The 57428-nt window shown below is 59.6% G+C and carries 53 protein-coding genes and 1 tRNA gene (2 of these 54 cut by a window edge); 21 read left to right on the top strand and 33 right to left on the bottom strand.

Going from position 1 to position 57428, the window contains the following annotated elements; translation table 11 throughout:
- A protein-coding gene (locus AB5Z02_RS01605) for a DUF2867 domain-containing protein (RefSeq protein WP_231720930.1) crosses the window boundary here: on the bottom strand, positions 1 to 74 show its 5' portion. The gene continues 1360 nt to the left of window position 1, outside the view; only the first 74 of its 1434 coding nucleotides appear in the window; it begins with the start codon at positions 72 to 74; the stop codon falls past the left edge of the window.
- Between the two features lie 198 nt (positions 75 to 272).
- On the opposite strand from AB5Z02_RS01605, the gene AB5Z02_RS01600 reads away from it, so the two are divergent.
- Positions 273 to 1364, top strand: coding sequence for a hypothetical protein (locus tag AB5Z02_RS01600; RefSeq protein ID WP_231720931.1), 1092 nt, complete (start codon positions 273 to 275; stop codon positions 1362 to 1364).
- Between the two features lie 66 nt (positions 1365 to 1430).
- Here AB5Z02_RS01600 and priA read toward each other — a convergent pair whose 3' ends face one another.
- Complete coding sequence (gene priA, locus AB5Z02_RS01595; RefSeq protein WP_368215076.1) at positions 1431 to 3638, bottom strand: primosomal protein N'; 2208 nt, start codon at positions 3636 to 3638, stop codon at positions 1431 to 1433.
- A gap of 147 nt (positions 3639 to 3785) precedes the next feature.
- Between priA and rpmE the strand changes: the two genes are divergently transcribed.
- On the top strand, positions 3786 to 4001 hold the full coding sequence (gene rpmE, locus AB5Z02_RS01590; RefSeq protein ID WP_005340673.1) for a 50S ribosomal protein L31: 216 nt from the start codon (positions 3786 to 3788) through the stop codon (positions 3999 to 4001).
- A 100-nt stretch (positions 4002 to 4101) separates the two neighbouring features.
- Here the strand turns inward: rpmE and AB5Z02_RS01585 are convergent, their stop codons facing one another.
- Together AB5Z02_RS01585 and AB5Z02_RS01580 are read right to left on the bottom strand one after the other, a co-directional pair.
- The gene (locus AB5Z02_RS01585) at positions 4102 to 4752 is read right to left on the bottom strand and encodes a chromophore lyase CpcT/CpeT (RefSeq protein ID WP_021230765.1); all 651 of its coding nucleotides are present in this window, start codon (positions 4750 to 4752) and stop codon (positions 4102 to 4104) included.
- A 122-nt stretch (positions 4753 to 4874) separates the two neighbouring features.
- Complete coding sequence (locus tag AB5Z02_RS01580; RefSeq protein ID WP_231720933.1) at positions 4875 to 6728, bottom strand: methyl-accepting chemotaxis protein; 1854 nt, start codon at positions 6726 to 6728, stop codon at positions 4875 to 4877.
- A gap of 146 nt (positions 6729 to 6874) precedes the next feature.
- Between AB5Z02_RS01580 and rraA the strand changes: the two genes are divergently transcribed.
- Positions 6875 to 7360 carry a ribonuclease E activity regulator RraA gene (gene rraA / locus AB5Z02_RS01575; protein ID WP_005340678.1) on the top strand — a complete coding sequence of 162 codons (486 nt, stop codon included), beginning with the start codon at positions 6875 to 6877 and terminating at the stop codon, positions 7358 to 7360.
- A 270-nt stretch (positions 7361 to 7630) separates the two neighbouring features.
- On the opposite strand, the gene AB5Z02_RS01570 is transcribed toward rraA, so the two are convergent.
- The 3 genes from AB5Z02_RS01570 to AB5Z02_RS01560 form a co-directional block, all read right to left on the bottom strand.
- Positions 7631 to 8305, bottom strand: a complete 675-nt coding sequence (locus AB5Z02_RS01570; RefSeq protein WP_058058771.1) for a 7-cyano-7-deazaguanine/7-aminomethyl-7-deazaguanine transporter — start codon at positions 8303 to 8305, stop codon at positions 7631 to 7633.
- 159 nt (positions 8306 to 8464) lie between these two features.
- Entirely contained in the window at positions 8465 to 8752 is a 288-nt protein-coding gene (locus AB5Z02_RS01565; RefSeq protein WP_227272823.1) for a DUF3630 family protein, read from the bottom strand.
- A 10-nt stretch (positions 8753 to 8762) separates the two neighbouring features.
- Entirely contained in the window at positions 8763 to 10190 is a 1428-nt protein-coding gene (locus tag AB5Z02_RS01560) for a YdiU family protein (protein WP_368215073.1), read from the bottom strand.
- 105 nt (positions 10191 to 10295) lie between these two features.
- On the opposite strand from AB5Z02_RS01560, the gene AB5Z02_RS01555 reads away from it, so the two are divergent.
- Positions 10296 to 10598: a cytochrome c gene (locus AB5Z02_RS01555; RefSeq protein ID WP_005340687.1), complete on the top strand. Its 303-nt coding sequence runs from the start codon at positions 10296 to 10298 to the stop codon at positions 10596 to 10598.
- A 67-nt stretch (positions 10599 to 10665) separates the two neighbouring features.
- Here the strand turns inward: AB5Z02_RS01555 and recQ are convergent, their stop codons facing one another.
- A complete protein-coding gene (gene recQ / locus AB5Z02_RS01550; RefSeq protein WP_042081697.1) occupies positions 10666 to 12501 on the bottom strand; it encodes an ATP-dependent DNA helicase RecQ in 1836 nt (611 codons plus the stop codon).
- A 133-nt stretch (positions 12502 to 12634) separates the two neighbouring features.
- Between recQ and AB5Z02_RS01545 the strand changes: the two genes are divergently transcribed.
- Positions 12635 to 13099, top strand: a complete 465-nt coding sequence (locus AB5Z02_RS01545; protein WP_199259007.1) for a thioesterase family protein — start codon at positions 12635 to 12637, stop codon at positions 13097 to 13099.
- Between the two features lie 124 nt (positions 13100 to 13223).
- A complete protein-coding gene (locus tag AB5Z02_RS01540) occupies positions 13224 to 13751 on the top strand; it encodes a hypothetical protein (RefSeq protein ID WP_005356927.1) in 528 nt (175 codons plus the stop codon).
- Between the two features lie 268 nt (positions 13752 to 14019).
- Here AB5Z02_RS01540 and AB5Z02_RS01535 read toward each other — a convergent pair.
- The 9 genes from AB5Z02_RS01535 to AB5Z02_RS01495 all read right to left on the bottom strand — a co-directional run bounded on the left by AB5Z02_RS01535 (position 14020) and on the right by AB5Z02_RS01495 (position 23214).
- A tRNA-Pro gene (locus tag AB5Z02_RS01535) sits at positions 14020 to 14096 on the bottom strand.
- 155 nt (positions 14097 to 14251) lie between these two features.
- A complete protein-coding gene (locus tag AB5Z02_RS01530; protein WP_244774738.1) occupies positions 14252 to 14956 on the bottom strand; it encodes an MOSC domain-containing protein in 705 nt (234 codons plus the stop codon).
- A 45-nt stretch (positions 14957 to 15001) separates the two neighbouring features.
- Positions 15002 to 15844: an ABC transporter permease subunit gene (locus AB5Z02_RS01525; RefSeq protein ID WP_120416386.1), complete on the bottom strand. Its 843-nt coding sequence runs from the start codon at positions 15842 to 15844 to the stop codon at positions 15002 to 15004.
- The gene (locus tag AB5Z02_RS01520) at positions 15844 to 16749 is read right to left on the bottom strand and encodes an ABC transporter permease subunit (RefSeq protein WP_236302176.1); all 906 of its coding nucleotides are present in this window, start codon (positions 16747 to 16749) and stop codon (positions 15844 to 15846) included. Before AB5Z02_RS01520 ends, AB5Z02_RS01525 begins: the two co-directional genes overlap by 1 nt.
- Positions 16746 to 17900, bottom strand: a complete 1155-nt coding sequence (potA, locus tag AB5Z02_RS01515; RefSeq protein ID WP_005340704.1) for a polyamine ABC transporter ATP-binding protein — start codon at positions 17898 to 17900, stop codon at positions 16746 to 16748. Before potA ends, AB5Z02_RS01520 begins: the two co-directional genes overlap by 4 nt.
- Positions 17901 to 17978: 78 nt before the next feature.
- Entirely contained in the window at positions 17979 to 19064 is a 1086-nt protein-coding gene (locus tag AB5Z02_RS01510) for a polyamine ABC transporter substrate-binding protein (RefSeq protein ID WP_005355476.1), read from the bottom strand.
- Between the two features lie 119 nt (positions 19065 to 19183).
- Positions 19184 to 20281 (bottom strand): extracellular solute-binding protein, encoded by a 1098-nt coding sequence (locus tag AB5Z02_RS01505; protein WP_005340709.1) that lies wholly within the window; start codon positions 20279 to 20281, stop codon positions 19184 to 19186.
- Positions 20282 to 20334: 53 nt separating this feature from the next.
- A complete protein-coding gene (locus tag AB5Z02_RS01500) occupies positions 20335 to 21696 on the bottom strand; it encodes an aspartate aminotransferase family protein (RefSeq protein ID WP_368215070.1) in 1362 nt (453 codons plus the stop codon).
- Positions 21697 to 21882: 186 nt separating this feature from the next.
- The gene (locus AB5Z02_RS01495; RefSeq protein WP_021230755.1) at positions 21883 to 23214 is read right to left on the bottom strand and encodes a glutamine synthetase family protein; all 1332 of its coding nucleotides are present in this window, start codon (positions 23212 to 23214) and stop codon (positions 21883 to 21885) included.
- A 480-nt stretch (positions 23215 to 23694) separates the two neighbouring features.
- Between AB5Z02_RS01495 and AB5Z02_RS01490 the strand changes: the two genes are divergently transcribed.
- The 9 genes from AB5Z02_RS01490 to malZ all read left to right on the top strand — a co-directional run bounded on the left by AB5Z02_RS01490 (position 23695) and on the right by malZ (position 31982).
- The gene (locus tag AB5Z02_RS01490; RefSeq protein WP_005356952.1) at positions 23695 to 24081 is read left to right on the top strand and encodes a TraR/DksA C4-type zinc finger protein; all 387 of its coding nucleotides are present in this window, start codon (positions 23695 to 23697) and stop codon (positions 24079 to 24081) included.
- Between the two features lie 147 nt (positions 24082 to 24228).
- Positions 24229 to 25086 (top strand): hypothetical protein, encoded by an 858-nt coding sequence (locus tag AB5Z02_RS01485; RefSeq protein WP_042081792.1) that lies wholly within the window; start codon positions 24229 to 24231, stop codon positions 25084 to 25086.
- 62 nt (positions 25087 to 25148) lie between these two features.
- The gene (locus tag AB5Z02_RS01480) at positions 25149 to 25595 is read left to right on the top strand and encodes a DUF962 domain-containing protein (protein ID WP_368215069.1); all 447 of its coding nucleotides are present in this window, start codon (positions 25149 to 25151) and stop codon (positions 25593 to 25595) included.
- Between the two features lie 26 nt (positions 25596 to 25621).
- Complete coding sequence (locus AB5Z02_RS01475) at positions 25622 to 26116, top strand: CreA family protein (protein WP_368215067.1); 495 nt, start codon at positions 25622 to 25624, stop codon at positions 26114 to 26116.
- Positions 26117 to 26190: 74 nt separating this feature from the next.
- Positions 26191 to 27180, top strand: a complete 990-nt coding sequence (locus AB5Z02_RS01470; RefSeq protein ID WP_042081787.1) for a 2-hydroxyacid dehydrogenase — start codon at positions 26191 to 26193, stop codon at positions 27178 to 27180.
- A gap of 104 nt (positions 27181 to 27284) precedes the next feature.
- On the top strand, positions 27285 to 28646 hold the full coding sequence (yegD, locus tag AB5Z02_RS01465) for a molecular chaperone (protein ID WP_075116201.1): 1362 nt from the start codon (positions 27285 to 27287) through the stop codon (positions 28644 to 28646).
- Between the two features lie 165 nt (positions 28647 to 28811).
- Positions 28812 to 29228, top strand: a complete 417-nt coding sequence (locus tag AB5Z02_RS01460) for an META domain-containing protein (protein ID WP_368215066.1) — start codon at positions 28812 to 28814, stop codon at positions 29226 to 29228.
- An 88-nt stretch (positions 29229 to 29316) separates the two neighbouring features.
- Positions 29317 to 30147, top strand: a complete 831-nt coding sequence (locus tag AB5Z02_RS01455; RefSeq protein WP_005355498.1) for an HDOD domain-containing protein — start codon at positions 29317 to 29319, stop codon at positions 30145 to 30147.
- 5 nt (positions 30148 to 30152) lie between these two features.
- The gene (malZ, locus tag AB5Z02_RS01450) at positions 30153 to 31982 is read left to right on the top strand and encodes a maltodextrin glucosidase (RefSeq protein ID WP_368215065.1); all 1830 of its coding nucleotides are present in this window, start codon (positions 30153 to 30155) and stop codon (positions 31980 to 31982) included.
- A gap of 131 nt (positions 31983 to 32113) precedes the next feature.
- Here the strand turns inward: malZ and AB5Z02_RS01445 are convergent, their stop codons facing one another.
- From AB5Z02_RS01445 to AB5Z02_RS01410, 8 genes are all read right to left on the bottom strand, one after another.
- Positions 32114 to 33229 (bottom strand): class I SAM-dependent methyltransferase, encoded by a 1116-nt coding sequence (locus AB5Z02_RS01445; RefSeq protein ID WP_368215063.1) that lies wholly within the window; start codon positions 33227 to 33229, stop codon positions 32114 to 32116.
- Positions 33230 to 33331: 102 nt separating this feature from the next.
- Positions 33332 to 34675, bottom strand: a complete 1344-nt coding sequence (locus tag AB5Z02_RS01440) for a DUF4910 domain-containing protein (protein ID WP_227016260.1) — start codon at positions 34673 to 34675, stop codon at positions 33332 to 33334.
- Positions 34676 to 34677: 2 nt separating this feature from the next.
- A complete protein-coding gene (locus AB5Z02_RS01435; protein ID WP_110304271.1) occupies positions 34678 to 35079 on the bottom strand; it encodes a VOC family protein in 402 nt (133 codons plus the stop codon).
- Positions 35069 to 35833: an AAC(3) family N-acetyltransferase gene (locus AB5Z02_RS01430; RefSeq protein ID WP_108542640.1), complete on the bottom strand. Its 765-nt coding sequence runs from the start codon at positions 35831 to 35833 to the stop codon at positions 35069 to 35071. The genes AB5Z02_RS01435 and AB5Z02_RS01430 overlap by 11 nt, the downstream gene beginning before the upstream one ends.
- On the bottom strand, positions 35830 to 36054 hold the full coding sequence (locus AB5Z02_RS01425; protein ID WP_042081775.1) for an acyl carrier protein: 225 nt from the start codon (positions 36052 to 36054) through the stop codon (positions 35830 to 35832). Before AB5Z02_RS01425 ends, AB5Z02_RS01430 begins: the two co-directional genes overlap by 4 nt.
- Entirely contained in the window at positions 36047 to 37732 is a 1686-nt protein-coding gene (locus tag AB5Z02_RS01420; protein ID WP_331461732.1) for an HAD-IIIC family phosphatase, read from the bottom strand. The genes AB5Z02_RS01425 and AB5Z02_RS01420 overlap by 8 nt, the downstream gene beginning before the upstream one ends.
- 96 nt (positions 37733 to 37828) lie before the next feature.
- Positions 37829 to 38362 carry an ATP--cob(I)alamin adenosyltransferase gene (locus AB5Z02_RS01415; protein ID WP_043821496.1) on the bottom strand — a complete coding sequence of 178 codons (534 nt, stop codon included), beginning with the start codon at positions 38360 to 38362 and terminating at the stop codon, positions 37829 to 37831.
- A gap of 89 nt (positions 38363 to 38451) precedes the next feature.
- On the bottom strand, positions 38452 to 39594 hold the full coding sequence (locus AB5Z02_RS01410) for a DUF5610 domain-containing protein (protein WP_368215060.1): 1143 nt from the start codon (positions 39592 to 39594) through the stop codon (positions 38452 to 38454).
- Positions 39595 to 39764: 170 nt separating this feature from the next.
- On the opposite strand from AB5Z02_RS01410, the gene trmA reads away from it, so the two are divergent.
- Positions 39765 to 40898: a tRNA (uridine(54)-C5)-methyltransferase TrmA gene (trmA, locus tag AB5Z02_RS01405; RefSeq protein ID WP_042081769.1), complete on the top strand. Its 1134-nt coding sequence runs from the start codon at positions 39765 to 39767 to the stop codon at positions 40896 to 40898.
- A 67-nt stretch (positions 40899 to 40965) separates the two neighbouring features.
- On the opposite strand, the gene AB5Z02_RS01400 is transcribed toward trmA, so the two are convergent.
- The 6 genes from AB5Z02_RS01400 to AB5Z02_RS01375 all read right to left on the bottom strand — a co-directional run bounded on the left by AB5Z02_RS01400 (position 40966) and on the right by AB5Z02_RS01375 (position 50871).
- Positions 40966 to 42699 (bottom strand): methyl-accepting chemotaxis protein, encoded by a 1734-nt coding sequence (locus tag AB5Z02_RS01400; RefSeq protein WP_368215058.1) that lies wholly within the window; start codon positions 42697 to 42699, stop codon positions 40966 to 40968.
- Between the two features lie 51 nt (positions 42700 to 42750).
- Positions 42751 to 43761, bottom strand: coding sequence for a galactose/methyl galactoside ABC transporter permease MglC (gene mglC / locus AB5Z02_RS01395; protein WP_005342585.1), 1011 nt, complete (start codon positions 43759 to 43761; stop codon positions 42751 to 42753).
- Between the two features lie 16 nt (positions 43762 to 43777).
- Positions 43778 to 45298: a galactose/methyl galactoside ABC transporter ATP-binding protein MglA gene (mglA, locus tag AB5Z02_RS01390; RefSeq protein WP_033136359.1), complete on the bottom strand. Its 1521-nt coding sequence runs from the start codon at positions 45296 to 45298 to the stop codon at positions 43778 to 43780.
- A 53-nt stretch (positions 45299 to 45351) separates the two neighbouring features.
- A complete protein-coding gene (gene mglB, locus AB5Z02_RS01385) occupies positions 45352 to 46338 on the bottom strand; it encodes a galactose/glucose ABC transporter substrate-binding protein MglB (RefSeq protein ID WP_005340747.1) in 987 nt (328 codons plus the stop codon).
- Positions 46339 to 46614: 276 nt separating this feature from the next.
- Entirely contained in the window at positions 46615 to 49674 is a 3060-nt protein-coding gene (locus AB5Z02_RS01380) for a beta-galactosidase (RefSeq protein ID WP_368215056.1), read from the bottom strand.
- Between the two features lie 189 nt (positions 49675 to 49863).
- Positions 49864 to 50871 (bottom strand): substrate-binding domain-containing protein, encoded by a 1008-nt coding sequence (locus AB5Z02_RS01375; RefSeq protein WP_368215055.1) that lies wholly within the window; start codon positions 50869 to 50871, stop codon positions 49864 to 49866.
- A 201-nt stretch (positions 50872 to 51072) separates the two neighbouring features.
- Between AB5Z02_RS01375 and galE the strand changes: the two genes are divergently transcribed.
- From galE to bacA, 5 genes are all read left to right on the top strand, one after another.
- Complete coding sequence (galE, locus tag AB5Z02_RS01370) at positions 51073 to 52086, top strand: UDP-glucose 4-epimerase GalE (protein ID WP_368215054.1); 1014 nt, start codon at positions 51073 to 51075, stop codon at positions 52084 to 52086.
- 60 nt (positions 52087 to 52146) lie between these two features.
- Positions 52147 to 53205 (top strand): UDP-glucose--hexose-1-phosphate uridylyltransferase, encoded by a 1059-nt coding sequence (locus tag AB5Z02_RS01365; RefSeq protein WP_368215094.1) that lies wholly within the window; start codon positions 52147 to 52149, stop codon positions 53203 to 53205.
- The gene (gene galK, locus AB5Z02_RS01360) at positions 53202 to 54350 is read left to right on the top strand and encodes a galactokinase (RefSeq protein WP_368215052.1); all 1149 of its coding nucleotides are present in this window, start codon (positions 53202 to 53204) and stop codon (positions 54348 to 54350) included. Before AB5Z02_RS01365 ends, galK begins: the two co-directional genes overlap by 4 nt.
- The gene (gene galM, locus AB5Z02_RS01355) at positions 54347 to 55336 is read left to right on the top strand and encodes a galactose-1-epimerase (RefSeq protein ID WP_368215051.1); all 990 of its coding nucleotides are present in this window, start codon (positions 54347 to 54349) and stop codon (positions 55334 to 55336) included. The genes galK and galM overlap by 4 nt, the downstream gene beginning before the upstream one ends.
- Before the next feature lie 115 nt (positions 55337 to 55451).
- Positions 55452 to 56267 (top strand): undecaprenyl-diphosphate phosphatase, encoded by an 816-nt coding sequence (bacA, locus tag AB5Z02_RS01350; RefSeq protein ID WP_005355537.1) that lies wholly within the window; start codon positions 55452 to 55454, stop codon positions 56265 to 56267.
- Between the two features lie 66 nt (positions 56268 to 56333).
- Here the strand turns inward: bacA and AB5Z02_RS01345 are convergent, their stop codons facing one another.
- Both AB5Z02_RS01345 and AB5Z02_RS01340 read right to left on the bottom strand, forming a co-directional pair.
- Positions 56334 to 57035 carry a ChrR family anti-sigma-E factor gene (locus AB5Z02_RS01345; RefSeq protein WP_368215050.1) on the bottom strand — a complete coding sequence of 234 codons (702 nt, stop codon included), beginning with the start codon at positions 57033 to 57035 and terminating at the stop codon, positions 56334 to 56336.
- A protein-coding gene (locus tag AB5Z02_RS01340) for a sigma-70 family RNA polymerase sigma factor (RefSeq protein WP_005355542.1) crosses the window boundary here: on the bottom strand, positions 57028 to 57428 show its 3' portion. The gene runs 169 nt beyond the window's last position; 401 of the gene's 570 nt are visible here — the last part of the coding sequence; its start codon lies beyond the right edge, outside the window; the stop codon is at positions 57028 to 57030. Before AB5Z02_RS01340 ends, AB5Z02_RS01345 begins: the two co-directional genes overlap by 8 nt.

Genomic DNA, 57428 nt, shown 5'->3' with positions numbered 1-57428 from the left:
CCCAGCGTTTGCAGGTGAGGCACCAGATAGGAACCGATATAGCCTGCCGCTCCCATCACCAGACAATTTCTCATGTAATTCTCCCTATCCTCACCGATGCCGCTTGTCAGCCAGCGTGCGCAGCGCTACCTGAAAATGTTCAACTAGAGCGCCACTATCCAGTCTCTTGCCATCCTGCCACGCCACTACCTTGCAACCTAGTACTAACCACCTCTCTGATTAGTCCGATTTGGTGTTAAGCCCTGCTCATTGGCTGGTCGATAACTGACCAGATGTATAGCGCCGAGGGCGAACGTATGCGCATCGATCACTACGACCTCCAGGGGGAGGTGCAATACCGGCAACAACAGGCCCAGAGCCGCAAGGTGCGCAACCTCGGGCCCGTGCCACCCGCCGTCAATCCACCGGAGGGCAACAACACGGCTGCGGCCGGCGAACGCAGCAGCACTCTGACTCTCACCAGCGCCCTGACGCTGCAAACAGCGAGGCAATCCGCCGCCAGCCAGCAAGCGGCAACACCTCCCGCCCCGCCCGCAGCGGACGTCGGCAAAGAGCAGGATGGTATTCCCGACGATGGACTGGATAACCGCCAGCGGCTGATCAAGCTGATGATCGAGGCGATGCTGGGCCACGAAATCGAGCTGCCCAAGCCGATCAAACCCTCCGAAGAAGGAGGCGATGGAGTGACCCAAGGAGACGCCGCTGCTCAAGCCGCCGAGCCGGATCAACTGGTGGAGGTGACTGACACCCTGCTGCAACAGGAGCAGCTCAACGTGGTGGCATCGGCCAGCGTAGCGACTCGGGATGGTCAGACTATTCAGCTCGATCTCGGCTTTGTGCTCGACTGGCGTCAACTGGAGGTGAGCCAGCGGCGCACCACCCTCAATGCCCTCAAAGATCCGCTGGTGCTCAGTCTGGATGGCAAGATCGCCGATCTGACCGAGGCTCGGGTCAATTTCGACATCGATCAGGATGGCAAGGAGGACAGCCTGCCGGGCTTGAGTGAAGGGAGCGGCTTTGTGGCGTTGGATCGCAATGGCAACGGCACCATAGACGATGGGGGCGAGCTGTTTGGTGCTCGCTCCGGCAATGGCTTCGGCGAGTTGGCCACCCTGGATGAGGATGGCAACGGGGTGCTGGATGAGGGGGATAGCCAGTTTTCAGCCCTGCAGTTCTGGCATCCGGAGCACGCACCTATCGCGCTGGTCGAACTGGGGATCGGCGCCATCCTGCTGCGCCCCCTCGACACCCCCTTCAACCATCTGGGGGAGAGCGGCAATCAGGGGGTGCTGCGCCAATCCGGCCTCTATCTCACCGAACAGGGCAAGGGGGGGTGGGTGCAGCAGATCGATCTGCGGGTCTGAGCCTTGAAATGAAATCACCCATCGGTCGCTGACGAGCACTGCCAGCGACCGGCGCCGGTGCCACCATCAACTCAGCTCGGTGGGGTCGATATCCAGACTCCAGCGCACCCTTTTGGTCTCAGGCCAGCCTTCCAGCTCCTTCAGCGCCCAATCCAGCAGTTGGGCCAGCGGTGCCCGGTTCGGCCCCTGCACCAGCAACTGCATGCGAAACTTGCCCGCCTTGCGCTCCATAAAGCCGCTGATGGGCCCCAGCACCTGAACGTGGGGATAGCGGGCGCTGCGCAGGGTATCGGCGAGGCGGGCGAGGAACAGCTGCACATCGTCACGGCCATTGGCCTCGGCCCGGAACAGCCCCTGATAGCTGAAGGGCGGCAGCCCCAGCAGACGGCGTTCTTTCAACGCCGTATCGGCGAAATGGCCGTAACCGTTCTGGGTCAGATCCTGCAGCAGGGCGTGCTCCGGATGGTGGCTCTGCAGCACCACCAGCCCGGGTTTGCTGGCGCGACCGGCACGGCCCGCCACCTGGGTGTAGAGCTGGGCCAGCTTCTCGGCGGCGCGAAAATCGGCGCTGAACAGGGCACCATCCACATCCAGCAGACCCACTAGCGTCACGTCCGGAAAGTGGTGGCCCTTGGCCAGCATCTGGGTGCCGATCAGGATCTTGTACTTGCCCGCCTTGATGTCGCCGAGATGGGCCTCCAACTCCCCCTTGCGGCGGGTATTGTCCCGATCGATGCGTACTACGGGATATTGCGGGAAAACCGTAGTGAGCAGTTGCTCCAGCTGCTCTGTGCCCACTCCCGATCCGATCAGCTCGTTGCTGCCACACTCGGGGCAGTGGTGGGGCAGCGGGCGCACGCTGTCACAGTGGTGGCAGTGCAGTCGCCGCCCGGCCTGATGCCAGGTGTACCAGGCATCGCAACGCTCGCAAGCGGCGCTCCAGCCACACTGGTGGCAAATCAGAGCCGGGGCATAGCCACGGCGGTTGAGGAACAGCATCACCTGATTGCCCGCCGCCAGATGCTCCGCCATCAGTTGCTCCAGCTGGGGAGAGAGCCCGGCCTGCAGCCGCACGTTTTTGATATCCAGGATCACCTGACGGGCGGTCTGGGCGTTACCGGCGCGACGGGTCAGGGAGAGATGGTGATATTTGCCGGTGCGGGCGTTGTGCAATGTCTCCAGCGACGGGGTAGCCGAGCCAAGCAGGATGGGGATACCGGCACGATGGGCCCGCATCACCGCCAGATCCCGCGCGTGGTAGCGAAAACCGTCCTGCTGCTTGAAGGAGCCGTCGTGCTCCTCGTCGATGATGATGATGCCGAGGTTGTGAAACGGGGTGAACACCGCAGAGCGAGTGCCGATCAGGATGGCGGCGGCGCCGTCTCGGCAGGCGAGCCAGGCGTCGAGCCGCTCCCTGTCGTTCATGGCGGAGTTCATCGCTACCACCGGCACGTTGAAGCGGCGCCGGAAGCGGTTGATGGTCTGCGGGGTGAGGCCGATCTCCGGCACCATCACCAGCGCCTGCTTGCCCGCCTTGAGCAACGGCTCGAGGATGCTTAAATACACCTCGGTTTTGCCGGAGCCGGTGATGCCATCCAGCAGGAAGGCACCGAACTTGTCGCTCTGGCTGGTGACGGCGGAGACCGCCAGCGCCTGTTCGCCGTTGAGACGCAGCCCCTCCCCCGGCTCGAAACGGGTAGCCCAATCGCCGTCGTGACTCTGCTCCAGCGAGCGCTTCTCCAGCAGCCCCTTCTTCTCCAGCGCAGTGAGGGCTGCGCTCTGGATCTCCTCCTGTTTGAGGGCGGAGGGGGTCTGCGGCCCCTTGCGCAGCAAGGCGAGCGCTTGCTGCTGCTTGGCCGCCCGCTTGAGCTCGTTGAGGTCGATGGCCATGCCAGCCTCGGTAGCAAACCAGAACTCCAGCTCCCGATAGGCGGCTGGCTCCCCCTTGCGCACCAGCACCGGCAAGGCGTGAGGCAACACTTCCCCCAGCGGATGCTGGTAGTAGCTGGCGCTCCAGTTCATCAGCGCCAGAATATCCGGCCCCAGCACCGGAGCCGTGTCCAATACCCGTTTGATGGGCTTGAGCTTGTTGCGGGGCACCTGGCTGTCGGCCGGATGATCTACCACCAGCCCGACCAGGGTCTGGGGACCGAAAGGGATCTCGACCCGGCAACCGGGGGCAGGTAACGGCAGGGGAGAGAGATAGTCGAAGTGACGGCGTAACGGTACCGGGACAGCGACACGAACCAGATCCAGCGTTTGGGAAGAATTCACCAGGGGTTGCCTATTTTTTCTGCGAAGCCACTTGCCTGATCTCAGGCATTTCCTATATTATTCGCAGCCTTTGAAACTGTGTTCAACAATCGTGTGGTGTCCGACAAGAGATCGGATGGCGACACGGCCTATTAATTGAGGTTGTCCATGAAAGCTGGTATCCATCCTGACTACGTAGCCATCACCGCCAAGTGCTCTTGCGGTAACGTCATCAACACTTTCTCTACCATCGGTAAAGATCTGAACCTGGACGTGTGCTCCGAGTGCCACCCGTTCTACACCGGCAAGCAGAAAGAAGTTTCTAGCGGCGGCCGCGTAGACAAGTTCAACAAGCGTTTCGGTGCGATGACCACCAAGAAGTAATTTTACTTCTGAAGAATTCTGAAAAAGGCGCCCAATGGGCGCCTTTTTTACGATCCCTGTTTTTCATCCTTCATGTTCCCGCAGCCAGACGCACTCTCCCCTACTGGCCAAATCCTTTGGAACGACGCAAATAGACATACCCCTCACCCGGGCTGCCCCAGCGCGGGCTCCCTGCGTTGTCATAGGCGCGATCCAGCAATCTGACGCTATCGGGGCCAATCCAGATATGCTGCACCAGCGTCGTGGCACCGCCAAAATCGGTGGAGCAATGGCCCACCCGGGTATGACCGGCATATTCGCCGGAGGGGGTGCGGGTCAGCCAGATCTCGCAACCGTGGCGCAAGGAGAGCTGCTGCGGGGTCAGACTGTCGAGCAGGGCGGGATCATGCCAGGCACCGGCAAAATCGGTGGCTCGGGGCATAGTCAGCTCTGCCATCAGGATCCGCCCGTCAGGTGCGGGTGAGAAGCGATAGATGCGCTGGCGGAAAGGACGGACGGAGCGCATGCTCAGATACTGCTCGGCATAGACCCAGCGGTAGCCCTGATAGCCGGGCCAGATCTCCATCAGGCGCAGCTCGGCACTGGTAAAGCGGCTGTCGTAACTGGCCTGCTCCCGGCTCGTAAAGGCCCCGTTGAACCAGCTGAGCAGCGGCTCCATGCCAGGCTTGAGTGGGGTAGCCTGAGGCGCCGAACCTGCCAACACCAGACAGGAACAGAGCAGCCCGAATACGGCCACCAGCAACTTTGCCATCGAATCCTTCCGAATCATCATAGTGGCGGCGATTATATGAGCGAATTCCCCCAATAACAGCCATTACGATCAAATCATTGCCACTCTGGTGCAAAAACATCACAAGGATGCCAGTCCGGTCACTAAACCTTGTATTTTGCCACCGCCTTGTTGAGCAGTTGGGCCTGCTCGTTGAGGCCCTCGCTGGATCTCGCATTTTCCTCCGCCATGATACTCGACTCCTGGGCGATGTCGCGGATGTTGTTGACGTTGCGGTTCACCTCGTTGGCCACCAGACTCTGCTGTTCGATGGCTGCCGCAATCTGGGTGCTCATATCCATGATGTGGGTAACATCCTGAGTGATCTGCCCCAGCAACTCCCCTGCAGTACTGGCCTGATCCGAGCTGCGGTTGCCCTGCTCGCGGCAGGTCGCCATCACCTCGACGATGCTGCCGGTCTGTTTCTGCAGCGAGCTGATGATGCCGGCAATCTCTTGGGTCGATTTCTGGGTACGGATGGCCAGATTGCGCACCTCATCGGCCACCACCGCAAAACCGCGTCCCTGATCTCCTGCCCGAGCTGCTTCGATGGCTGCGTTGAGGGCCAGCAGGTTGGTCTGCTCGGCAATGCCACGGATCACGTCAAGCACGGAGCCGATGGTCTCACTCTCTTTTTGCAGCTGGCTCACCTCGCGAGATGAGCTCTCCAGATTGCCCGCCAGCGAGCGGATCTGCTCGACAGTATTCTCGACCGCAGCCCGCCCCTCCATCGCCTTGTTGTTGGTCGCCTGTGCATTGTTGGCCGCCTGCTCGGTGTTGCGGGCGATCTCTTCGATGGTGGAGCCCATCTCGGTGGACGCGGTCGCCACCATGTCGGTCTCCTGCAGCTGACGCGCCGCCCCTTCACTGGTGCGCTTGACGTTGGCCGAGAGGTGATCAGCCGCTTCGGTCAGGGTGTGCACGCTCTGCTTCACATCGCCAATCAGGTTGCGAAACCCGCCCAGCATCACGTCGAGATTGCCTGCCAGCTGGGCCATTTCATCTGCCCCGCGCAGCTCTATCTTCAGGCGCAGGTCATTATCCTGACGAATGCGGTTGACGGTATCATTCACCTGAGTAATGGGGCGGTCGATGCTGCGCCCCAGCAGCACGCTCATGATGCCGATCAGCACCACAATCACCCCGCCACAGACCAGCATCAGGCTGTTGAGGCGAGCGCTCTGCCGCTCCAGCTCAGCGACAATGTGCTGATCGACGGCGGCAAACCCCTGTTCGGTCTGATGCACCAGATCCCGCATCTGGTTGCGCAGCCCCTCATCCTCTTTCAGCCCCAGTACCTGCATCCCCTGCACCAGCGCCACAAAGTCCTGCCGGTACTGCTTGCTGGCCTGCTCCAACCTGCCGCGCTCCCCCTCCGGCAAAGTGGCAAGACTATCCTGAAAACTCTTGTGCAAGGTCTCGAAACGCTCCAGATACTGGATATCGGAGCGAAGCATGAAGTCTTTCTCCGCCCGCCTCAGTTGCAGCATGGTGATGAGCAACCCCTGCTGATCCAGCTGCTTGAGCCCATTCTCCACCTCATGCACCGCCGCTCGCAGCTTGCCATAGAGCCCCTCCTCCGGCCCCAGACCAATCTTCTGCTGCTGGGCCACCAGATCGTTGAAGGCTTTGCCATAGCCGCTGATCTGCTGATCCAGTCTGGTCAGCTCCCCCTCGACGGCCGCCAGATTGTCATCGGTCACCAGCTCCCGGTTGTGCTGGTGAAAGTCAGACAGCCCCTGATTGAAGCGCTCGACGAAGGCCATATCCTTGCGGATCAGAAAATCCTTCTCGGCCCGCCGCAGGTTGAGCATGGAGATCTCCAGCTGGTCGATATTACGCTGAGCTTCGGTCAGGTGACGATGCACCTGGCTGGAGTAGATAAACAGGCCGCTCAGTACCAGCATGGCAACGGCAACCAGCAGGGTATTCAGGATCAACTTATGACGGATAAGCACGATAGACCTCTCGCAAACTGGCAGTGAACTGCATTGAGCTTATGCAGAAAAGCGGCGACAGGTGATCTGTGCAAGGAATATTCATTGAAATGCCACACCCACTCCTTATACTGGTTGCACCTGTTTCCAGCCGTGGATTTGACACTATGGAATACAATACTTCTGAACTGTGCGACATCTATCAGGACATGGTGGATGTGCTTGAACCCATGCTCTGCTCCTTTGGCGGCCGCGCCTCTTTCGGCGGCGTCATCACCACCGTCAAATGCTTCGAATCAAATGGCCTGATCCGTGAACTCGTCAAAGAGAACGGGCTGGGACGCGTCTTGCTGATCGATGGCGGTGGCTCCATGCGCCGCGCTCTGATCGACAGCGACATCGCCACCACGGCGGCCGAGAATGATTGGGAAGGGATTGTCTGCTACGGCTGCGTCCGCGAAGTCGATATTCTGGAAGATCTGGATATCGGTATTCAGGCACTGGCAGCCATTCCGGTCGGTGCCGACAGCAAGGATGTAGGGGAGACCGATCTGCCGGTCAACTTCGGTGGCGTGACCTTCCTGCCTGACGACCACCTCTACGCCGATACCACAGGGGTGATCCTCTCCCCCGAGGCACTCGATATCGAGTAAGCCACAGACAGCGTGACGACGGGAGCCTTGGCTCCCGTTTTTTATGTCTGCAACTTGCTGAAAAATGACAAAAAAAGAGGGCCAGATAAACTGGCCCTTAACTGGAAGCAATGTGAGCAATGTCGTGCCTTCACAAGAAGTCCATCACGTTGGAACGAATGAAGTCTTTCCCGGAAAACAAGTTAACAATAATCATTCTCATTTAACTAGGCAAGCGCTATTTGCAGAAAGTGCAAAAAAATTGACCACCGCGAAGGGTGGTCAATCTGGTCAGGCTTGCCGGGTGGCCGTTTGCAGGCTGGATAATCCGGCCTCGCCCACCAGCTTGCGGCTGAGGTAGCGCAGCAAGACACCGTAGAGCGGCACGAACAAACCAAGGCTTATCAGCAACTTGAATACGTAATCGACGGTTGCGATCTCGACCCAGTGCTCTGCCATGAAAGGATCTGTGGTGCGCCAGAAGGCCACACTGAAGAAAGCGATGGTATCGACCAGATTACCGAACAGGGTGGAGGCCGCAGGTGCAATCCACCACTGCTTGAGCAGACGCAGCCGGTTGAACACCACCACATCCATGAACTGCCCTACCAGATAGGCCATAAAGCTGGCCAGCGCGATACGCGCCACGAACAGGTTGAACTCGGCCAGATGACCAACGCCCTGGAAGCTCCCTTCGAAGAAGAGTACGGAGAGCGCATAGGAGACCGCCAGTGCTGGCAGCATCACGGTCTGGATAATCTTGCGTGCCAGACCGGCACCGAAGATCCGCACTGTCAGGTCGGTCGCCAGGAAGATAAACGGGAAGCTGAACGCACCCCAGGTGGTATGGAAGCCAAACACGGTGATCGGCAGCTGCACCAGATAGTTGCTGCTGGCAATGATCAGGATGTGGAACAACGACAGGCGAACGAGCGCCGTGTGGTACTGCGCAGGGGTCAGATTCATCTTGTGACCTTTTTGGTTAATGGGGTTAGGGAACCCATATCGCCACCATTGGCGATAATCGAGGGGCGAGATTATACGCCCCCAAATCGATAGTTCAATCTTTATGCGATTAGGCTCATCTAGGTTGGCCAGTGGTAGAGCTGGCCTTGTGGTCGATATTCACGCCTTGTGCTGTCTGGCGAGCCAGAGCAGCGCCTCCCGATCCGCCGGGCGCACCGCCTCCAGCCAGCAGCAGCTGTAGTGTTCGTACTCCAGCCGAAACTGGCTCCCTTCAAACTCCAGCAACCAGCTATGGCGGTCGGCCCCCGCATCCTGCTCGAGCGGCTGTAGCTCCCACTCTCGCAGCAAGGCCTGCGCCAACAGCGGGAACGTGTCCCAGTCGAGTGCCCGACAATCCAGCGTCACCACGCCAGCTTCGCTATCTACCTGTTTGATTTGCCAACTCATTCCCTGTCTCTCAGCTACTGCAGGAGAGCTCACCACCGCAATACCATGCCGGAGTCGGGGTGGCGAGATCCTCATATTCGGGTTGTTCATCATAGGGGCGCTGCAAGGCGGTGAACAGCCGCTCAAACGGCTGCATATCCCCTGCGTCGGCGGCATCTATCACCTGCTGGGCCAGCGCATTGCGCAGCACATATTTGGGATTGATGGCATCCATCTGCGCCTTGCGCACGGCATCCTCGCTGCCTTCGCGCATCAGCCGCGCCCGATAGCGTTCCAGCCACGCCTGCCAACCCAGCGGTTCAGGCAACAGGGCCAGCAGAGATGCAGGCCACGCCACCTCTTGCGTCACCTCACCGAGACGGCGCAGGAACAGGTGGTAATCCACCTTGTGGGACGCCAGCAACCGGAACAGCTCGCGGAACAGAGCCGGGTCATCCTCCTCCCACACTGCCAGTCCGAGCTTGGCCCGCATCAGCTCGGAGTAGTGCAGCATCAGCTGCTGCTCGTACTGGGCCAACGCTGCAGCCAGCGCATCACCGTCTACATGGCCAGCCAGCGCCTGCGCCAGTTTTTGCAGATTCCAGTAACCGACCGCGGGCTGCTGATCCAGCGCGTAGCGGCCCGCCGGATCCGAGTGGTTGCAGACAAAATCGGGCACGTAAGCATCGATAAAGCCGTATGGCCCGTAATCCAGCGTCAAGCCGAGCAGCGACATGTTATCGGTGTTCATTACCCCGTGACAGAAGCCCGCCGCCTGCCATTTGGCAATCAGCCGCGCGGTGCGGCGCACTACCTCGGTAAACAGTTCGGCACCACTCTCCTGTTCGGGGAAATGGTGGCGCAGCATATAGTCAATGAGATGCGGGATCTTCTCTCCCTGCCCGCTCCAGGCGAAATACTCGATATGACCGAAGCGCAGATGGCTGGGGGCGGTGCGCAGCACAGTCGCCCCTGTCTCAACCTGCTCGCGATAAACAGGCTCCTGACTGCCCACCAGCACCAGCGCTCGCGTGGTCGGGATGCCGAGAGCATGGAGCGCCTCGGAGGCAAGATATTCGCGAATGCTGGAGCGCAGCACGGCGCGGCCGTCACCAAAACGGGAGAACTGGGTTTTACCCGCCCCCTTCAGGTGCAGATCCCAGCGCTGACCATCCGGCGCCTGCTGCTCACCCAGCAGCAGCGCCCGACCATCCCCGAGCCGGGGGCTATAACCCCCGAACTGATGGCCCGCATAGACCTGAGCTACCGGCTGCATGCCTGGCAGCACTTTTCCCTCGCCACAACAGGCGATCCAGTCAGCCTCGCTGACGCCTCCCAACCCCAACTCATCCAGCAAAGCCCGGTTGAGATGAAGCAACCGGGGCTGCTGCAGCGGCTGGGGGACCACGGGTTCACAGGCCCAGGGCAACTCGGTCGCAAAAGTGTTGATCAACTTCATGGTTGTGCCATTCGTCCCTGCGTATGCTCGTGTCACTCTTTATACTGCCGTCAGCCATGCTTGTGCTCACTGGCAACCATCATTTTTCAATTCAAGGAGAAGAAGATGCAAAAATGGGTATATGCCCTGCCCTTGCTGGCACTGGCGTGGGGTCATCAGGCCAAGGCTGCCGATATTGAAGCCGGCAAAGCCAAGGCAGCGGTCTGTGCCGCCTGTCACGGCGTGGAAGGCAAGGCGATGATCCCCAACTATCCCCATCTGGCGGGTCAGAATGCCGCCTATCTGGTGAAACAGTTGAAAGCGTTCAAGGATGGCACCCGCAAAGAGCCCTTGATGGACCCCTTCATGGCGCCGCTGACCGATGCGGATATCGACAATCTGGCCGCCTTCTACGCCAGCCTGAAATAACCTCGCGTCTGACCCCAGGTTCTTCCGAGCCGCGCTTACCGTGGTCGATTAGGCTGCCTAATCGACCCTAACGACGGCAGTAGTCGATGATCAGGTCCATAAAGGCTTCGCCGAAGCGCTCCAGCTTGCGGTGCCCGACACCGTTGATTGCCAGCATCTCGTCTTCGGTCATCGGCATCAGTTGAGCCATCTCCACCAGGGTCGCATCGTTGAACACCACGTAGGGCGGCACCTCTTCGTCCTCGGCAATCTGCTTGCGCAGGCCGCGTAGCTCCTTGAACAACCGTTTGTCGTAGTTGGCGTTATCAAGCAGACCGTTGCGCTTCTCCTTGCGGCTGGAGATAGGCTGCAGGCGGGGTACCGCCAGTTCCAGCTTCACCTCGCCACGCAGTACGGGGCGGGCCGCTTCGGTCAGCTGCAGCACCAGATTGCGAGTGATGTTCTGGGTCAGCAGCCCCTTGTGGATCAGCTGGCGGATCACGCTCATCCAGTATTCGTGGCTCTGATCCTTGCCGATGCCATAGGTCGACAGCTTGTCGTGGCCGTGATCCTTGATGCGCTGGTTGAGGGAACCACGCAGCACCTCCACCACATAGCCCACCCCGAAATTCTGCCCCACCCGCCAGACGCAGGAGAGCGCCTTCTGGGCATCTTCGGTACCGTCATAACTTTTGGGCGGATCGAGGCAGATATCGCAGTTGCCGCACGGCTTGTCGTTGTACTCGCCGAAGTAGTTGAGCAGCACCTGACGGCGGCAGGTTTGCGCCTCGGCAAACGCCGCCATCACGTTGAGCTTGTACTGCTCCACCTGCAACTGCTGGGGATTCTCGATGTTGTCGAGCAGGCGGCGCACCCGACCGATGTCGGCAGGATCGTAGAGCAGCAACGCCTCGGCGGGAGTCCCATCACGCCCGGCGCGACCGGTCTCCTGATAGTAGGATTCGATGTTCTTCGGGATGTCGTAGTGGACCACGAAGCGCACATTGGGCTTGTCGATGCCCATGCCGAACGCCACCGTCGCCACCACTATCTCGATGTCATCCTTGAGGAAGGCATCCTGCGTCTGCTGGCGCTGCTCGAGTGGCAGACCGGCATGATAGGGCGCCGCCTTGCAACCGTGGCGGGATAGCCGCTCGGCCACCTCCTCCACCCGGTTGCGGCTGGAGCAGTAGACGATGCCGCAGTTGCCCTTCTGGCTCTGCACGTAGCGCAGCAGCTGCTCAGCCGCCTTGAACTTCTCCACCAGGCTGTAGCGGATATTGGGACGATCGAAGCTGGCGGTGTGGATGAAGGGATCGTTCAGCTCTAGGCGGTGCAGCATGTCGCTGCGGGTCGCCTCGTCGGCGGTGGCGGTCAGCGCCACCACCGGCACCTGCGGGAACCACTGTTTTAGCCGCCCCAGCGCCGCATACTCAGGCCGGAAATCGTGGCCCCACTGGGAGACGCAGTGCGCCTCGTCGATGGCAAACAACCCGAGCGGCAGCTCGGCTAGCCGATCCATAAACTCGTGCTGCAACAGTCGCTCGGGGGAGACATAGACCAGCTTGATCTCACCGCGACGCATGGCGGCGAAGTTCTGGATCATCTCCTCCCGACTGAGGGCCGAGTTGATGTAGACCGCCGCTACACCGTTGGCGCGCAGGCTGTCGACCTGATCCTTCATCAGCGAAATAAGGGGAGAGACCACCACACCGAGCCCGGGCCGCAGCAGTGCCGGGATCTGGTAGCAGAGCGACTTGCCGCCACCGGTGGGCTTGAGGACTAGCGCATCGCGCCCCGCAACGATCTGCTCGATGATCTCGAGCTGACCCGGCCGAAACTGCTGATAGCCGAAGACCGCCTGCAGCAAGGCAAGCGGACTCTCTGGCTGAGGATCTGGCAGGGTTTCGGCAATCGCGGTCATGGGCTCTCCTTTGGGGTCGCCATTCTAAAGCAGCCGCCGCCCACAATAAACCTGCCATTGCGACTGTTAAGGAGCTGTTGCAGACTGGATGGAGTTTTTACTCGGCTTTGATGACAAGGATTGGGATCAGAGAATGAAACAGATGCTCAAGAAGATGGCGCTCAGTGGCATTGCCAACCTGTTTGCCGAGAAGATGCCATTCAACAAGCTGATCGGCATGCAGGTGACCCACTACGACTTCGACAAGGTGGAGTTGCGCATCAAGATGGACGAGAAGCTGATCGGCAACCCCTTCCACAACATCCTGCACGGCGGCGTCACCGCCACGCTGCTGGATGTGGCGGGCGGCATGATAGTCGCGGCCTCCTGCATCGACGATCTGGAAGATTTCTCCCCCAGTTATCTCAAGGAGCGATTCTCCCGCCTCGGCACCATAGATCTGCGGGTGGACTATCTGCGCCCGGGGCGCGGCAACGAGTTTATCGCCACCGCCCACATCATCCGGGCTGGCAGCAAGGTCGCCGTCGCCCGGATGGAGCTGCACAACGAAGAGGGCACCCACATCGCCTTCGGCACCGGAACCTATCTGGTGGGTTGAACCAAGTTAGTGCATAAAAACCACGCGGCTAATCCACTTTTAATCATTAGATTCCTTACCCCCTCTGGCCGAACAAGGTCCATACTGATAGTCGGGATTGTGTGCAGAGGGAGGATTGCAGGCGATGAGTGCGAAACTGGCCATCAAACCATCCAGAGCCTTGTTGACACAGCTCGAGTCCATGCTCGACGAGGTGCAGACACCCGAGTGTCGCCACTGGTTGGAACAGGAGCTTGAGGGGTATTCTCTCTCCTCACCCCTGCCTTGGTATCGCATCGTACCCTGTCGGCAACGCGGTCACTTTCTGGATCTGAAAACGGGAAAATATTTGACCTGTCACATCAACAGTCAAACGCTATGCCAACGCGATCTGGCCCAAATTCAGTTCATTTATGCCCGTGAACCCGCCGCCCACTATTTGCTGCAACGCAATTCCGGTATTGAACCCTGGCCAGAACAGCTGCTGGAAGATTATCAGGAGCAGTTGATCCCCGGCCATCTATGCCTGCAAGCCTGGCATGAGCCCGTTATTTCATTACGTGCACAACTGATGGAGGGAATAGAACATTTCATTAGTGAGTACCCCAAGCACGCGGCCTTGCTGCCTCAACACAGTTTCAAGGCTTTGCGGCATCAGCACTGGCATATCTGAGTAAGCGCCTGGCGCGCAAGGAGGGCACCATAGACAAGACCCATAGCGAGATTGCCACAATCTAGAGTGCCGGAGTCAGGATCAGACTCCACCGATGGGCCACCGAGCGGTGGCCCTTTTAATGTCCGTGGTCTTACTTCGACTCTGCATACATGCATACAGCAGGTCAGATCACTTGGCCAGGTAACAGGTCAGCAGCTAAAAAAAATTAGGAAAACAGGAAGGATAAAAGCAAAAAGGCCGCTCTATTGAGCGGCCTTTTCAAATTTGGTCGGTGTGAGAGGATTCGAACCTCCGACCCCTTCGTCCCGAACGAAGTGCGCTACCAAGCTGCGCTACACACCGATGTCTGCGGGACGGAAATTTACCGAAAGCCCAGACTCGACACAAGCCTTTTTTGCGTTTGGCAGGAAAAAAAGTGCCATTTGCTCAACTATTCAGCACTTTTTTCACCCGTTTACCGGACTGCAGCCAGCAGGTGACATTCCGGTAACCGGCCGTCAGGCCAGGCGCAGGGATGCTGGCCCCAGCAGACGGCGCTGCCAGTCAGCCACAGTGCCATGCTCTAGCCAGTCTGCTGCATGCTGGCGCCAGTTGGGGGAGAGGGCCGGATTCTCCAGCAACATCAGCAGATCCGCTTCATTGCGCACCTGATTGAACAGAATGTCCGCCGTGCGCTTCACCGTCAGTTCGGGATAGGGTCTGTCTATCAGCTCCATGGCCGTGTCAGGCGCGATCATGCCCTCCTCCAGCACCCGCAGCAACCAGCCACAGCGGCCACCCAGCTGCATCACCTGCGACATCTGGCCATAGCCAAAGCGCTGGTTGAGCTTGAAACAGGGGGATCTCGGCTGGCTGATCTGGATCAGTGACTCACCGAGCCGATAGACATCGCCGATGCAGGCTTGCGCCTCGGTCAGCCCGATACCGGAGAGGTTCTCGCCAAAGGCGGCAGGTTGCCAGGGTGTACGTGGCGCAGGCAAGCCCAGTGCGGTTTGCCAGGTCTGCCACCAGAGATAGTGATCGGCAGGATAGTAGTGGAGCGCCCGATCCGGGCCACCGTGGTGGCGCAGGTCACACTGATCATCCCCTTCCAGACCGGCAAAGGTACAGCGAACTGGTGCAGAGATCGGTTGCTTGTGAATAGCGCTGGTGAGGCCGGGCACCAGCTCGGTGCCACGACCGCTAAAAAGAGAGACCCGCATACTCATCCTCCAGGTTGACGAGAGTAGGCGGATCTTATCATGGCGTCAGACCACGGCCTGCATCTGGGTGGTCATGGCGATCTCGGCACGACGGCGCTTCTCTGCCTTGGCCATCAGATACCAGCTGCCGAAGGTAAAGAGCGATACCGACAACAGGATCAGGCTGGCCACCGCGTTGATCTCGGGTTTCACCCCGAGCCGTACCGCCGAGAAGACCTCCATCGGCAAGGTAGTGGAGCCCGGGCCGGAGACGAAGCTAGCCAGCACCAGATCATCCAGCGACAGGGCGAACGACATCATGCCGCCTGCTGCCAGCGAGGGGGCGATCATCGGGATAGTGATCAGGAAGAACACCTTCCACGGCTTGGCGCCGAGATCCATTGCCGCCTCCTCGATGGAGAGATCCAGCTCCCGCAACCGCGCCGACACCACGATCGCCACGTAGGCGGTACAGAAGGTGGTGTGGGCGATCCAGATGGTCAGCATGCCCCGCTCGGCGGGCCAGCCCACCAGCTGGGCCATCGCCACGAATAGCAGCAGCAGCGACAGACCGGTGATCACCTCGGGCATCACCAGCGGCGCCGTCACCATGCCACCGAACAGGGTGCGACCACGGAAGTGGGGAATACGGGTCAGCACGAAGGCCGCCACCGTCCCCAGCGCCACCGCGGCGATCGCGGTGTAGAAGGCGATCTCCAGCGAGCGGAACACAGACCCGATCAGCTGCTTGTTGTCGAGCAGGCCGAAGTACCACTTGAGCGACCAGCCACCCCACACCGTCACCAGCTTGGAGGCGTTGAAGGAGTAGATCACCATGATGATCATGGGCAGGTAGATAAACAGCAGCCCCAGCCAGAGCATCAGCTTGGCAAAACCGAAACGTCTCATCATGCCTTGCCCTCCAGCTCTTTGGCCTGGTTACGGTTGAAGAGGATGATCGGAATGATCAGCACCGCCAGCATCACCACCGCCAGTGCAGAGGCTACCGGCCAGTCGCGGTTGTTGAAGAACTCCTGCCACAGCACCTTGCCGATCATCAGGGTCTCCGGGCCGCCCAGCATTTCCGGAATAACGAACTCCCCCACCACCGGAATGAACACCAGCATGCAGCCGGCGATAATGCCGTTTTTGGAGAGCGGCACCGTGATCTGCCAGAAACGGGTCAGGTTGCGGGCCCCCAGGTCGGAAGCAGCCTCCAGCAGGCTCTGATCGTGTTTGACCAGATTGGCGTAGAGCGGCAGCACCATGAAGGGCAGGTAGGAGTAAACGATGCCGATATAGACCGCCAGGTTGGTGTTGAGGATCTGCAGCGGTTCGTCGATCACCCCGATCCCCAGCAAAACGCTGTTGAGCAGGCCGTTGTTGCTGAGGATCCCCATCCACGCATAGACCCGGATCAGAATGGCGGTCCAGGTCGGCATCATGATCAGCAGCAGCAGAACGGTCTGGGTCTCCTTGTTGGCCCGAGCGATGGAGTAGGCCATCGGATAGCCAATCAGCAGGCAGAGCAAAGTGCTGATGAAGGCCATCTTGAGGGAGCCGAGATAGGCCGCGATATAGAGCTCATCCTCCTGCAGCAGCAGGTAGTTGCCCATGTTGAGCAGGATGGTGAGCTGATTGTCGGCCCAGCTCACCACATCGGTGTAGGGCGGGATCGCCACATCCGCTTCCGCAAAACTGATCTTCACCACGATGACGAAGGGCAGCAGGAAGAAGAGGAACAGCCAGAAGAAGGGGATGCCAATCACCAGTCGGCGCCCCCCGACCCGCTTCAGTCGTTGCAAGAACTTCATGATTGCAGCACCACGCCGCTGTCATCTTCCCAGTAGAGGAACACCTGGTCATCCCAGGTTGGCCGCTTGCCGTGGCGTTCGGCATTGGCGATGAAAGCCTGAACGATTTTGCCCGAGGGCAGCTGGATGTGATAAACCGAGTGACCGCCCAGATAAGCGATGTCATAGACCTCACCCTTGGTCCAGTTGAAATCCGGGTGCTCGATCTCCTCCGGCTTTTGCAGACTCATCAGCAGTTTTTCCGGCCGCAGGGCATAGGTCACCTTCTTGTTCTCGGCGCGGGAGCTGATGCCGTGGCCCACATAGATGGGCTGCTCCAGGTCGGCGCAGGCGATGGTGGCGTGGTCCTGCTCATCCTCCACCAGCAGGCCGTCAAACAGGTTGACGTTGCCGATAAATTCGCACACCAGCCGACTGGCCGGAGTCTCGTAGATATCCATCGGGCTGCCGATCTGCTCGATGCAACCGAGGTGCATGATGGCGATCCGCTCCGCCATGGTCATGGCCTCTTCCTGATCGTGAGTCACCATGACACAGGTCACCCCGACCCGCTCGATGATCTCAACCAGCTCCAGCTGCATCTTGGAACGCAGCTTCTTGTCGAGCGCCCCCATGGGTTCATCCAGCAGCAACAGTTTGGGACGCTTGGCTAGCGAGCGAGCCAACGCCACCCGCTGGCGCTGGCCACCGGAGAGCTGATGCGGTTTGCGGCGGGCATACTGGGTCATCTGCACCAGCTTGAGCATCTCCTCCACCCGGGCATCGATCTCGGCCTTGGGCAGGCCATCCTGCTTGAGGCCAAAGGCGATGTTCTGGGCCACCGTCATATGGGGGAACAGGGCGTAGGACTGGAACATCATGTTGATGGGGCGTTCATAGGGGGGCATGTCGGTGATGTCGACCCCGTCGAGGAACAGCCGCCCCTCGGTCGGGCGTTCGAAACCGGCCAGCATCCGCAGCAGGGTCGATTTGCCGGAACCGGAGCCACCGAGCAGGGCGAAAATCTCTCCCTTGTGAATATTGAGAGATACGTTATCGACCGCCAGCGTTTCGTCGAACTGCTTGCTTACCCGATCAATTTTCACCAGCACTTCTTTGCGCTGCTGACTGCCCTCGAGGGCTTTCTTGTAGGCACTGGAGGCTATCGCCATTACCAAACTCCCCAACGTGATACCGGCCTTGCAGCCGATCCATAAAAGCGATTTGGCGCCCCCGAACGGGCACCAAGGTTAGGTACCGGACTTGATCTTGGTCCAACTCCGGGTGATTAGACGCTGTACGGAGCGGGGATGTGCTTCCTGCACATAGAGTCGCTCCAGCACGGCCTGAGGGGGATAAACCTCCTCATTGTTGCGCACCGCCTCATCCATAAACTCGCCCGCCCTTGAGTTGGGATTCGCGTAGCCCACATAGTCGCTGACCTTGGCGATCACTTCGGGCTGCAGGACGTAGTTGATGAGGGCGTGCGCCTCTTTGACATTGGTGGCATCGGACGGGATCGCCATCATGTCGAACCAGAGATTGCCCCCCTCTTTCGGAATGCTGTAGGCAATTTTCACCCCCTTGCCAGCTTCATCGGCGCGGGCAGCGGCTTGCAGGATGTCGCCGGAAAAACCGGCTGCCACGCAGATGTCGCCATTGGCGAGATCGCCGATGTATTTGGAGGAGTGGAAGTAGGCCACATAGGGCCGTACCTTGAGCAGCAGCGCCTCGGCCTGCTTGATATCCCCCGTCGCATGACTGTTGGGATCGAGCCCGAGGTAGTTGAGGGCAGCAGGGATCATCTCGTCGGCAGAGTCGAGGAAGGCGACGCCGCAGCGAGAGAGTTTCGCCATATTTTCCGGTTCGAAGATGGTGGCCCAGGAGTCAATCTTGTCGACCCCCAGCACCGCCTTGATTTTGTCGACGTTGTAGCCAATGCCGTTGGTCCCCCACAGATAGGGCACCGCGTACTGATGACCCGGATCCACCTTGTCGAGCTGCTTGAGCAGCACGGGATCCAGGTTGGCCAGATTGGGCAGCAGGGATTTATCCAGCTTCTGGAAGGCTCCCGCCTTAATCTGCTTGGCCAGGAAATTATTGGAGGGCACCACCAGATCGTAACCGGTCCGCCCCGTCAGCAACTTGCCTTCCAGGGTCTCGTTGGAGTCAAACACGTCATAGACGGTCTTGATCCCGGTCGCCTGCTGGAAATCGCTGAGGGTGGTCTCGCCGATATAGTCAGACCAGTTGTAGAAGTGCAGCACAGGGGCAGCCTGGGCCACATTCGCCAATCCCATGGTCAGCGCTATGGTTAGCAATCTGGTTGTATTCACGGTGTCAGTTCTCCTGTTTCAGTGGTTGACCGTCTGCGCATCCATTCGCGCGGCCCATCCGGATGGATGGCATCACTACCCTCCCGGCCGAACTGCGGACCGGGAGGGGCATTCGTTACTTACTTGCCGGACTTGATCTTGGTCCAGCTGCGGGTCATCAGACGCTGCACCTTGGCCGGCAGATCCGGGAAGGTGTAGATCTTCTGCAGGGTCGCCGCATCGGGGTAGATACCCGGATCGGTGCGGATCGCCTCATCCACCAGCGGGGTCGCAGCCTTGTTGCCGTTCGGGAACTGCACCACGTTGGTGATGTTGGCGATCACCTCGGGCTTCATCAGATAGTTGATGAAGGTGTGGGCCGCCTCGACGTTCTTGGCATCCGCCGGAATGGCGATCATGTCAAAGAAGCTGCCTGCCCCCTCTTTCGGAATGGTGTAGGTGAGCGCTACGCCATTCTTGGCCTCGGCTGCCCGCGCCTTGGACTGCTGCAAGTCACCGGAGTAACCGACCGCTACGCAAAGGTTGCCGTTGGCCAGATCCGAGATGTACTTGGAGGAGTGGAAATAGGCGGTATAGGGACGGATGGAGAGGAACAGCTCCTCAGCCTTCTTCAACTCGGCCGGTTTCTGGCTATCCGGTTTGAAGCCCAGATATTGCAGGGCAGCCGGCAGCATTTCGGTCGGTGAATCGAGGAAGGAGACGCCACACTCTTTCAACTTGGCCATGTTCTCCGGCTTGAACACCAGATCCCAGGAGTTGACCGGGGCATCGGCCCCCAGCACGGCTTTCACCTTCTCGGCGTTGTAGGCATAGCCGATGGTGCCCCACAAATAGGGGATGGAGTACTGGTTGCCCGGATCGCTCGGCTCGAGCGCCTTGAGCAGGTCGACATCCATGTTTTGCCAGTTGGAGAGCTTGGACTTGTCCAGTTTCTGGAACACGCCCGCCTTGATCTGCTTGGCCAGGAAGGGGTTGGATGGCACCACGATATCGTAGCCCGAACTACCCGCCAGCAACTTGGCTTCCAGTACCTCGTTACTGTCGAACACGTCATAGACCACCTTGATCCCCGTCTCCTTCTGGAAGTTATCCAGAGTATCCGGCGCTATGTAGTCGCTCCAGTTGTAGACGTGCAGCACCTTCTCTTCAGCCATTGCTCCGGCACTTGCCATGACCAGAGCCACAGAGGCAGCGATCACTCCTGTTTTGAAAGACATCATCCTTGTCTCCTAAGCAAATTGTATGCGCATGCCAACCTGCCCGACCTGCCTCAACCCTTCAGCTTTGCGGCTGTCAGATCCAGACTGCGCCTGGCCAGATCGACCAATTCATCAACCTGTTCCTCGGTGATGACCAAGGGGGGCGATATGATCATGGTATCGCCTACCGCCCTCATCACCAAGCCATTGTTAAAGCAGAACTCCCGGCAAGTCATCCCCGCATTTGCCTGAGCCGGAAAACGCCGGTTGGTCTGCTTGTCCTCAACGATTTCCAGCGCGGCGACCAATCCTTTGCCTCGGGTTTCTCCCACCAGCGGATGATCGGCCAGCTCCGCCCAGCGGCGCTGCAAATAGGGGCCGATAGTATCATGCACTCGCTTAACTATGCTCTCTTTCTGCATAAGCTGGATATTGGCCACCGCCACGGCGCAAGAGACCGGATGGCCCGAGTAGGTGAAGCCGTGGTTGAACTCGCCCCCCTCCTCCACCAGCCCCTTGGCAACCCGGTCACTCACCATCACAGCGCCGAGCGGCAGATAACCGGAGGTGATCCCCTTGGCCAGACACATCAGGTCCGGCTTGATGCCAAACCCTTCGCTGGCAAACCAGTGGCCGGTGCGGCCAAAGCCGCAGATCACCTCGTCGGCGATCAGCAAAATGCCGTAGTGATCGCAGATGCGCTGGATCTCCGGCCAGTAGCTGTCAGGCGGAATGATGACGCCGCCCGCCCCCTGGATCGGCTCGCCGATAAAGGCAGCCACCTTGTCCACCCCCAGCTCCAGAATCTTCTGCTCCAGCTGACGGGCCCGCTCCAGCCCGAAGTCGTGGGCGCTAATCCCCTGCCCCTCACCGAAGTGGTAAGGCTGATCGATGTGCACTATGCCGGGAATGGGCAGACCACCCTGGGCATGCATCCCCTTCATGCCGCCCAGGCTCGCCCCCGCCACGGTAGAACCGTGGTAGGCGTTGTGGCGACTGATGATCACCTGTTTGTCAGGCTGACCCTTGCTGGCCCAGTAGTGGCGCACCATCCGCAGCACGGTGTCGTTGCACTCGGAGCCGGAGCCGGTGAAGAAGACGTGGTTGAGATGGGCTGGCGTCACCTCGGCCAGCAGGGTCGCCAGCTCGATCACCGGCGGGTGAGCGGTCTGGAAGAAGAGGTTGTAGTAGGGCAACTGCTGCATCTGGCGGGTAGCGGCATCCACCAGCTCCTGGCGGCCATAGCCCATATTGACGCACCACAGCCCCGCCATGCCGTCGAGAATGCGTTTGCCCTCGGAATCCTCCAGATAGACGCCGCTGGCTTTGGTAATAATGCGCGAACCCTTCTTGTTCAGGGCCTGAAAGTCGGTAAAGGGGTGCAGGTGGTGGCTGGCATCCAGTTGTTGCCACTCACGGGTTATCTGCTGCATTTGTTGCTCCTCGGTTCCTTCGATTTGGCAATATTCAGTCGTCAAATAGTCAGGTGGGTAGTCAGGCGGGCTTGCATGCTCGCAGCCACAACCACTCACAGGTGGCTACCGCCACCTGACTCGCGTTCAGGTCTCTTCGATACAGGGATCGGGGAGGCCGACTCCGACCTCCCCGTTACAGGGGGATCAGACGTTCAGCAGCAGGAACTCCCGCTCCCAGCGACTGATCACCCCGAAGTAGGTCTCGTACTCTTTGCGTTTGACCGCGACGAAGGCGCGGGTGAAGCGCTCCCCCAGCATCTCCTTGATGGGCTCGCACTGTTCGAGATGGCTGAGTGCCTCCTCCAGCGAGCGGGGCAGGCTGTAGGGCAGGTCATAGGCGCTCGACTTCATCTCCGGCAGCGGCTCCAGCTTCTCCATCATGCCGAGATAGCCACATGCCAGAGTGGCGGCCAGCGCCAGATAGGGGTTGGCATCGGCACCGGCGAAGCGGTTCTCCACCCGCCGTGCGCTCGGGTCGGAGAAGGGCACCCGCAGGCCACAAGTGCGGTTCTCAACCCCCCACTGGACGTTGCGCGGCGCGCTTTCGCCAAAGGTGAGGCGGCGGTAGGAGTTGACGTTGGGAGCCAGCAGGGCGGTCACCGCCGGGGTGTATTTCTGCAAACCGGCGATAAAGTGCATGAACTGTTCGCTGTTGCCGCCGCTCGAGGTGCCGAACAGGTTGTGGCCGTTCACATCTTCCAGACTCTGGTGGATGTGCATGGCCGACCCCGGTTCGTCGCTCATCGGCTTGGCCATGAAGGTGGCATAGATGCCGTGGCGGTGAGCGGCCTCACGCATGGTGCGCTTGAACAGGAACACCTGATCCGCCAGATCGATGGCATCACCATGCAGGAAGTTGATCTCCATCTGGGCGGCGCCCGACTCGTGGATCAGGGTGTCCACCTCCAGCTCCTGCGCCTCGCAGTAGTCATACATGTCTTCAAAAATGGGGTCGAACTCGTTGACCGCATCGATACTGAACGACTGGCGGGCGGTCTCAGGGCGGCCGTTGCGACCCACCGGCGGCACCAGCGGATAGTCGGGGTCCTCGTTGCGGGTGACCAGATAGAATTCCAGCTCGGGCGCCACCACCGGCTTCCAGCCCTGCTTCTCGTAAAATGACAGAACCCGACGCAGCACGGAGCGCGGCGCGATGTCGATCAGCTTGCCGTTGACGTCGAAACAGTCGTGGATCACCTGTGCAGTGGGCTCCAGCGCCCAGGGGACGAAACGGATGGTGTTGGGGTCGGGATAGAGCTGCATGTCCCGCTCCAGCGGGTCGATCATGCTGTCGTCATCCGGATATTCGCCGGTCACCGTCTGGGTGAAAATCACCTCGGGCAGACGCATGCCCCCTTCGCGCAAAAACTTGTTGGCTGGGATGATCTTGCCCCGGGCGTTGCCGGTGAAATCCGGGAACAGGCACTCCACTTCCGTGATGCGATTACTCTCCATCCAGCCTTTGATACTGTCCATGTTAAACCCCGACTTTACGGTTGCCATTGGCAAGGGTGTCTAATATATGGAACACCCTTGTTATAAAATTGTAATCAACATCACCATAAAAGCCCGCCATCAAGGGCAATGTCAAGCGGGCGTGTTTAAAAAACTATAAATAACGGCGCATATAATGACCAAGGCGGCACCAAATACTAAACACTCAAATCCGTACGAAACCCACCCTTCTCATCGTTGCAAAGGCGATGCCAACAGAGGGTGAAGCAGGCGCCAGATCCCGACCAATCCCCCGCAGGAACGGACCATTTTTTTGCAAGGGCGCACAATCCTTATCCTATTTGCTTTGCTTGGCTGCATTTTTTTGGTACAAGGCCCGCCCTGATTTGCACTCTCTTGCATGAAACAGGTGCAAATCGGGATACAAGGGCTTGGTCTGTAGGCAGACAGCCCCCATAAACAGGGATAATTGGGTTAGTAAACTGACTGGTAGTTAATCGTATGTGTGATTTCATGACTGAAGACCAACTGGCCTTTTACAAGGGGCAGATCGAGCGACAGATCGTCGAGCTCGAAGAGCGCCTGAACTCCCAGGCCAGCCAGGCCATCGCCACCGACACCAACGAGATGGCTGATGAAATTGACCGTGCCAGTATCGAGGAAGCCCGCCGTCTGGAGCTGAACCGCATCGAGCACGACAAGCTGCACCTGCGCAAGCTGCGGGGCGCATTGAAGCGCATCAGCGAAGGGGATTTTGGTTACTGCGAATCTTGCGGTGACGAGATCTCCCTCAAGCGGCTGCATGCCCGTCCGGAATCCCGTTTCTGCGTCGAATGCCAGAGCACCAAGGAATTTAACGATACCCACGTGTTCCGTCGCGTCGCCTGATTCTTCGAAGAACCGTCACCATTCTGGTGCAACAGACGCCAGCAAGGCAGGGCACCGCGCTCAAACCTTGCACAACGCCTCGCAGCAAGATGGTGACAAGTTCTGTTAGACTCCGGACACCTTCCGGAATCTACAGGAGAACAGAGAGTGAAATGGCTCATCAAGCTGTGTTTGTGCCTGCCACTGCTGGCACAAGCACAGGTTCTGACGGTCAAGGTCCCCAGCCGTCCCGTCAACAATCTTGACCAGGAGTACCAGTACAAGCTGCTGGAACTGGCCCTGACCCGCTCCGGGCAACCCTTTCGCATCCAGCCTGTCGAACTCGACCTCAACCAGTTCACCCTCCAGCAGCAGCTGAGCAAGGGCAAGACCATCAACGTCTTCTGGATGGGCACCTCCAGCGCACTCGAATCCTCCCTGATTGCCGTCCCCATTCCGCTGTTTCGCGGGCTGGAAGGATTGCGACTGTCCTTCATCCACGCGGATGCCCAAGAGAAGTTCAACCAGATCAATACCCTGGCCGACCTCAAACAGCTGAAAGCGGCGCAAGGGGTCGGTTGGGCCGATAACAAAATTCTGGAAAATGCGGGCATCCCGACCTTCTCCGGCCGATACAGCAGCCTGTTTCGCCTTATCAACGACGGCGACAAGATCGACTTCTTCCCGCGCGCCCTGGTGGAGATCTTCGCCGAGCGCAGCGAGCTGGTGGCGCAGTATCCCAACCTCGCTATCGAGCAGCATCTGCTGATCCGCTACCCCTTCGCCCAGTTCTTCTTCGTCAGCCCCGAATACCCCAAGCTGGCCAAGGCGATTCAGACCGGGCTGGAGCGGGCCTATGCCGATGGCAGCTTTATGAAGTTCTTCAATGACAACCCCAAGATCCGCGAAGCGCTCGCCAGCGCCAACCTCGATCAGCGGGTCACCATCGCCCTGCCCAATCCGGACATGACCCCGTTGCTAAAATCCATTCCGGCCCAATATTGGGAGTATCCACCGCAGGGATAAGCATCCCGAGCGCCTGACCACGAAGGTCAGGCAGCGAGAACACAGTGCGCCAGGGAGGTGTCATGAAGGGAATGCAGGAGTGGTTTGAGGAGTATGGCCAGAGTCATCGCCATCCGGTCAACGTCGCCATCCACAAGCTGGCGGTACCGGGCATCTATCTCTGCTCGCTGACACTGCTCTGGTGTCTGCCACACGGGCCCTTGCCAGAGCCCCTCAACTGGGCGGCAGTGGCAGCTATTCCGGTGCTGCTGTTCTACCTGCAGCTGTCGTTTTCGCTGTTCGCGGGGATGGCCGGGCTGACCGCACTGGGATTGTGGATCTGCCACCAATGGCAGGGGCCGCTGTTGTGGCCCACCGTGGCAGCGTTCGTGCTGCTCTGGATAGCCCAGTTTGTCGGCCACAAGATCGAGGGCAAACGCCCCTCCTTCCTCGCTGACCTGCAATTTCTGCTGATAGGCCCCGCCTGGGTGCTTGCCAGCCTCTATCGTCGTCTGGGCATCCCCTATTGAGGAGTGCCGGGCCAACAGGAGAGACCATGACACATAACCACACGCGACATAACGCCCTGCGCCGCGCCCTGCCCCTGCTGCTGGGGGCCCTGTTTGCCGGCCCGGCGCTGGCTGACAAGGCTGATACCGTCGGTGAAGTGAGCACCGCCTTCAAGCTGTTTGGCCCCAACCACAAGATCCTGGTGGAGGCGTTCGACGACCCGCGCATCGACGGCGTCGCCTGCTATCTGGCGCGCCCCAAGACCGGCGGCGTCAAAGGCGGGCTGGGACTGGCGGAAGATCCCTCCCACGCCTCCCTGTCGTGCCACCAGACCGGCCCCATCACCCTGCCCGAAAAGCTGAAAGCGGGGGAAGAGGTGTTCGATGTCAGCACTTCACTGGTGTTCAAGGAGCAGAAAGTGGTGCGTTTTTACGACAAGAAACGCAATGCACTGGTTTACCTGACCTACAGCACCAAACTGGTGGATGGTTCGTACAAGAGTGCAGTCAGCGCCGTTCCCATTATGCCGTGGGGACAATAACCAGCCGGTTTGTCCGGTGATAGCTGACCCATTTTGTTGTAATTTGACGACACACACGCTGCGGAGCACATACCATGAAAGTCGCCGTATTCAGTACCAAGAGCTATGACAAAGAGCATTTCAACCAGGCCAACAGCCAGTACGGCTTCGACCTGGAGTTTTTCGATGTGCGGCTGGAGGCCAAAACGGCCCGACTGGCTCACGGCTTCCCGGTGGTGTGTCTGTTCGTCAATGACGATGCCGACCGCGAGGTATTGACCGAACTGGCTGCCAACGGCACCCAGGTGATTGCCCTGCGCTGCGCCGGTTACAACAACGTGGATCTGGCCGCCGCCAAAGAGCTGGGGCTGAAAGTGGTGCGGGTGCCCGCCTACTCCCCCGAGGCGACCGCAGAACACGCCGTCGGCATGATGATGTGCCTCAACCGCCGCATCCATAAGGCTTATCAGCGCACCCGCGACGCCAACTTCTCGCTGGAAGGGCTGGTCGGCTTCAACATGCATGGCAAGACCATTGGCGTCATCGGCACCGGCAAGATCGGTCTGGCCGCCCTGCGCATCCTCAAGGGGTTCGGGGTTCGCCTGCTGGTCAACGATCCTTACCAGAATCCGGCAGCCATCGAGCTGGGAGCCGAGTACGTGGATCTCGATACCCTGTTCCGCCAATCCGACATCATCAGCCTGCACTGCCCGCTGTTCAAAGAGAACTACCACCTGTTGAACAAGGAGGCGTTCGCCAAGATGAAGGACGGGGTGATGATCATCAACACCAGCCGTGGCGGCCTGCTCGACTCCAACGCCGCCATCGAGGCACTCAAAACCTCCCGTATCGGTGCGCTGGGGCTGGACGTCTACGAAGAGGAAGAGGATCTCTTCTTCTCCGACAAGTCCAACGAAGTGATCACCGATGACGTATTCCGCCGTCTGTCCGCCTGCCACAACGTGCTGTTCACCGGCCATCAGGCGTTCCTGACCCGCGAGGCGCTGCACGCCATCGCCGATACCACCCTCGGCAATATCCGCGCTATCGAGAGCCTGGGCCGCTGCGACAACGAAGTGGAATAAGGGCTAATCCCTTCATCCTGTTCTTCATTGCGGTGCGCCGGGTTGTGAGACCCGGCGCCTTCGGGTAGGCTAGCCCCCCTTTTTTATTCAGGAGTCTGGCGCCCATGTTTATCGGATTTGATTACGGCACCTCCAACTGTGCCGTGGCCGTGATGGAACAAGGTAGCCCCAGGCTGCTGAATCTTGGCGCATCCCGCTATCTCCCCTCCACCCTGCATGCGCCCCACCGGGATGCTATCGCCGGTCTGTTGGCCGAAGGGCTGGCCCCCGCCCAGCAGGCGGAGTACCTCAAGCTGCGTGGCCCCGTGGTCACCCGCGCCCAGATGGTTCGCCGCCAGATGCGCGAAGAGGGACTGATCGACGAGCTGAGCTTTGGCGGGGCCGCGCTGGAGCGCTATCTGGAAGAGCCGGACGACGGCTACTACATCAAGTCGCCGAAATCCTTCCTCGGCGCCTATGGCCTCAAGGCCCCCCAGATCGCACTGTTTGAAGATATCGTCTGCGCCATGATGCTCCACGTCCGCCAGCAGGCGGAGCAGCAGCTCGGTGCCCCGATCCGTCAGGCGGTGATCGGCAGACCGGTCAACTTCCAGGGCCTGGCGGGGGAAGAGAGCAACCAGCAAGCTATCGCCATCCTGACCGAGGCGGCCCGTCTGGCCGGTTTCGAGCAGGTGGAGTTCCTCTATGAGCCGGTGGCAGCCGGGTTTGAATTCGAGGCGCGCCTCACCGAAGATGCCGTGGTACTGGTGGTGGATATCGGCGGCGGTACCACCGACTGCTCCATGCTGCGGATGGGTCCCAGCTACCGCGATCAGCTGGATCGCAGCGGCGATCTGCTCGGCCACAGCGGCCAGCGGATCGGCGGCAACGACTTCGACATCCGTCTGACGGTGGAGGGGATGATGCCGCTGCTCGGCATGCACGAGACCCTCAAGACCGGCAAGCCGCTGCCCCACCCGCTGTTCTGGGATGCGGCCGCCATCAACGACGTCAGCGCCCAGAGCCGCTTCTACAGCCTCGACACCGCCCGCCAGCTGCAGGATCTGCAGCTCGACAGCCAACCCGGCAGCAAGTTGGGGCGTCTGGCCAACCTGCGGGCCCACAAGCTGAGCCACCAGCTGGTATGGCGTGCCGAGCAGGGCAAGATCGCCCTCTCGGAGCAGGAGCTCAATCGCCAGTCGCTGGCCGAGCTGGAAAAAGGGCTGGAAGCCGAACTGACCCGCGAACAGCTGGCCAACGCCTCCGCCCTGCTGCTGGAGAAGATTGGCGAGCTGATGGACGAAGCGATTGCTGCTGCCGGTGTGCAGCCGGATCGCATCTTCGTCACTGGCGGTAGCGCCCGCTCGCCGCTGATCGCCAGCTTTATCCGCCAGAAGCTCCCGTCCATCCCGCTTGAGGGTGGCGATGACTTTGGCTCGGTGGCCGCGGGTCTTGCCCGTTATGCCGAGCGGCTGTTCGCCAACTGAGCCCTGAGGCCGCGTTAATCGATGGCAACATCACCAAGGTGTTGCCATTAAGCGACAGTCGTGCGGGACAAGGGGCGACAGAAGCGGTCGGTCGTCCCCTCTCCCGCCCTGCTCCCGACTGCCCAAAAAGGGTATTCTTGACGCTCCCCCAACCGGAGCCCCCTCATGCCCAGATTGCCCTTTTTGCTGATCCCCCTGTTACTGCTCGCTGGCTGCAGCTCGACCGCCTTTGTTCAGCAAGATCTGCAACACCACCACTGGGTACTGAGCAAACTGAATGGCGAACAGATCAAGGCCCCCCGCGACAATCCTCCCGATTTCGAGATCGGCGAGCACTTCACCGTCAACGGCATCGCCGGTTGCAACCGCTACTTCGGTCAGGGCCATCTGGAAGATGACAAACTGTGGGTCACCAGTCTGGGCAGCACCGAAATGGCCTGCATGCCGCCGCTCGACACTATCGAACAGGCCGTGCTGACCACCCTTACCGAGGGTGCAACCCTGAGCGGCACCAGTCAGAACCTGATCCTGCAGGGCAAACAGCACCGTTTGGAATACACCTTGCGCGACTGGGTGTTCTAGCGCTCACAAAGCCGCATCACAAACAGGAACATGTTGTCCGGCTGTGGCACAATATGAGGCAGAGTTTGCAACGGAGGCTGCCTCAGCCATGTCGATGGATCGCCTGTTTGACAAGATCAAACAACTCCCCACTATTCCCAAGCTGCTGCACGAGTTGATGCAGAGCTTCAACGACGAGAATGCCCGCATCGACGAGATTGCGGCCAAGATCGCCATGGATCAGGTGATCAGCGTCAAGGTGCTGCGGATGGCCAACTCGGCCGCCCTGCGCCGGGGCAACGAAGTGACCTCCATCGAACAGGCGGTGATCCGGCTCGGCTTCAACCGGCTGCGCTCCGTGGTGGTCGCCTCCGGCATCATCGGCACCTTCAAGGCCCCGCCCAGCTTCGACAAGAACAAGTTCTGGACCGAGACCTTCCAGGTCGCCACCATCGCCAAGACCCTGGCGCAGGAGGCCAAGGTGATGGATCCCGAGACCGCCTTCACCTGCGCCCTGATCCACAACATCGGCGAGCTGCTTATCCAGAGCACCTTGCCGGAAGAGGCCGAGCTCATCAACATGGCGATCCAGAACGGCAGCAGCCGGGTCGAGGCACAGCGGGAGATGCTGGGTTACGACTACGCCCAGCTCGGTGCCGAGCTGGCGCGGCGCTGGAACCTCTCCGAGGCCTTCGTCGATGCCATCTCCCAACAGCTTGACCCGCTCTCCCACGATCCGGTCAGCAAGGAGGCGGTGCTGATCCGCCTCGCCGTGTTTATCTCCTTCGCCTGGAACGCGGGCGTGCCTGCCCAGGCCATCATCGCCCGCTTCCCCAAACCGCTCGCCGACCAGTTGGGACTGGATCCCAAGTCGCTGGCAGGCCAGCTCGAAACATTGCATGAACAGGGTAATGCCCTCGCCGATCTTCTGACTCAATAAGCATCATGACCCATCCGTTTCTGTTTCATCCCCAGGTGGCGCCCTGGTTCAAAGAGAGCGCCGACGCACTGCAATTGACCCTTTTTAGCGAGCTGGATGCGCCGATCCACGAGGTGTGGCTGCGCCACGAGCCGGATAACGAGGAGTACCTGATCCCGATGACAGCGGTCTCCACCCGCGATCGGCTGCAGGTGTGGCAGGCGACCCTGCCGCTCATCAAGGGACAGGATATCCACCTCTATAGCTTCAAGTGCCTCACCGACGAGGAGCAGTGGTGGCTGCACGGGGCGGGCGTCAGCGCGTCCATGCCGCCACGGGAACAGCATTTTCGCTTCAACAGCCTGCACCAGCCACCGGCCTGGGTGCAGGATCAGGTGTTCTACCAGATCTTCCCCGACCGTTTCTGCAACGGCGATCCGTCGCTGAGCGTCAAGCATCACGAGTACGAATATCGCGGCAAGGCGGTGATCAGCAAGGCGTGGGGCGAGCCGGTCAGTCGCCACGAAGAGGGCCACGGCGCCTGCGAATTCTATGGCGGCGATCTGGCGGGGATCGATGCCAAGCTGCACTATCTGCAATCTCTCGGGGTAACGGCGCTCTACCTCAACCCCATCTTCGATTCGCCGAGCAACCACAAGTACGACACTCAGGACTACTTCAAGGTGGATGCCCACCTCGGCAGCAACGAGCAGTTCGCCGAGCTGACCCGCAACCTGCACCAGCGTGGCATGAAGATCATCCTCGATGCGGTGGTCAACCACACCTCTACCGAGCACCCCTGGTTCTGCCCGCCACTGGGCGCCCAGAGCAACCCGGACTCCCCGTGGCGCAGCTTCTACACCTTTGACAAAGAAGGGGATTACGTCAGTTGGAAGGGCATTCGCAGCCTGCCCAAGCTGGACTTCTCCTGCGAGAAGGTACAGGACGCCGTCTATCGGGCTGACGACGCCATCCTCCGTTACTGGATGCGCGCCCCCTACCAGATCGACGGCTGGCGCTTCGACGTCATCCACATGCTGGGTGAGCGCGGCACCGCCGAGGGCAACAGTGGTCACGTGCGCGCCATTCGCGGGGCGGTGAAGCAGGAGAACCCGGACGCCTACGTGCTGGGTGAGCACTTCTTCGAGGCGAGCCAGTGGCTGCAAGGGGATCAGGAGGATGGTGCCATGAACTACTATGGCTTCGCCCACCCGATCCGTGCCTTCCTGGCTGGCAAGGACATCGCCTACCACCCCATCAAGATCAGCGCCGAAGAGCTGGATCGCTGGCTCAAGCTGGCGCGGGCCCACATCCCGTTCAAGAACCAGCTTGCACAGTTCAACCTGCTGGACAGCCACGACACCGCCCGTTTCCTCCATCTGCTGGGTGAAGACAAGCAGCGGATGCAGCTGGCCGCCACCCTGCTGCTCACCTATATCGGTGTACCCTCCATCTACTACGGCGATGAAGTGGGGCTCTCCGGCGGCAACGACCCGGACTGCCGCCGCTGCTTCCCGTGGGATACCACAGACTGGGATCACGTGCTGCACGACCACTATCGTCGGCTGATCCAGATCCGCCGCCAGCGCCCCTCCCTGCGCCGTGGCGATATCCAGACTCTCTACGCCGGGCCCCACAGCTATGTGTTCGCCCGTACCCTGCAAAGCGATCAGGTGGTAGTGGCCTGCAACCGCCATCCGAGCGAGCCACGCACCATCAGCCTGCCCCTGTGGCAGACCGCGAGCCCCGCCAGCCGCTTCACCGACGCCTTCAACGGCGAGAAGTTTGAAGTGGTGCAGGGCGAGGCACAGCTCACCATCCCAGCCAACTCGGCGAGAGTGCTGCTGTCGAGCTGAACAATCGAGGTTATCAAATACATGGCGGGCTATATCCCGCCATAATTCCCAGTAGACCGAAATATCCTACCAGTAAATTTAAAATTATTTACTACACGTCATTCGGACAATCTGCCCCCCTGCACCTTTAATCAGGCATCACTAAACACTTCCACATGTTCATAAGTGATACCGTGAGATTTCATTGTCTCAAATATCTCTTTATAAAAGCTTGAAGCAATTACAAGGTTGCTGACATGCTTATTACTGAACGTCTCGAAATAACTCACATTGAGATTAACACCGGGAATAGTACAGGCGACCTTACTCTTGTCACCATCAACGACAATGATCTCGGTATTGTCCAAAATGTCTTTCTCGACTCCGTTCAGCAGAATAACTGACGCAGAACCGGCCCCCCACCAAACGACACGGCCTGCTCTTCTGAGAAAATCATTGACTCTGCTGCGAGATGCATCGCACCGCTGTTTGAAAATCGATAGATTCTCAATATAACTGACTTTATCAAAGGCCGTTTCAATGCCATTGAAACGTGTATTTTCAGCCTTGACAAAAACGACCCTCAAACTGTCATTTTCAACACGGTGATATATTATTTTGAGATTATTATCACGGGCCAAAACGTGCATGAAGTAGATGTTATAGTAGAAAAGGTGCTGTATATGGAAGCCTCCGAAATCAGGGACCTCAATGACAATCCTTCCTGTATCATTCAATGTTTCCGACATTAATTTAAAGATGGAAAAGGGATCTTCAAAATGCTCAAAAACATGCATAAGATAGTAACCATCTACCTTATCCTGAACATGGCATGCATTAAAATAGCCTTTTATCACTTTAAGTCCCAAGTCCCTCGCAATATCGGCTTGGGGGCCAGGCTCAATTCCTGTCACATTGGAAAATCCGTTCTCTTTAAGTTTTTTCAGCAAATAGCCTTCTGAACAACCAATTTCATATATTTTTTCATCTTTACCGAAATGACTTGTGATGGTACCAATCATGCCGTCATACTTGGAAGATCCGATATTATTAAGCGGAGAAATATATAGATAGTTGTCATATATTTCCGTTAGTTCTTCCGATGATAACTTCTTGGATGCAAACCCTACCAGGCAATCCTTGCAGGCACTGACCTGCAATTCCGATACTTTTACTTGGAAATTACCAGAGTACGCAGATAAAACGGCTGGCATTGTACGTTCAAGGAAAACCAATGTATTATCACTGTGACAATATGGACATCTCATGATCCTCTCCTAAAGATATGATCAGGATTGATGAAACAAGGTTGTTCTAACGAGTTGTCTCTGGATTTTCATCCATCACATCATGCAACGAAGTACCTCTTCTCAACGACGACTACATCTGCGCAGAACACCTGCATCGATAAGCTTTTTAGCCAAGGGCTCGACCCGCCAAAATGGTACTTTGATGATCTCGGCAATCTCAAAAAGGCTCAGATGGCCATCGCTGTACGCCAGCAAGTTCATCATGTCCTTTACCTGCTCGCCGGAATCACGTGTAGACAGATTCGGATAGAGGCCACGTCGTCCCAGTTGGGGCTCGCCCAATACGGTGGCCTCACAACATTCATCCAACTCCAGACACTCGATCGCTCGCCGCAGCGCCAAGAAGCTATCCGCAAGGCCCCTTGGCGTAACCAGGGCAAGGTCATCTAACGAAGTGTGATATTCAGCATAACAACCGTATTTGCTACGCATAATAGTAGTGACTGGCAGGTCTATTCCAGGGGCACACAGCTGACGTTCGTTAGAGCCTCGGTCAAGATAGCTGTACGCTATATAATCAGGTGCAATATGCCCCAAAACATGGCGTCCAATACGATCAGCTAAGGAATTCCCCTGCCTGGACGGTAAGAACGAGTAACACCTCTCGTCCCCCATGCAGGTCAGATTAAAACCTGCCAACGTATGAGACTTGAGGTGCTCCAGATGACGAGAGAGATAAACGATAGCTCCGATCGTCTCTGGAACAAGCATCAATCGATAGCTATAACGTCGCTTGGGCAAGGAGGCAAGCCAAGCCATCAGAAACACCCCGATGCCTGGGCCAGACAACTCGTTATTGGCCATGGAGGGATGGCAAACATAGCTGGATAACAAGATCTCCTCCTCACTCTCCCCAGGTAGCACCCACTCTGCATAAGTCAGTGAGCCCGGTTGCAAACTGGTATCGATCACTACCTCATAATTTCCTTCCTGCAACGCTTCTCGCGCATTATGGGGTAAGCAAAAGCCCCAACGGCGCTGGTAATAAGACGTGATATAGGGGATAGCATCCGGCAGTTCGGGCAATGAATGCAGATATGGCTGTAATTCTGCCAGTGACAGGGTACAACGCACCGGCTCAGAATAACCAACCAGGTGCAAGTTGCTGTCCTTGAAATCAACGACCTTGTGTCCGTCAGGCCCTACGATATAAGCCTGCTTTACATTCCACTCATCGGGCACTGTCCAATCGAAGCATGTGGTCCCGCTTTCCACCTCATGGATGATCAAATCAGGCAAGCAGTGCTGCCGGATCAAGGACAGTGTTTGCCGAACCCCCTCACCAGTCAGGCTACGATTGAGTGGAAAAAGTAAGGTTAAAAATCGATGCAGTTGTTCACCGAGCTGAGCCTGATCGTCCCAGTCTGTGGGAAGATAACCAGCGGTATGCATCTGTGTTGTCATTGTCACGCAACGTCCTCAATCAGCTCAACAATATGGCCCAAGGGGCTGAGAAAAAACTGGACATGAGCCCCTCCAAACGCCACTGCAGGTTGGCTGGGCCCAAGGGGAAGATGACGTTGTTCGCGTAGTCTGGTGGCCCCCTCCTGCAGACTTTGTACACGATAGGCGAGATGGTTGATGACATTACGCCGGGTCTTGATCACCTGGGTCACAGGGCTGTCCTCACCGGCAGGGGCGACCAGTTCGTAACACAACCCATGCTCATCGTGCACAAACTGCACCCAGACTCTCTGCAGAGGGTCTTCCACCGCCGTCGAAAAACGGCTCAGCCCTAACACGTCGCGGCAATAGGCCACACCACTCGCCAGATCCGGCACCACCAGTCCGATGTGATCAAACTGCATGGGACTCTCCTCCAGCCCGGATCAGGGCGTATGGGGCCGACGCCAGCAACTCGCTGGTAATCTGGATAAAGTCTCGGCACGAGACCGCCCAGACTGGCACCCGCTGACACAGCGTCTGACGCCAGGCTCCTCGCTCCTGAAGCAGAGCCACCAGCCGGGAGAGATCGATCTCGCTGGCCAGCGACAAGTCGCGTACATAATAATCCGCCTGCCACTCCCGCACTCCACCATCGACGCACACCTGACCCGCAAACCCCTTGTGATAGCGGTAGGAGACGGCCAGCCGCTGCTCCACATAGTGGGTGAAGGTGATGCGGTCAGGGTGACAACCCAGCCCCAGCAGCCAACCGTCCTGCTCTTCCAGCCAGCCAAACGGGCTCTCTTGGCCGAAGCAATCGTGGCACTCTCTAGCGACCAGCGCAGATCCCTGCGGGCCGCTAATCGCTATGCTGAAGATAGGATCCAACGTGCGCACAACGCCTTCGCGCAGCCGGAACAGCTCTGTCATCAGCCCCACCTTGCTCGGTGTCTGCACAGGATCAAAGCACTCTCCTGTCATCGGGCTGTAACTAAAAGTCGGCACCAGCAGGTGCCCCCCCAGCCACTGTTCGAGATATGCCCAAAAGGCCGAAATACCCGCAGCGTTGCCCATACCGGCAAACTGGGCCACCACCATAGCATCCGAGTGAACCATCAGGGCGACGCCTCTGGGAATCCCCAGCTCGGTGAGCGCCTGCTCGAGAGCCTGCTTCACACAGCAACCCCTTTGCTCAACAAGGCTTGCTGGATCTCGGCCAGACTCTTCAACTCGGTCAGCTCATTCGGTTCGAAACGCACGCCATAGTGCTGCTCGATCAGTAACAGAAGATTGAAATGGCCCAGAGAATCCCACTCTGGAAAACTTCCTAGCGCTGAATGCGCGTTGACATTTGCCTGAGGAAACTGCTGGCGTACAAGCAAAATAAGGTCATTCATTGGTATAAAACTCCAAAAACGGGAGAGAAAGAGAAGTCAGATCCAGACTAAGGAATACCTCATCCGTCAGCGGTATCAATCCCGCTGGAATGGTTATCGGCCGAGTTGGCAGATTCGCCAGAAAATCCCGTGCTGGCAAGTTGCGTTCCGTAGTAACCAAACTAATGACCAGCTCGGTCACATTCTGCGCCAGCAACCGATCAACCAGTTGGGCCAGCAGCCAATATTCAAAGCCACGCCCCAGCACACGACAGCTGATGGCCAAGGTGTCCAACAGCACTCTTCCCTCATCGAGCGGACGCACCACCAGCAGGGCAGTCATGCCGTGATCGGCAAACCTGTCCCGCAAGCTGGCCAGCCAGACCTCGCAGCCCTCGGCGGCCAGCCGGGCCAGCTCAGCAGCCTGATAACGACGGGAAGATAGGTTGAACTGATTGGTCTTCTGACTGAGCTGTTCGGCTCGCAACTGGTTGCCAGGGGATAGCGACTGCCAGTTGGCGTGTAATGCCAATTGCCGCAAGAAGGCACACTCATCGCCCAGTTTCCTCCGTACAGCCTCAGCCTCAGCCTTTGCTTGGTAGGAACGCTGCCGCAAGCCATCATCCCGGCTGCTCGGGTGGCGACTACACAGGGCTGGCAGCGTCATCAGGGCATCCGGCCACGTCCAAAGGTCGGCTGGGGGGGTGACTACCATCACCTCAGGGCAGTTGGCCTGCACCTCGGCCCGCTCCAGCTCGCTGTCATCCCAAAATACCAGGCTATCCAACCCAACATTGAGTTGCGTGGCCAGCCGCCTCAGCCCGCGGGATTTGGGCTCCCAGCCGATCTCGGCAGCAGCGATATGCTGACGTGTCAGCACCATGCCCGGATGCCCATCAAAAAGTTGCCACACATCGTCCGCCATATTCTTGGAGCAGAGCGCCAACACTATGCCCTGCCCGTGCCAATGACTGGCCGCCTGCTGGAAGGCCTGATAGAGCCGGCCCATTCCGTCCTGTCCCAGCAGGACGCCGCCGACACCGTCTTCGCCAACCACGCCGCCCCACAAGGTATTGTCACAGTCGAGCACCAGCACCTTGTGGGCGGATCGCTTCAATCGCTGCAGCAAGGGTAGAATCCACTGCGCCAGGCTGGCCAGACCGGCCATGGAGAAGGGGCATGACATCAGATAGAGGTTGCGCCGATCGAAGCAGTGCTGGCGGCCATACTGTTGCAGCCAGAGCGGCAGGTGCAGGTCGTCCAGGCCGGGTTGCTGCTGGCGCAGGCGGGCCATCTGCAGCTCAAACGCACTGGCCAGCGCAGCGAGCACGGCAGGGGCCGGGCCATAGGCGGAGAGCGGGGCATGGCTGCAGGCCCCCACCAGCACATGATCCTGCGGGCGGCGCTGCAGATGCTGCAACAGAGGCAAGCAGAGCGCATCGACGAAAGCGGCGGCCGCCAGCTGCTGCTCGTCCTGCGTCAGACGACCCCACTCCTGCAGGGTCTGAGCGGGCACCAAATCTTCCCACAGCCAGATGATGATGTGAGTTTGCGAATTGGCATCGATGCCCTGATTCATTAAGGTCTGCAACCACTGGCCATAAGGTGCAACCTGCACCTCGTCATATTCAGCCAGAGTCCGCCAGGCAAAATTGCCCGGCATCAAGAACGAACTACCACAGAGATGAATCATTCTAATGACCTCCCTATTGTGTTACCGGAACCATACCGAGTACGAGCACATGAGACTATCGTGTTTAAACCTCATGAAAAACAAAAGCTTTTTCTGCCGCCATCAGTAATTGATGCTGACGTAGGGCACTTCCGGCACCTGCCAGCGCTGCTTGAGGTAGACGGTAAGCACGAAGAAGAAGTTGGCCAGCAGGTTGGCGAAGCGATAGAGAATGGGATCGAAGGCCACCCCGCTCTCTTCCAGCCGGACCAGCAGCCGCACCACCTTCTTGCTGCCGCAGCGGCACAGATGGAGGGTTGGAATGGGCTGCGGCCCCTGTGGCAGCACGAAACCGGTGACGCTGCCGCGACTCGCCTCGTTGTAGTGGTCGTAACGTGCCTTGAGCCACTCAAGGTCTGCATCGAAGATCCCCAGCTTGCCGCGCACCGAGCCGTTGAGGTTGTAGATAAGTCGCTGCAACGCCGCGAGATCCGCCAGCATGGGCTCGGTATCGGCATCCGGTGCAAGGTGTGACAGCACGGCCCCGACCTGACAGCAGAGCTCGTCGGTGGCGATTTCAAAATCACATTTGAGCGAGGTTTCGAAGATAAAGGGGTAGCAGAGCTCGCGCTTGTCTCTTGGCTTCTTGGGGTTCATGGGGCAACCGGATTGGAGAAAAGGCCAGTGTGCCAGCCCCGGGAAGGGCTGGCAAACGGCAGCTTATTACTTGCGTAACGCGCTGTGGCTCAGACGCGCTTGCTGGCAGGCTCGGTGGAGGGCTGGAACTGGTTGATCATCCGCAGCGCCTCCAGCATCCGCTGGTTGAAGCTGGTGAAGCGATCGATCTGTGCAGGTTCCCCTTCCCCTCTCGCCGCCAACACGGCCGGGGTCAGCGCCTGTTGCTGGGATGGTGGCAGCAGGGTATCTGCCTGTTTCTGCACCTGATCCAGCTTGGGCAGGTAGTCGGCAAACGGCTTGATCAGATCCTGCAGGGAGTGCGCCCCCTGATAGGTCTGGCTCAGCTTGACGCTCTGCTTGAGCTTGAGGGAGTAGGAGGCCAACTGGCTGTCATCCAGTTTCAGCTCGCCCGCCTTGTCCAGCAGATCCTCGAAGTTGCCGGAGAAGAAGCTCCCCGCCAGCTCGTCGATCCCCTTGACCAGCTTACCGATGGACTCCATCTCGTCGCTGTTGAGATCCCCCTCCAGCGAGAAGCTGAAGCTCTGGCTCGACTTGAGGCTGAACTGGCTGCCGCTCTCGCTGGTCTGGGACTTGGTCTGCCAGCTGTCGTTAAAGCGCAGCACCACTTTGTCGCCATCCTTGGTCTGGATCTCCAGATACCCCTGCTGGCGACTGGCCATCTCGGCCTGCCCCATGTCGGTCGGAGAGACCTTGCCGAAGAACTCCTTCTCGAACTCCTCGAGCCCTTTCTGGATCAGCTTGTAGCTCTGATCGATACCGGTTTTGATATCGTCGTTGTCAGTCGCCCACTTGCCGAGCTGCTTCTTCGCCTCGTCAAAGCCCTTGTCGACCCCCTTGCGGGCCTGCTCCATCATCCCGGTCAGGTCGTCGTCGGATTTGCCATCGGCGCGCGCGGCACCGAGCCGCCCGGTCACGAACTGCAGCACGTTGTCCGCCACCGACTGGAAGTCGAACAGGGTCTCCGGGGTGATCTCTTCGGGCTCTTTCACCTTCGGCGCCTGATAACCCTGGCCGTTGATCTCCAGCGAGAACTGCAACGCCTGCTGGATCAGCACCTGCGCCCACTTGGGCGGCTTGTGCAAGGAGACCTCCTCCTCGCTCTTGACCTGTTTCTGCTCCGCCTGTTGGGGCGATTTGGGAGAAACCCCCACTCCCTTGGGTTGGGCTACGCCCACGCCTTCGATCTGCATAATGTGTCCTCCCACCATGCCTGTAGATCAGCTATCGGCCTGACTGAACACTTCTTGACCACAAAATGCTGGACAATCTGCGGCTGGCTTTTAAAATCGGGCCCCTTTGGGTGGCCTGTTGCCTTCCCCCGATTTCGACCCGGCCCGGCCGGTGTGCATGTGAGGTATTTATGACCCAATCCCAACAGCCTTCCGCGAACGCTCCGGCGCCTAGAACCGCGGCCGACTATCAGGCCCAACTCGACGAAAAGCGCGCTCGCCTCACCGAGCTGTTTGCCGGCTTCACCCTCCCGGCGCTGGAAGTGCACAGCTCACCGGCGGAGTACTACCGGATGCGCGCCGAATTTCGCATCTGGCACGAAGGGGATGACCTCTTCCACTGCATGTATGCCCCGGCGACCAAAGAGATCATCAAGATAGACCACTTCCCTACCGCCAGCCGCCTCATCAACCAGTTGATGCCGCTGCTGCTGGAGGGGCTGCGCCCACACCCGGTGCTGCGCCGCAAGCTGTTCCAGATCGACTACCTCTCCACCCAGTCCGGCCAGATCATTGTCAGCCTGCTCTATCACCGCAAGCTGGAGGCCGAATGGCAACAAGCCGCCGAAGTGCTGCAGGCCGATCTGCGCGCCAAGGGGTTCGAGCTACAGCTGATTGGCCGCGCCCACAAGCAGAAGATCTGTCTGGGGGATGACTTCGTCATCGAACAGCTCAACGTGGCGGGTCGCCAGCTCATCTACAAGCAGGTGGAGAACAGCTTCACCCAACCCAACGCCGCCATCAACGAGCAGATGCTGGCCTGGGCGCTGGATGTGACCAAGGGGAGCGAAGGGGACCTGCTGGAGCTCTATTGCGGCAATGGCAACTTCTCCATCGCGCTGGCGCAGAACTTCCGCAAGGTGCTGGCTACCGAAATAGCCAAGCCGAGCGTCGACTCCGCCCAGTTCAACATCGCCGCCAACGGCGTCGACAACCTGATCATCCTGCGCATGTCGGCCGAGGAGTTCACCATGGCGATGCGTGGCGAGCGGGAGTTCAACCGCCTCAAGGGGGTCGATCTCAAGAGCTACCAGTGCAACACCATCTTCGTCGACCCGCCCCGCGCCGGTCTCGATGATGCCACCGTCAAGCTGGTGCAGGAGTACGACAACATCCTCTACATCTCCTGCAACCCCGAGACTCTGCAGGCCAACATGGCGGTACTGGGCGAGACCCACGAGATCGCCCGTTTCGCCCTGTTCGACCAGTTCCCCTGGACCCATCACATGGAAGCCGGGGTCTATCTGCGCCGCAAGGCCGGTTGATTCAGGCAGACAGGAAAACAACAACAGGGCCGGATGGCCCTGTTTTGTTATTGACTGAACACCGGCCTCACTCCAGCCGGAAGTGGCCCACGATCTCCCGCAGCCGGTCGTAGGTCTGCTGCATCGCAGCGGAGCTGGCAACCGTCGCTTCGCCATTGTGGGTCAGCTGGCGGATCACTTCGGCGATGGCGCTCATGTTGCGATTGATCTCTTCGGCCACCGCACTCTGCTGCTCCGCCGCCGTGGCGATATGGCTGATGAGATCGTTGATCTCCACCACTTCCCCTGCCATCAGATCCAGCGACTCGTTGACCCTGGTAGTGTTCTCGGCCGCCCCCTGACAGCTCTGCTTGGTGTTGCCCATGGCATCCACCACAGTTCTGGTGCCCCGCTGCAGACTGGCCAGCATGGTCTGGATCTCGGCTGTACTCTGCTGGGTACGGGCTGCGAGGGAACGCACCTCGTCTGCCACCACCGCAAAACCGCGCCCCTGTTCACCGGCGCGGGCCGCCTCGATGGCGGCGTTGAGCGCCAGCAGGTTGGTCTGTTCGGCAATGCTGCCGATCACCCCGAGCACTGAGCCAATCTGCTGCACATCCTGCTGCATCGCCTCGATGGAGCGGGCAGTGGCTTCCACTTCATCCACCAGCGCCATCACGCTGGCCATCGCCTGATCCACCACCTGACGAGACTGGCTCGCCAGCTGCTGGCTCTGGCCGGTGAGCTGGGCGGTGCTGGCCGCACTCTCGGAGACGGAGACCGCGGTGCGGCTCATCTCGTTGATAGCGGTCACCACCTGCTCGGTCTCGCGTACGTGGTCCGCCAGCAGGGACTGGGCGGCGCCGGTCTGGCTGGCCAACCCCTCGATGCCGCTGTTGAGCTGGCCGCTCGCCTGCCGCACCTCCCCCATCATCTCCTGCAGCCGCTCGATAAAGCGGTTGATGCCGGCCGAGATCTGGCCCAGATCATCCTTGCTGGTTACCGCCAGTCGGCGGGTGAGATCGCCGCTGCCGCGAGAGAGCTCCAGCACCAGATCCCGCAACGAGAGGATAGGGCGATATGCCACATTGAGCGCCAACATCGCCAGCACCATCACCACGATCGCCACGCCGAACAGCGCCATGATGATCTGGCCGTTGAGGGCCCGGGTCATGGCCCGGATGTAGTCAAGATCGATGTAGCCAGTCAGCGTCCAGCTGCTGCCACGGATATCCAGCTGGTTGGGGCGTGCTTCACTCTCCCCCTGCGGCTTGCTGTCATAGAGGCTGTTGCCCTGACTGTCGGCCAACGAGAAGTAGCGGCCATCGCCACTCATCTTCTCCAGCAGGCTTTTGAACTCGCTCATGTCGAGGTAGTAGAGATAGGCAGAATCGGCACCGCGCGGCACCAGAATGGTGATGACCGGCTTGCCATCCACCTGTTGCAGCGGGCTGACGGTGATCTGGTTGTTGGCGGCGGGGATCAGCTTGCGCAGGGCATCGACCTTGGCGTTGTCGTTGATGACCCCGCTCACGTCGAAGGCCATGTCGCCGATCACCTTGACGATGTTGTGAAAGCCGGTCTCTTGCAGGGTCTTCTTGACGTTGGTCACCCCGAAGTTGAGGTTGGCGGCCAACAGGATTTTCTGATTGATGTCGCTGGCCAGCTTCTCTTTGACCAGAGTGATCTGCTCGTTGATGTTGTGGGTGGCCTGAGTGCGAATATAGCCACTGATGAAGTGATTCACGCTGAGCCCGGCGGTGCCGATGGTGACCAGAATGGCCAGTAGCAGCAAGAGGTAAATCTTGACCTTGAATGGCATGGGTTCCCTCCAGAAGAGAGGGCTGGCAACGCCAACCCTCTCTGCCAATCGTTATTTCTTCTTGGCGTACTTCATGGAATCCAATGCCACCGCCAGAATGATGATGCCGCCCTTGATGATGAACTGCCAGTAAGGGCTGACCCCGATATAGGTCAAACCATAGTTGATCAGGGTGAAGATAAGTACGCCGGTGATCACACCCGCGACCGTTCCCACCCCGCCTGCAAACGACACGCCGCCCACCACGCACGCCGCGATGGCATCCAGCTCGTACATGAAGCCGAGGTTGTTGGTGGCGCTACCGATACGGCCCGCTTCCAGCATGCCGCCGAAAGCGTAGAAGACCCCCGCCAGCGCATAGATCATCACCAGATTGACCGCCACGTTGACGCCGGAGACCTTGGCAGCCTCGGGGTTGCCACCGATGGCGAAGATGTTTTTGCCAAAGCGGGTCTTGTTCCACAGTACCCAGACAAAGACGCTGGCGATGGCCGCATAGAAGGTAAGATAGGAGAGCTTGAATCCTCCTATCCGGATAAACCCTTGGGCGAAGCTGGAGAAGCGAGGGTCAAACCCGGCCACCGGCGAAGCACCCACCGAGTCAAAGTAGAGGGAGTTGATACCGTAGACGATGATCATGGTGCCCAGGGTGGTAATGAACGGGGTGACGTTCAAGTAGGCCACGATCAGACCGTTGACCAGACCAATCAGCGCCCCCACAACACACACCAGCAGGATCACCGCCGGAATGGGCACCTCCCCCAACGTCGGGAACACCTTGTTGACGTTGGTCAGCGCCTGCAACATGGTTGCTGCTATGAGTGCCGCCAGACCGACCTGACGACCGGCCGAGAGATCCGTCCCCTGGGTGATGATGATGCCCGCCACCCCCAGCGCTATGATGACCCGCACCGAGGACTGGGTCAGGATGTTGCTGAAGTTGGTGAGGCTCAGGAAGGAGGGCTCCTGGATCACGATGACCATGAGCAGCACCAGCAGCACCAGATAGATGGCGTTTTCCTTGAGCGCCTGCATCAGATTGAAATTTTTAGCCGACTCCATAAATGTCTTCCTGTCTCTAGAGGTACAGAGATGCCAGGCGCAGTATCTCGCTCTGGTCAGTTTCTTTGGTATTGACGATCCCGGCGACCCGGCCGTTGCTCATCACCATGATGCGGTCGGTGATCCCCAGCAATTCCGGCATCTCTGACGAGATGATGATGATCCCTTTGTCCTTCTTCGCCAACTCCAGGATGAGCTGGTAGATCTCGAACTTGGCCCCGACGTCTATGCCGCGGGTGGGCTCGTCGAGCATCAGGATCTCCGGCTGGGTCAGCAGCCAGCGACCGATGATCACCTTCTGCTGGTTGCCCCCGGAGAGGGAACCGATCTGGGTCTGCTGGGTCGGCGTCTTGACCCGCATGGAGTCGATCACCCACTGGGTATCGCTCTTCATCTTGTTGTCGCTGAGCAGCCCCATGGAGCCCTTGTAGCTGTCCATGTTGGCGATCAGGGAGTTGAAGGCGATATCGAGCCGGGAGTAGATACCGGTGGAGCGGCGCTCTTCCGTCACCAGCGCAAAGCCGTTGCGGATCGCTTCGTGGGCGTTGTGGTTGGCTACCTCTTTGCCGTGCAGCTTGATGCTGCCCTGACTGCGATCGCGAATACCGAACAGGGTCTCGACGATGTCGGTGCGCTTGGCCCCCACCAGTCCGGCGATGCCGAGGATCTCCCCCTTGTGCAGGTTGAAGGTCACATCCTGAATGGAGGGCTGGTTCTTCGCCGTCAGGTGTTCGATCTCAAGGATCACCTCTTTCGGCTGGTTGGTCTTTTCCGGGAAACGCTGGGTCAGTTCACGGCCGACCATCATGCCGATGATCTGATCCATGGTCATGCCCTTGAGCGGCTGGGTTGCCACCCACTGGCCATCCCGCAATATGGTGATCTCGTCACAGAGCTGGAAGATCTCCTCCATCTTGTGAGAGATGTAGACGATGCCGCACCCCTTATCCTTCAACTTGTTGATGATCTTGAAGAGGTGATTCACCTCTTTCTCGGTCAGGGAGGAGGTGGGTTCGTCCATGATGACGATCTTGGCATCGTAGGAGAACGCCTTGGCGATCTCGATCATCTGCATCTGGGAGACCGACAGGGTCGCGACCTTCACCTTGGGGTCGATGTCGATATCCAGCTCATCGAAGATGCGCTTGGTGTCGTCATACATCTTGCCGTGGTCGATAAACCACCCCTTGGTGGGGTAGCGGCCGAGCCACATGTTGTCCATCACGGTACGCTGCAACACCAGGTTGAGCTCCTGATGCACCATGGAGACGCCATTTTCCAGCGCCTCTTTCGAGGAGGTGAAGTTGATCTCCTGCCCCTTGAAGAAGATCTTGCCCTGATCCTTCTCGTAAATGCCGAACAGGCACTTGAGCAGTGTGGATTTTCCCGCTCCGTTCTCGCCCATCAACGCATGCACAGAATGAGGACGGACCCGTAAATTGACATTATCGAGTGCCTTGACGCCGGGAAAGCTCTTACTGACGTCAATCATCTCCAACAGCCATTCTGATTGTTGCTGTGTTGTCATATCAGCCATCACATCTGGTTGAAAAAAGGGCAAGGGGATCTCCCTTGCCCTGGAGGAGGGAATTACTCGAATTGGGACAGGTTGTCTTTATCCACACCGACGTAGGCAACACGCACTACCTTGTCGACGATATTCCACTTGGTGCCTTCACCGGCCGGTTTGCCTTCAGCCAGGTTCTTGGTCAGCTCGAAGGTGGCTTTGGCCTGGTTGGCCGCATCGTTCAGCACGGTACCCGCCATGGCACCGCTCTTGACCATGGCCAGCGCTTCCGGCAGCGCATCGACGCCGAATACCGGAATGGCAGTCTTACCCTGGGCTTTCAGTGACTCGACTGCACCCATTGCCATGCCGTCGTTGTTGGCGATGACCACTTCGATCTTGTTGGCGTTGGGGCCGGAGATCCAGGCGTCCATCTTGTCTTTCGCCATCGCGGTATCCCACATACCGGTATCCATGTGCAGTTGCTCGGTCTTGACGCCGCCATCGTTCAGGGTCTTGACCACGTAGGAGGTGCGCGCTTCCGCATCCGGGTGGCCCGGCTCCCCTTTCAGCAGCACGAACTGGATCACGCCATCCTTGTTCAGATCCCACTCCGGATGGGCTTTCCAGTGTTTGGCAATCAGCTGACCCTGGATGATCCCTGACTCCTTGGAGTCAGTGCCCACGTAGTAGGCCTTGTCGTAGCTGGCCAGATCGGTAGCACTCGGCTCCTTGTTGTAGAAGACCACCGGGATATCTTCGCCACGGGCTTTCTCAATCACCACCGGCGCCGCAGCCGGGTCAACCAGGTTGATGGCCAGCGCCTTCACCCCTTTGGCCAGCAGCACATCGATCTGGTCGTTCTGCTTGGACTGGTCGTTCTGGGAGTCGTTCATCAGCAGCTCCACCCCCGGAGTGGCTGCCGCCTCCTTCTCGATGGCCTTGCGCACGACCGCCATGAAGTTGTCGTCGTACTTGTAGACGGTTACCCCGATACGGGTGTCAGCCTGGGCATTGGCTCCAGCCATCATGCCCATCAGCAGGGCGGCAACTGTGGTCAGTTTTTTCATTATGTGTGCTCCGATGTGTCTATCTGTGTTGTAGGGTGGCGAGCAATTGAGCAAGCGCCAATCAATGTAATCAGTTTGTTGTCATTTCTTCTGTGATCATGACGACAAAATGAAAACGTTTACACTCTGTTACATTGAAACTTTATATTTATTTTTCAAATACATATAAATAAAAATCAGATTTGAGACTCAATCTTTCCCACAGCATTGAGGCTAGTCGTTACTGGTCTGTTGTCAAAATGGCGCACTGGCTCGACAGTCGCCTCCATAGCTGGCTTAACGGAGAGTGCAGCCCCAACGGTAACGGCGCTCAAGCAGTTGATACTCGGGACGCACGCTCTGGCTCCAGGAGTCATCACCGCCCACCCCCATGTGGGCGCCATCGAGACAGACCCACAGCCCCTCTTCGGCCACCAGATCGCTCTGGTGACGAGCAGCGGCCAGCTGTTGCTGACTGAAGCGGCTGGCACTGAAATGGAAGGTGCCGCTCACCGTCGTGCTGCCCAACTGCAACTGGCGGGTATCGCAGCGCAAGCCGTTGTCACTCGGGAAAACATAAGGGGTGTGCATGGCCTCCAGCGGCAAACTCCAGCGCCCCAGATCGGCGCCCAGCAGGCGATCCGGATAGTTCTCGTGAGGGCCACGCCCCAGCCATTCTGCTCGCGCTGGCACCTCGGCCAGATGGAGCAGCAGACCGATCCGCGGCAGCGAAGGCAGCGCTTGCGCCAGCTCGGTCTCTATCTCCAGGCTCATGGCGCCATCGTCGGTAAAGCGGTGATGCCAGTGACTCACCAGCAGCAGCTCATCGTGGTGGAAGTAGCCATGACTGACCCGGATATCCCCTCCGGCGACCGCGATCCCCAGACAGCGGTGCAGCCACTGGCCGAGGCCACAACCCTGCCAGCGGGCAATCCAGGAGTGGGGGTCGGCGTGATCCGCTTCGCTGGTGCCAATGTCGTTGTCGAGCGGCGCGCGGTAGAAGTGATCCATGATCGGCGCCAGCAGCTGCTCCTGCCCCAATTTTTGCCAACTGGTGATACGGCCGCTCTGCTTGTCGAGCCACCACTGGCTGTTGGCGGCAGTGATCCGCCAGCCATCCGGCTGTTCGGTCAGGGTGGCGGCAGCGGCAGGAGCAGGCAGGGCAAGGGGGGTCGGCAGAGTGAACTGCTGACGGGCGACCTTGTGATCCGCCTGCGACCAGAGGGTGGCCTGTGGCTGAACGATCGCCAGATCGAGCCAGGCCAGTGAGCCTGCCGCAAAGGTGGGCAACGCCTCGCTCAGGGTCAACTCGACCACCCCTTGCGGCACCAGCATGAGGGAAACCTCCCCTTGCTGCTGCACATGGCCGTTCTCGCACAGCTGCCAGCAAAGCCGCTCGTTATCGGTGGAGCGGAACAAGTATTCGCTCTCGATCCGCACCCGCAACGGGGTGTGCTCAAGCAGAGTGAAGCGGAACGGCTGCTGGGCACGCTTTGCCTCGCACAGGGCTGGATGGGGGGTGCGATCCGGGAACAGCAGGCCGTTGCAGCAGAACTGGCGATCGTTTTGCACATCACCGAAGTCGCCGCCGAAGCCCCAGTAGTGGCGACCATCGGCGGTGTATTTGTCGAGCCCCTGATCGACCCAATCCCAGACAAACCCGCCTTGCAGACGTGGATGATCGCGAAACGCCTGCCAATAGTGGGCGTAGCCCCCCAGACTGTTGCCCATGGCGTGGGCATATTCGCAGAGGATCAGCGGCCGGTGCTCGCCAGGCAGGCCGATCCACTTGGCCAGCGCCCATTTGGGCACCGCCGGGAAGGGTTGATCCTGATGGGTTCTGGCATACATGGGGCAGATGATGTCGGTGGCCGGGGTATCGGCCCCGCCCCCCTCGTACTGCACCGGACGGCTCGGGTCGCTGCGCTTGATCCAGCCATACATGGCATCGTGGGCCGGGCCGTACCCCGACTCGTTGCCCAGCGACCAGATGATGATCGAGGGGTGGTTGAAATCCCGTGCCACCATGCGGGTCGCCCGCTCCAGAAAGGCGTTGCTCCAGGCAGGATCCCGCGCCAGCCGCCCCATGGGGGTCATGCCGTGGGTCTCCAGATTCGCCTCGTCCACCACATAGAGGCCAAGCCGATCGCACAGGCGATAAAAATCGGGATGGTTGGGATAGTGGGAACAGCGCACCGCATTGAAGTTGTGCCGCTTCATCAGCAGCAGATCCCGCTCCATGGTGGCGCGATCGATAGCATAGCCTTTGGCGGGGTGATGCTCGTGACGGTTGGCACCGCGAACAAGCAGCGGCTGACCATTGACCCGCAGCAGGCCGCCACGGATCTCCACCACCCGAAAGCCCACATCGCACGCCTCGCTCTCGATGGCTTTGCCCTGCTCGTCCAGCAGGGTCAGGGTCAGGCGATAGAGATGGGGCGTCTCGGTGCTCCACTTGCGCGGCGCAGCCACGTCGAGCCACAGCTCGGCATGATCGTCATACGCCCCTTTCTCATCAACGGCTTGGGTGCCTATCGGCTGGCGCAGGGTCGCGACCCGCTCGCCGCCGTCATAGAGATTGGCCTCCACCGACAGACCGGCCCCATTGGCGACCTGCAGGGCAATCTTGAGACGGCCATCCCGATAGCAGGCATCCAGTTCAGGCGTCACCCGCATATCCATCAGATGACGGGCCGGTTTGTGCAGCAGGCTGACGGAGCGGAAGATCCCCGACAGCCACCACATATCCTGATCTTCCAGATAGGAGCCGTCGGACCAGCGCAGTACCAGCACCGCCAACCGGTTGCGACCGGCTTGCAGATAAGGAGTCAGATCGAACTCGGCGGGCAGGCGGCTGTCCTGGGAGTAGCCGACCCAGCGGCCGTTGCAGAACAGGTGGAAGGCGCTGCTCACCCCGTCAAAGATGATCCGGCTCTGGCCGCTGGCCAGCCACTCGGCGGGCAGTTCGAACTCGCGGGAGTAGCAACCGGTGGGGTTCTCTGCTGGCACTCGCGGTGGATCGCAGGGAAAGGGGTATTTGATATTGGTGTAGATGGGGCCATCGGTGAGCGGCCGCGTAGCCGGATAGGCGGCATCCAGCTGCCAGTTACCCGGCACTGTAATGGGGCAAGCATCCGCCAGATCCTGCGCCAGCCAGCTCTCGGGCACCAATTCGGGAGCGGCAAAGAAGGAGAAGCGCCACTCGCCATCGAGCAAGAGACGGGAGGAAGAGGCCAGATCACCCCTGGCATCCGCTTCGCTGCGCCAGCTGAACATGGGGGTATGGGCAGCCAGACGGTTTACCGACGTAATGGCCTGAGTCTGCCAATCCTGACGCGCCACTATCTCCCTGAGCATTCACTCTCTCCCTGCTGATTGAAAAACGTATTCAGTCTAGAGAAGTATGACGCAGGGAACGGCGATCTCGCTCACACAGATGTAAACGATTACACTAATTTTGTTAAGTAAAGCGGAGTAAAAATGATTAAAAACAGGTAAAACAATAACTGTGCAAGAAACGGCCCCGAACAGGGCCTAAAAAGGGGGCTATCCGGCCCGAACCGGTGCCACCGAGTGGCGATTGATCAGGGTGGGGGTATAGATCCGGCTCTGGGTCGCGTCACTCTCCCCCGCCGCCAGCTGAATGGCCAGCTTGGCCGCCTGGGCCGCCATCAACTCGATGGGATAGCGCATGGTGGAGAGCTTGGGCCTCAGGTATCTGGCATAGATGATGTCATCGAAGCCCACCACCGAAACCTCCTCCGGCACTCGCAGGCCGTTGTCGGCCAGCACGGAGATGGCGCCCGCCGCCATGGCATCGTTATAGGCCACCACAGCGGTCACCTTGAGCCCCTTGGCCAGCAGGTTGAGCATGGCGCGCTCGCCCCCCTCCTCGTTCGGGGTGCCACTCTCGATAAGCTCGGGATCGGCTGCCAGACCGGCTTCCATCAATCCATCCTGATAGCCCTGCAGGCGCAAGGTGGCATCCTCGATGGCATGATCCGAGCTGATAAAGGCGATATGGCGGTGACCCAGTTCAATCAGGTAGCGAGTCGCCGTAGCCGCACCCAGCCGGTTGTTGAGGGCGATGCAGCGCCCCTTGAGGGCCGGAATATCGCGGTTGATCAACACCATACCGGGCACCCGCATGGCGTAATCGTAAAGTTCCTCGTCGCTCAGCGCCTTGCTGTGCACCACCAGCGCCTCGCAGCGCTTGCCGATCAGCAGCTCGATCGCCTCACGCTCCTGACGCGCCTTGTGAAAACCGTTACCCATCAGCAGGTGAAGGTTCTGCTCGACGGCGATGCCGGAGACCCCCTTCACCAGTGCACCGAAGAAGGGATCCGCCACGTCACCAACCACCACCCCCATGGTGTCGCAAGTCTGGCTGACCAGTGCCCGCGCGTTGGCGTTGGGGGTATAGCCCAGTTCAGCCATGGCCTTCTGCACCACTTCGCGAGACGCGGCACTGGCCTTGGGGGAGTTGTTCATCACCCGTGAAACCGTTGCCACCGACACATTGGCCAAACGGGCGACATCCTTGATGGTGCTCATGCTGTTTTCACTTCTTTCACTGTGCAATAGAGCGCCATTATACCCAGCAAACCCATTGAAAACAGGGGTGAAACGCATATCTGCCGTCAGGGTGACCATAAAAACAGTGTAATCGTTTACACTATTTTGCAAGCAAGCTCACAGTTTGGTCGCCACACCCTCGGCTAGACTCCTTCCAGACACTTTTCAGTGGAGAGCAAGATGAAGGTTCTGGTCACCGGCGGTTGCGGATATATCGGCAGCCACACCTGTCTGGCCCTGCAAGCGGCAGGCATGAATCCCGTGGTGGTCGACAACCTCGGCAACAGCAAACGCAGCGTGCTGGCCCGAGTCGCTGCCAACAGCGGCCAGCAACCCCTGTTCTATCAAGGGGATATTCGCGATGCGGCCCTGCTGGACCGGATCTTCGCCGAGCAGCATATCGATGCAGTGATCCACTTTGCCGCCCTCAAGGCGGTCGGCGAGTCGACCCGCATTCCACTGGATTACTACGAGAACAACCTCGGCGGCACCCTCACCCTGCTGCAGGCGATGAAGCGGGCCAATGTGCACAATCTGGTGTTCAGCTCCTCGGCCACCGTCTATGGCGATCCCGCCAGCCTGCCGATCCGCGAGGATTTCCCTCGCAGCGCCACCAACCCTTACGGGCGATCCAAGCTGATCATCGAGGAGATCCTCGAAGATCTGCAGCTGGCCGAACCCCACTGGAGCATGACCCTGCTGCGCTACTTCAATCCGGTCGGCGCCCACGAATCGGGCACCATGGGTGAAGACCCGCAGGGGATCCCCAACAACCTGATGCCCTATATCACCCAGGTCGCCATCGGCCGTCGCGACTACCTGTCGGTCTTTGGAAACGATTACCCCACCCCGGACGGCACCGGCGTACGCGACTACATCCACGTGATGGATCTCGCCGAGGGGCACGTCAAGGCGCTGCAACACTGCGCCGACAAGGGTGGCGTGCACACCTACAACCTGGGCACCGGCAAGGGCCAGAGCGTGTTGCAGCTGGTCGCCGCCTTCTCCGCTGCCTGTGGCAAGCCGCTGCCATTTCGCATCGAACCGCGCCGCCCTGGCGACATCGCCGCCTGCTGGGCCGATCCGGCCAAGGCCGAGCGTGAGCTGGGCTGGCAGGCGACCCGCGACATCGACGCCATGTGTGCCGACAGCTGGCGCTGGCAATCCACCAATCCGAACGGTTACGAGGAGTAGGCCTGCCTGCTCCCCGTTAATAAACGACTTTAATTTTCCATATATTATTCAGGAGAGATGATGTTCAACCCCGTCGATCATCCCCATCGCCGCTTTAATCCGCTGACCGGCCAGTATGTGCTGGTCTCCCCCCACCGGGCCAAACGCCCCTGGCAGGGACAGGTGGAGAAGGTGAATCAAGCCCCCAAGCAGACCCACGATCCCGACTGCTTCCTCTGCGCCGGCAACACCCGGGTCACTGGCGACATCAACCCCGACTACCAGGGCACCTTCGTCTTTACCAACGACTTCGCCGCCCTGATGCAGGATACCCCGGCCGCCGACAACGCAGGTGATCCTCTGCTGAAGCTGGAAGCCGCCCGCGGCACCAGCCGGGTGATCTGCTTCTCGCCGGATCACGGCAAGACCCTGCCCGAGCTGCCGCTGCCCGCCATCGAGGGGGTGATCACCACCTGGATGGATCAGGTCGCCGAGCTGTCAGCCCAGTGGGAATGGGTGCAGGTCTTTGAAAACAAAGGGGCCGTCATGGGCTGCTCCAACCCGCACCCCCACGGCCAGATCTGGGGCAGCGACTTCCTGCCCAACGAGATCGCCCGCGAAGAGCAGCACCAGCGAGGCTGGCTGGCCGAGCATGGCCGCCCCATGCTGCTGGAGTATGTAGAGCGGGAGCTGGCGGATCGCTCGCGCATCGTGGTGGAGACCGAGCACTGGCTCGCCGTAGTTCCCTTCTGGGCCGCCTGGCCGTTCGAAACCCTGCTGCTGCCCAAGGCGCACGTCCCCTCCATGCTCAATCTGACCAAGGCCCAGCAACAGGATCTGGCGGTAGCGCTCAAGGAGCTCACCAGCCGCTACGACAACCTGTTCGAGTGCAGCTTCCCCTACTCCATGGGCTGGCACTTTGCACCGCCCAAATCGGATTGCCCCGAGGCGTGGCAGCTGCACGCCCACTTCTATCCGCCACTGCTGCGCTCCGCCACCGTGCGCAAATTCATGGTCGGCTTCGAGATGCTGGCCGAGACCCAGCGCGACCTTACCCCCGAGCAGGCTGCCGAGCGGCTGCGTGCCCTGAGCCCCGTTCACTACAACCAGACCAGCCACACCAATGAGGAGGCCCTATGACCCCCAGCCAACGCGTCAGCACCGTTTTTGCCGAGCAATTTGCCAAAGCGCCCGATCTGCTGGTGCGCGCCCCCGGCCGCGTCAACCTCATCGGTGAACATACCGACTACAACGACGGCTTCGTGCTGCCCTGCGCCATCGACTACGAGACCTGCGTCGCCATCGGTCTGCGCGATGACCGGCAAGTGCAGGTGATCGCCGCCGACTACAACAACCAGCGCGACCAGTTCGACCTCGACCAGCCCATCGAGCACCACCCCAGCCAACGCTGGAGCGACTACATCCGTGGCGTCGTGAAATATCTGCAAGCGCGTGGTTATGCCCTGCGCGGCCTTGATCTGGTGGTCTCCGGCAACGTGCCGCAGGGGGCGGGGCTCTCCTCCTCTGCCTCGCTGGAAGTAGCCATCGGTCAGGCCTTCAAGGAGGCGCTGGGGCTCGACATCAGCCAGGCCGAGATCGCCCTCAATGGCCAGCAGGCGGAGAACAAGTTCGTCGGCTGCAACTGCGGCATCATGGATCAGATGATATCCGCCAGCGGCAAAACCGATCATGCCCTGCTGCTCGACTGCCGCTCGCTGGAGACCCGTCTCATCCCCATGCCCAACGATCTGGCAGTGCTGATCGTCAACTCCAATGTGCGTCGCGGTCTGGTGGACAGCGAATACAACACCCGCCGCCAGCAGTGCGAAGCGGCCGCCCGTCACTACGGAGTCAAGGCGCTGCGCGACCTCGATCTGGCCGGACTGGAAGCGGGCAAGGCCGGGCTGGATGATGCTTGCTATCGTCGTGCCCGCCACATTGTCGGTGAAAACGCCCGCACCCTGGCGGCGGCCGATGCACTGGCGAGCCACGATCTGACCCGACTCGGCGAGCTGATGGCCGAATCACACGCCGCCATGCGCGATGATTTCGAGATCACAGTGCCCGCCATCGACGGTCTGGTGGAGATCATCAAGGCCAGGATCGGCACAAATGGCGGCGTGCGGATGACCGGCGGCGGCTTCGGCGGCTGCGTGGTCGCCCTGCTGCGCCCCGACAAGGTGGCCGAAGTGATCGCCGCCGTCGAGGCGGAGTATCCGGCCATCTCGGGCCTCAAGGCCGACTGCTACGTCTGCCGCGCCAGCGCCGGTGCAGGCAAGCTATGAGCAGCGCCATGACCCCGTTCGAACTGGAAAACGAGGAGGGGCTGCGCCTGCGCGGCCTCGACTTCGGCGCAACCCTCACCTCCCTCACCCTGCCGGTAGCGGGCAAACGGCGCGAAGTGCTGCTGGGCTGTGCCGACGACGCCTATCCCACCCAACAGGTGTGGCTGGGGGCGGTGGCAGGACGCTTTGCCAACCGCATCGGCGGTGCCGAGCTGGTGCGTGATGGACAGCACTGGCCGCTGAATGCCAATCAGGCACCCAACTGTCTGCACGGCGGGCAGGCTGGCTTTCATCGCCAGCGCTGGCAAATCAAGGAACTGGAGGCGGATCGGGTCAAGCTGGCGTTGCTCTCCCGGGCGGGGGATCAGGGCTTTCCCGGCAATCTGCGGGTAACCTTGGAGTACCGGCTTGAGCAGAACGATCTGGTGGTGGATTTCATCGCCAGCACGGATGCCACAACGCCGGTCAGCCTCACCAGCCACGCCTACTTCAATCTCGATGGGCAAACCGATGGTGACGATGTCCGTGACCACCTCATCAGCATCAATGCCGATCACTTCCTGCCCACCGATCCGAGCGGTTTGCCGATCGCCATCACTACGGTGGAGGGGCCGTTCGATCTGCGCCAAGAGCGCCTTGTCGGGCAGGATTGGCTGAGTCATCCCCAGCAGCAACAGGCCAAGGGGTACGATCATGCCTTTGTGCTCAACGGCCCAACGCAAGTGTGGGCTGCTCGCGTGGTATCAGGGGACAGGCAGCTGGCGATGGAGGTCTATACCAACCAACCCTCGCTACAGTTCTATACCGGCAACTGGCTGGCCAATACCCCGAACCGCAGCGGCCTGTCGCACCGGGATCACGACGGCTTCTGTCTTGAGGCGCAACAGCTACCGGACAGCCCCAATCGCCCCGAGCTGGGCAACCCCTGGCTGCTGCCTAGCGAGCGTTATCACCACCAGACCCGCTACCGCTTTATCCGCGACTAACTTAAAGAATTCATGATTTTTACATAGCCTCAGCAGTCACAATCGAGCAAGATATGCCGCCCCGAGACCCTTTCGGGGCGTTTTTACATCAACGAAGTTAAGGATTGTTTGTTCGATGACTGACACTTATAGCCTGCTGGTCGCCTTTATTCTGGGCGTCGTCGAGGGGCTGACCGAGTTCCTCCCCGTCTCCTCCACCGGCCACATGATTATCGTCGGCCATCTGCTGGGCTTTGAAGGGCCCAAGGCTGCCACTTTCGAAGTGGTGATCCAGCTTGGCTCCATCCTCGCCGTGGTCGCCGTCTTCTGGCGCCGCCTGTTTGGCCTGATTGGCATCCACTTCGGCCAGAAGCCGTCCCGGGATCACGCGACCCTGTCGCTGGTGCATGTCATCCTCGGCATGATGCCCGCCATCGTGGTCGGTCTGGCCATCCACAGCTGGATCAAGGCCAACCTGTTTGGTCCGCAGACCGTCATGTACGCGCTGGTCGCGGGGGGCATCCTGCTGATCATCGCCGAGAAGTTCCGCCCGGCCGTCACAGCAGAAACCCTGGATGACATCAGCTACAAGCAGGCGTTCGGCATCGGTCTGTTCCAGTGTCTGGCCCTGTGGCCCGGCTTCTCCCGCTCCGGCGCCACCATCAGTGGTGGCATGCTGATGGGGATCAGTCGTCACGCCGCCGCCGAGTTCTCTTTCATCATGGCGGTGCCCATGATGGTGGCGGCCAGTGGGCTTGATCTCTACAAGAGCCGCGATTTCCTCTCGATGGCCGACTTCCCGATGTTTGCTGTGGGCTTTATCACCGCCTTCGTGGTGGCGATGTTTGCGATCAAGACCTTCCTGACATTGATCCGCCGCATCGACTTTATCCCGTTCGCCATCTACCGCTTTATCGTGGCATTCGCCGTCTATCTGGTGTTTGTAGCCTGACCGGCAACCAGCAATCAAATGAAAAAAGGGACCAATGTGGTCCCTTTTTCTATGGCGTCATGGTGCTTAGTAAAGGTGCTGGCTGATGCCGTTCAGCAGCCGTGACAGCCCCTTGGTGAACTGCACTGGCGCATCCTGTACCGTGTAGCAGAGGCAGCCATCGGGCGTATGCGGGCTGTGGGAGTGGCTGGCATCGCGCCAGATGAAATCTCCCGCCTTGTAAAGGGTATCGCCATCCTGAATATTGCCAGCCAGCAGCAAGGTCAGCTCATAGCCCTGATGGGTGTGCTCGGGGATGCGACCGCCCGCTTCGATATGGAGCAAGCTGGCGCGCGCCCCCATCTCGTCCAGCGGCAAACTCTGCTGACGAATAGCCCCGATATGGCGCCACTTGGGCGAACGATAGCGGGCCAGCACCCGTGGCAAACGGTAGGCGTGACCGGCTACCTCCAGCTCGCCGTGCTGGGCTCGGGGCTGGTCATGTGCTGGCTCGGAGAGGGGCTCAGCCAGCGGCTGGGCCAGAATATCCGCCAGCATGGCGTCGAATCCGGCATCCAGCGCTACTTCATCTTCATCGCGGGAGTCCAGCTCGGGCTCTGCTGGCGAGGCAAGATATTGCTGCGCCAGCTCCTCTTCGAATGTCTTCAGTCGGGCAGCACAATCGGGGCAGAGTTCACAGTGAGCGGAGAGCCCCACCGCCAGCGGCAGAGGGAGCTCGTCGGCGGCGAAGGCGCGCAGCATAGGGTCGGTCGGATGGGCTTTAATCATGGCCTTGCTCCACTTGCTCTTTCAGTTTCTGTAGCGCCAGCCGGAGGCGGGACTTGATAGTGCCGAGCGGCACGCCAAGGCGCTCCGCCAGCTCCTGCTGGGAGAACTCCTGCAGATAGATGCCACGCACCACCTGCTGTTGCGGCTCCGGCAGGGTGCCCAGATAGTGGGCCATCTGACGGGTCAGCACCGCATCCTCACCCCCGCTCAGATGCTCCTCTTCGGCCTGAAACTCCAGCACCGGCCACAGCTCCTCGGCACAGAGATCCTCCTTGCTGGCGCGACGACGGCGCAGCATGTCGAAGCACTGGTTGCGCATCACGGTGTAGATCCAGGTGGTCGGCGCCCCCTTCTCGGGGTGGTAGAGGCGCGCCTTTTGCCACACCAGCAGCA

It is taken from the genome of Aeromonas sp. R2-3 (assembly GCF_040908375.1).
Taxonomy (GTDB): domain Bacteria; phylum Pseudomonadota; class Gammaproteobacteria; order Enterobacterales; family Aeromonadaceae; genus Aeromonas; species Aeromonas veronii.
Note: the sequence above shows the minus strand (reverse complement) of the source record. Positions and strands in the feature narration are given on the sequence as shown.

Coding starts and splice junctions, on each gene's coding strand:
- AB5Z02_RS01570 (WP_058058771.1), bottom strand. CDS start 8,305: ATGAATCTGACCCCTGCGCAGTACCACACGGCGCTCGTTCGCCTGTCG.
- AB5Z02_RS01475 (WP_368215067.1), top strand. CDS start 25,622: ATGACACATAACCACACGCGACATAACGCCCTGCGCCGCGCCCTGCCC.
- AB5Z02_RS01445 (WP_368215063.1), bottom strand. CDS start 33,229: ATGAGATGTCCATATTGTCACAGTGATAATACATTGGTTTTCCTTGAA.
- AB5Z02_RS01400 (WP_368215058.1), bottom strand. CDS start 42,699: ATGCCATTCAAGGTCAAGATTTACCTCTTGCTGCTACTGGCCATTCTG.
- AB5Z02_RS01345 (WP_368215050.1), bottom strand. CDS start 57,035: ATGATTAAAGCCCATCCGACCGACCCTATGCTGCGCGCCTTCGCCGCC.
- mglA (WP_033136359.1), bottom strand. CDS start 45,298: ATGGCTGATATGACAACACAGCAACAATCAGAATGGCTGTTGGAGATG.
- recQ (WP_042081697.1), bottom strand. CDS start 12,501: ATGACCGCGATTGCCGAAACCCTGCCAGATCCTCAGCCAGAGAGTCCG.
- AB5Z02_RS01415 (WP_043821496.1), bottom strand. CDS start 38,362: ATGAACCCCAAGAAGCCAAGAGACAAGCGCGAGCTCTGCTACCCCTTT.
- AB5Z02_RS01435 (WP_110304271.1), bottom strand. CDS start 35,079: ATGCAGTTTGATCACATCGGACTGGTGGTGCCGGATCTGGCGAGTGGT.
- AB5Z02_RS01540 (WP_005356927.1), top strand. CDS start 13,224: ATGAGTGCGAAACTGGCCATCAAACCATCCAGAGCCTTGTTGACACAG.
- AB5Z02_RS01440 (WP_227016260.1), bottom strand. CDS start 34,675: ATGACAACACAGATGCATACCGCTGGTTATCTTCCCACAGACTGGGAC.
- AB5Z02_RS01520 (WP_236302176.1), bottom strand. CDS start 16,749: ATGAAGTTCTTGCAACGACTGAAGCGGGTCGGGGGGCGCCGACTGGTG.
- mglB (WP_005340747.1), bottom strand. CDS start 46,338: ATGAAAAAACTGACCACAGTTGCCGCCCTGCTGATGGGCATGATGGCT.
- AB5Z02_RS01530 (WP_244774738.1), bottom strand. CDS start 14,956: ATGCGGGTCTCTCTTTTTAGCGGTCGTGGCACCGAGCTGGTGCCCGGC.
- AB5Z02_RS01460 (WP_368215066.1), top strand. CDS start 28,812: ATGCCCAGATTGCCCTTTTTGCTGATCCCCCTGTTACTGCTCGCTGGC.
- galK (WP_368215052.1), top strand. CDS start 53,202: ATGACCCCCAGCCAACGCGTCAGCACCGTTTTTGCCGAGCAATTTGCC.
- AB5Z02_RS01410 (WP_368215060.1), bottom strand. CDS start 39,594: ATGCAGATCGAAGGCGTGGGCGTAGCCCAACCCAAGGGAGTGGGGGTT.
- mglC (WP_005342585.1), bottom strand. CDS start 43,761: ATGGAGTCGGCTAAAAATTTCAATCTGATGCAGGCGCTCAAGGAAAAC.
- rraA (WP_005340678.1), top strand. CDS start 6,875: ATGGAATACAATACTTCTGAACTGTGCGACATCTATCAGGACATGGTG.
- AB5Z02_RS01500 (WP_368215070.1), bottom strand. CDS start 21,696: ATGCAGCAGATAACCCGTGAGTGGCAACAACTGGATGCCAGCCACCAC.
- yegD (WP_075116201.1), top strand. CDS start 27,285: ATGTTTATCGGATTTGATTACGGCACCTCCAACTGTGCCGTGGCCGTG.
- AB5Z02_RS01425 (WP_042081775.1), bottom strand. CDS start 36,054: ATGAATGACCTTATTTTGCTTGTACGCCAGCAGTTTCCTCAGGCAAAT.
- AB5Z02_RS01545 (WP_199259007.1), top strand. CDS start 12,635: ATGAAACAGATGCTCAAGAAGATGGCGCTCAGTGGCATTGCCAACCTG.
- AB5Z02_RS01365 (WP_368215094.1), top strand. CDS start 52,147: ATGTTCAACCCCGTCGATCATCCCCATCGCCGCTTTAATCCGCTGACC.
- AB5Z02_RS01470 (WP_042081787.1), top strand. CDS start 26,191: ATGAAAGTCGCCGTATTCAGTACCAAGAGCTATGACAAAGAGCATTTC.
- AB5Z02_RS01560 (WP_368215073.1), bottom strand. CDS start 10,190: ATGAAGTTGATCAACACTTTTGCGACCGAGTTGCCCTGGGCCTGTGAA.
- AB5Z02_RS01565 (WP_227272823.1), bottom strand. CDS start 8,752: ATGAGTTGGCAAATCAAACAGGTAGATAGCGAAGCTGGCGTGGTGACG.
- AB5Z02_RS01375 (WP_368215055.1), bottom strand. CDS start 50,871: ATGAGCACCATCAAGGATGTCGCCCGTTTGGCCAATGTGTCGGTGGCA.
- AB5Z02_RS01505 (WP_005340709.1), bottom strand. CDS start 20,281: ATGTCTTTCAAAACAGGAGTGATCGCTGCCTCTGTGGCTCTGGTCATG.
- AB5Z02_RS01555 (WP_005340687.1), top strand. CDS start 10,296: ATGCAAAAATGGGTATATGCCCTGCCCTTGCTGGCACTGGCGTGGGGT.
- galE (WP_368215054.1), top strand. CDS start 51,073: ATGAAGGTTCTGGTCACCGGCGGTTGCGGATATATCGGCAGCCACACC.
- AB5Z02_RS01480 (WP_368215069.1), top strand. CDS start 25,149: ATGAAGGGAATGCAGGAGTGGTTTGAGGAGTATGGCCAGAGTCATCGC.
- rpmE (WP_005340673.1), top strand. CDS start 3,786: ATGAAAGCTGGTATCCATCCTGACTACGTAGCCATCACCGCCAAGTGC.
- AB5Z02_RS01495 (WP_021230755.1), bottom strand. CDS start 23,214: ATGGACAGTATCAAAGGCTGGATGGAGAGTAATCGCATCACGGAAGTG.
- AB5Z02_RS01585 (WP_021230765.1), bottom strand. CDS start 4,752: ATGGCAAAGTTGCTGGTGGCCGTATTCGGGCTGCTCTGTTCCTGTCTG.
- AB5Z02_RS01380 (WP_368215056.1), bottom strand. CDS start 49,674: ATGCTCAGGGAGATAGTGGCGCGTCAGGATTGGCAGACTCAGGCCATT.
- galM (WP_368215051.1), top strand. CDS start 54,347: ATGAGCAGCGCCATGACCCCGTTCGAACTGGAAAACGAGGAGGGGCTG.
- AB5Z02_RS01600 (WP_231720931.1), top strand. CDS start 273: ATGTATAGCGCCGAGGGCGAACGTATGCGCATCGATCACTACGACCTC.
- trmA (WP_042081769.1), top strand. CDS start 39,765: ATGACCCAATCCCAACAGCCTTCCGCGAACGCTCCGGCGCCTAGAACC.
- AB5Z02_RS01490 (WP_005356952.1), top strand. CDS start 23,695: ATGTGTGATTTCATGACTGAAGACCAACTGGCCTTTTACAAGGGGCAG.
- AB5Z02_RS01525 (WP_120416386.1), bottom strand. CDS start 15,844: ATGAGACGTTTCGGTTTTGCCAAGCTGATGCTCTGGCTGGGGCTGCTG.
- bacA (WP_005355537.1), top strand. CDS start 55,452: ATGACTGACACTTATAGCCTGCTGGTCGCCTTTATTCTGGGCGTCGTC.
- potA (WP_005340704.1), bottom strand. CDS start 17,900: ATGGCGATAGCCTCCAGTGCCTACAAGAAAGCCCTCGAGGGCAGTCAG.
- malZ (WP_368215065.1), top strand. CDS start 30,153: ATGACCCATCCGTTTCTGTTTCATCCCCAGGTGGCGCCCTGGTTCAAA.
- AB5Z02_RS01455 (WP_005355498.1), top strand. CDS start 29,317: ATGTCGATGGATCGCCTGTTTGACAAGATCAAACAACTCCCCACTATT.